The organism is Arthrobacter sp. 05T420 (assembly GCF_056396305.1).
In genome coordinates, this window is sequence record NZ_JBFTLG010000004.1 from 56,959 (window position 1) to 111,372 (window position 54,414).

The window sequence follows — 54,414 nt, forward strand, 5'->3', positions numbered from 1 at the left end:
CACAGCCTGGGAGTCCGCCATGAAGTCAACGCGAGAGCGGGCTGAGTACCTGCCGGCGCCCTCCGCCTCGGTCTTTTGAACGTTGGTGCTGAAGGACACGAGAACGTGAAGGACCCCGCCTTCCCAATGGAACTTCCGGAAGCCGCGCCGCGTCGTTTCGGGCAAAGATTGCAGGGAAACCTGGAAGGCGGCCTGGTCCCGCAGGCCGGTCCGGTCTGCGAGGTCCGGGGCGGCAACTGCCAGCCCTTCGGCGTCGTTCCTGATCTGGCTATGTACGCGGGACTCCGGACTGCGACAGCCGAGGCGTGGTCATTCCCCTGTGGCTGAACGGACGACACACCATTCGTTACCTTCCGGATCCTGGAGCACTTGGAAGGTGCCCAGCGTAGTTGTCTGGATCGTGCCGATCCTGACTGCTCCGAGGACTTCGGCTGCGGCAGCCGCTCCCGGCAGATCGTCCACGTGCACGTCAATATGAAGACGGTTCTTCCCATGTTTGGTCTCGGGGACTCGTTGGAAGGCAAGGCGTGTCCAACCCGGCGGATCGATGAAGGACCAGGCATCGTTTCGATGGACTGGTTCGCCACCGAGGACCGCGGCCCAGAACTCCGCGAGCGCGGCCGGGTTTTGGCAATCCACGACGATCTCATCAACACGTCCGATCATTTCCTGAGCCTACCGCCGGCATGTGGGCTGAGTGCGGCACTAATCTTGGCTAACTCTTGGATTTCTCCCGCACCTATCCTTTCCAACGGATTCCTACCGTTGAACCATGAAAACAAAAGCAGCCCTCGCGCTCTCCCTCACCGGCATCCTCCTCACCGGATCCGCCGCTCTCGCCGCCAACACCCAGACCCTCAGCAGCTCCACTGCGGGTACCAGCGACGACGCCAGGAACGTTCTCGTCACGGACGATTCGGCCACCAGAACCGCCGCCCCTGCACCAGCCAGAGTCGTCCCTAAGGCGGCACCGAAGGCGGCAACCAAGACCAGCGACAATGTGAAGGCCGACGACAAGAAAGCATCAGTAGCCAAGAAGGCCTTCCCGGCCGAACCAGGCGACGATAACGGCGGGGCCCGAACCACGCCCGAACCTGCCGCTGGCCACAGTCGGCTGGTGACGGCTAAAACGTTCGCCGGCAACGGCAACCGCGTCGCAGCAGAACCGGGCGATGACAAAGGCGGGCTGCGGACAACGCCCGAACCAGGTGACGACAACGGCGCCCTCCGTAAGGCACAGGCGCCCCGGGCGGATCAGACAGGCGATGACAAGGGCGGGCTCCGGAAGGCGCCGGAACCGGGCGATGACAAGGGCGGACTCCGGAAGGCGCCGGAACCGGGAGATGACAGCGGTGGCCATGGTGGCCGCGGCAGCGACGACTGAACCCTGACCCGGCTGACCGTCCGGCAATCCTGCAACCCTAAGACGGTCCTCCTGTACCTGACGTACAGAAGGACCGTCTTTTGGTGCCGGCCCGCTGCGCGGACACCAAGAGGCGGGCACCAGTCTTGGACAAACCTTGGATCTCCCGCGCTTCATTCTTTTCCATGGCCGTCCTACAGTTGAGCCATGAAAAGCAGGGCAGCCCTCGCACTTTCAATTACCGGGATCCTCGTCATCGGCTCCGCCGCCCTCGCGGTGAATACCTACACCCTCAACGGCTCACACACCTCAACCCTCGGCAACGCCGGCAATGTCCTGCTGCCGGACCCTTCGGTCTCAACAACCCGCGCCCCAGCCCACGTCCCGACCAACACCGTGGCCAGCCCCAAAGCAGCACCAAAGGCGCCGAGCGAAGCGGGCACCGGCAACAACGGGGTCAACGGGAAAGCTGCGCCTTCCAAGAAGCCTTCCCCCGCTCCGGCGCCGACCAGCATCCAGGCGGCCCCCGTCACGGTCCAGCCGGATCCCGGCAGAGGCGCAACCATCGCCACCCAGCCCGGTGATGACAAGGGAGGTCTCCGCGGGGGAGGCGGCGGTGGCCACGGCAGTGACGACTGAACTAGCAGTGGATCACTGCTTGAGTACGCCGCGACCCAAGATTGTTGTCCCGTTCCCAGGGGCCGGGCCTCGCGGCAGACGCCGTCGACCCCGGAAAACTGCGGATCCGCACCTGGCAAAACGGCGAGATGGTCCAGGACGACACCACCGGGGACCTCCTGTTCCCGTTCGCCCGGCTCGTGGCCGATCTGTTCCAGCTGCTCACCATCCAACGGTGCTTCGCTCCAGCCCAACATTTAGGCTTTTTTGATGGCGGTCGTTTCTTTACTCCCGGGCGGCCGTGTCTTGGCGGTGTGGGAATCAGCGGTGGCGTCCCGGCGGGTGAGCACGATGGCGGCAATCACTGCCAGACCCAGGGCGCCTATGGACCACATGATGGTTCCCCCCGGTCCGGTGGCGGAACCTGCCACCGCGACTGCTGAAGGGCTGGGCGCACTGTTCCACGGTGGCTCGCTGGTGAATCGCTGGACCGATAGCCACCACCCGTTCATCTCATACAGTGCGGCGGCTGCTGCCAAGAGGGCCAGTCGCCCCAGCGGGCGGCTGCCCAGTAGGCCCGGCCCGATCATTGCATGGGTGAAAAGGCAGCCGGCCACCAGGGCAAGCAGGGTCGTGCTGCTGTAGCCGAGCTGGGTGAGGGCGGACCATTCCAAAAGGGGGCTGTAGTAGATGACGAGGACGGCCCCGGCGAGGACGAGAACTGCCAGGTAAGGGTCTCTGCCGAGAGGGGTCAGCAGGTGCCGCCGGGTGCCCGCCACGAACTCCCGGGCCCCGATGCTGCTGTCCGCCCGGGGAAGTATGGCCAGTTCGGCCAGTGTCAGTGGCGCTGCCGGGACGAGCAGCAGGGGGACGACGGCGGTGAGTATCATCTGCGTCAGGACATGGGCTTCGAACAGAAGGCCCTGGTAGAGGTGGAGACCGCCGTTGGTGATGGTGAACAGGACCACGACGCCGGCCAGCCACAGGACCGTTCGGTGTGGGGGCCATAACTGCCCGGCGGCGCGGAGCCTGCGGACTCCGGCGAGGTAGAGGAAGACGGCGAACCCGCAGATCAGGGACCACAGAGGGTCGGGCACCCATTGGGAGATATATGCCCAAACTCCGGGCTCGGGCAGCAGCACGGCATCCGGGGGTGGGGCTCCAGCCGTTGCAGGGGGTGCCGTACGGGCAAGGGCGGCGGCCATCCCGGAGGCAGCGCCCATGACGGCCAGTTCGGCTACTGCCAGCCGAAGGAAGGGCCTTGCGGCCCGGTGAGGGTCCCGGTCGAGGCGTTTCAGAGTCCACCCCCGGTGGAGCGCCCCGAACACGCCTAGGCCAATCAGGGCCACAGCCTTGGCCAGGATGATCACTCCGTAGGGGCTGAGCAGGTCGTCGATCGAGCGGATGCGTGCGACGGCGGCAAGGACCCCGGAAACTGTCAGTGCGATGTAGCAAATCAGGGCCAGAGTGGAGTATCGCTGCACGGTCGGACCCAGGCGGCGGGCCGGCAGCGACGTTCGGAGCATCATCAGCGCCAGCAGGCCGCCGACCCAGACGGCCGCGGTGCCCGTGTGCAGGATGAGTGCAGTGGTGGTGTCCGCGTGGCCGGCTCCGCCGGTCGCGTGGGATCTCAGCACTAGGGGCACCAGACCGGCGAACGCCGGCAATGCCACCATGGCCGCCACGTGCGGACCCTCCAGGCAGAAGCAGGCCAGCGCGACAGTGGCTGCCATCACCGCGGTGAGAGTCCCGGCCCGCCCGGCTTCGACGTCGGTAAGAAACGCCACGAACTCCGGGCCGAAGCCGGCGGAAAGCGGCCTGTTGGCGATTAACAGGAAGCTGGCACCTGTGTATATGGCGGCAGCGGCGGCCCAGACAACGGCGGACCAGCCGGCAATTCGGACCGCTGCCGCCTGCACGGGAGCGTTGCGCGGCAGTGCGAAGACGGCGAGCACCAGTGTCCCGATGGTGCAGGCGCAGGCGAGGTTGAACACCAACTTCCCCAGCGGCAACCCCCACGTGACGGCCGGGCCGGTGCGGTCAAGAAGGCCCGGATCGGCGCTCCCTCCATAGCCGTAGGCCCATGCCAGCGCCAGTACACCGGTTGCCAGGAGCGCCACCGCACCCCCGATCTTCGCCATCATTGACATCGCATACTCGTTCCAGTCCGCACCAGGGCGAACGCTTCGGCAGCGGGCACCGCACCTAATGGCGCGGCGCTGCGTGTACCTCTGAGGGACCCTCCTTGGAGAACCGTGGAGGGCATGGTGCCCGCAGCCGGTGGAATGCCTTGCGCATCCCACCGGTTGGCCTGGCCGCGGTGGGACCAGGGTTGCCCCGGGTCAGTTCTTACGCGGGGTGCGCGTCCGCACCAGGGCCGTGCCCCCGGCCGCCAGGCCGAGTGCTCCAGCGGCGAGTCCGAGGATGCCGACGGTATTGTCGGGCGCGGGCGAGAGCGGCGTGGTAGAGGATGCGGCAGTGGTGTCGCCTACGAGCGCCGCCTTCGCGTTCGCGTCGGCCGCTGCGGTGGTGACGAAGGAAGGAACCGGGTGCTCGGGCTCGGCCTGGCCCTGGGTTGATGCCTCGTTCCAGTTCACGACCGTTCCGTCGGAGTAGGTCTGCGCCGCCGGCAGCGACACGGTCGTGTCCGCGGCCGGGAGCCGGCCGACGGAGATCGAAAAAGTCTGGTACTCGTGCCGGCCGATCTGGTGGGCGGCGTCCGCTGTCCACGTGACCGAGGCCGCTGCCTTGGTGATGGTCGCCCCCTCCACGGTGACCGGGGCGGGGAGTTTGGCTTCGGTTATTTCGGCCGTCCAGCCGTCCATGGGCTTGACCGAGACCGAAGTGAACGGGGTTCCGGTGGGCAGGGTGACGGTCAGCTTGGTGGTTTTGGCCGTTTCGGATTCGTTGGGGACCTTGAAGGTCAGCTGGGAGTAGCCGCCGGCGGTTGTAGAAGCCGGGTCCACGCGGACGTGGGCGGATGCAGCACCGACGCCCAGTGCCATGAAGCCGGCTGCGGTGGCGAATACGGCGACAGTTTTCAGGGCGCGAGGAGTTGAAATGTTCATGACGCAAGCCTTTCTGGGGTGCTGCCGCATTCACACGGCGGACAGCGCGGTGATGGGTGGAACGTAATGTGCGTCCCGAGCACCCAACCGCAGACCGGGCAGGCAGTCAGGGCATGGCGCACGGGGAAGACGCGGCGGGCGGCGCCCGCAGGCTGTCAGCGCGCAGGTTCCGCCGGGGCACGGGAACGGCGACCAGGCCCGTGGCGACGGGCCGTTGGCGGACAGGAATGAATCCTGTGGGCCCGGGCAGCTGCACGAGCGGGCGGAGCCATGCCACGAGTTGCCACAGGGCCACTTCGCCCTTGCGCAGCAGCCACGCCGTGGAGACTAAGGCGAGGACATGGCCGGCCAGCATAACCGGTGAATCGGCACCGCTGGCATGCACGGTCATGGACGGCGGCACGGCAGCGGAGCACTCCGGGCCCATGATCCGGCCGTCGTGATGCGACATCCGGTTAGTCAGTGATGGGAGGCAAAGGGCCCGTGATAACAGGGACGTGAATGCTTCGTGCAGCGTCAACTGGCCGGATCCCAGCATGCCCAACAGGGTCAGGAATGACAACTGCCGGCGCGCCAGCCAGGTGACTGGTGCCAGCATAAGGCCAGCCAGGGCGGCCATGAGGGCCGGTTCGGGAAGCGTGCCGCCTCCGAGCACATGCCCGGCGGCAGCCAAGGACATCGTCGTGCCCGTGATCAGGACCGCCCGGAACAGCGGCAGATTATCGCGAAGATCCAATTGTGCCTCCTCCCGTAGGGCGCAGACCGGTGTAACAACTCCGACGCTAAGCCGGTCAGCGTGGGAAATCCTTGGACCGCAATAGCCATTTGTACGCCCCGATGATTGTTGCGGGAGCCAACATGGCCGGAGACGTTGCCCATGAAGCTCGCCGCCTTTCCTCCCTGGATCGAGGGTTTTCAGTCGGTACCTGGGGACGCCTTGGCTCAGGTACGCTCCTGAGTCTGGTCGGGGGTGGCCACCCAGACGGTCCGGCTGGCGCGGGGTTCAAGCTGAACGTCGTCGGGGAACCGCTCCAGCAGATCTTCGACGGAGTGGCGGTCGTCCGCGGTCAGGGGTGCCAGGTGTGAGAACCGTGCGAACCACTGTTTGGCGTACTCCCGTGCGGCCGGGGTCACGGGTGCAATGGCTGTCACTTCGGACTGGGTGACGCTGAACCCGGCGGCCTCGATGACCGGCGCCCAGTTCGGGTGTTGGTTCCACCCGTCGGCCGCCGCAGCGGCGTGGCAGCGCTGCTCCAAAAGCGCTTCGCGCGGGTGGCTTAGGAAGCGGGGCAGAGCGGCGAGCTCGACGACGACCAGGACCCCACCGGGCGACAGTACCCGGCGGACTCCCGAGAGGAGCTGGGTGGGGTGGGTGACGTGGTGGAGTGAGGACGATGCCCATACGAGGTCGACCAGGACTGCATCCGCCGTCATGGAGGAGCCGGAAGGCGTAGGGAAGCCGTCGTCGAGGTCCGCCTCGATCACGGCGAACCCCTGCTCGCGAAGCAGCTCCAGCATCTGCGGGTCGCTGTCGACGCACGTCACCGTGGCGGCGGGGTACCGCTCGCGCAGCAGCCGGCTACCTGCGCCGGTGCCGGCGCCGAGGTCAACGACGCTGCGCGCAGTTGGCACCCCGGTCAAGCCCAGGACGGCTGCCAGGTGGTCACCGAACACTTCGGCGTCGAGGTCCAGGATGCGGTGCTGATCCTGACTGCCAGGTCGCTGCTGGTGCTGGTGGTCGTGGTGTTGCGTCGGGTGGGGCTGGTGCTCCATGCTCATCATCCTTCTACTGTGGCCGCAGGGCCCGTGTTGGCGGCTTTCTGCCCGACTTCAAGGTCGTGGCGTCGGTGACCGATCACGATCTTAGAGACGGCTGCTTCCGAGGCGGCGGAGAAGGGGCCGAAGTGCCCCTCGACTGCCCATCGTGTTTCCTCTTCGATGAGGTCGGCGTTGATCCTTGCGCCGGACATGACACCCTCGGCCGCCGCGGTGATCATCTGCGCCATTAAGTTGGAGACATTGCCCGCCGCATACACACCGCGGACCGCCGTCGCACCACCCATATCCCCGGCCGGAATGAACCGTCCGGCCCCCGACGGGTGCACCTGGGAAATTAGCCCGAGTGATTCCAGCAGCGCGGATCTGGCCTCCATCCGTGCTCCGACTGCCAGGGCCTGCAGGTCGAACGAACGACCCTCGCGGAGCGTGAGCCCCGTGAGGACGCCGTCGACAGAGTCAACGGACGCCACGGCGCCGTCAACCACCTTTACGGACCGGGCGGCGAGCTTGTCCCACTCCTCGTCAGTGGGTTGCACGGTGTCGTTGAGGAAGAGGGTGATATCCCGGGACCACTGCCTGAACAACAGTGCTTGATGGACGGACAGCGGGCCCGTGCCCAGCACTCCAATCCGTTGCCCGCGGATTTCCCAGCCATGGCAGTAGGGGCAATGCACAACGCCCTTTCCCCATTGCTCCCGCAGCCCGTCGATGGGAGGGAGTTCGTCCGTCAAGCCAGTGGTGACCAGGAGACGCCTGCCGGAGAACCGGCGGGCGTCTCCGAGGATCACCTCGAACCCGTCGGGGGTTCGCCGTGGCGAAACGGCTTCGCCGTCAATGACAGTGCCGCCGTAGGAGAGCACTTCACTGCGCCCGACAGACAGGAGTTCCCCGGGGTTCATACCGTCCCTGGAGAGAAAACCGTGCACACCCGCCGCTGGTGCATTCCGGGGAGTTCCGGAATCGATGACCAGCACCGACCGCAGCGCCCGGCCCAGCGTCGTGGCCGCGCTGAGTCCTGCCGCGCCGCCGCCAACAATCACAACGTCGTACCGTGTGGTGTCCATACTGATTTGCCCTTCGATGCGTACTAAGAGTTCGCCGCCAGCGTCCGCGTGCGGTCACAACAGCTTGTATCGCATCGACGATATTTGACAAAAGATTTTGCCGATATGGCAAAATTGGGGGATGGCAAATGACCTTGACAATGTACTCGGGGCAGTTGGCCCCCGGCTTCGCGCACTTCGTACTGAACGCAACTTCACACTCGGCGAGGTCTCTGCCGCTTCCGGGGTATCCGTAAGCACTCTGTCCCGCCTAGAAGCGGGCCAACGCAGGCCAAACCTCGAAATCCTGCTGCCCCTCGCGAGGTTGTACGGTGTTCTCCTCGATGATCTGGTCGGCGCCCCGCCCACCGGGGATCCGAGAATTCATCTGCGCCCCATCACCCATGGCGGCATGACGGCCGTTCCGCTCACGCGCCGCCCAGGCGGATTGCAGGCCTTCAAGATGGTGCTCGACGGCGAGACCCGCCGGGCCGAGCCCGACCCGCGCGTCCATGAGGGCTACGAATGGCTTTACATCCTCAACGGACGATTGCGACTGGTGCTGGGCGAGAAGGACTTTGAACTCCGTCCTGGCGAAGCCGCGGAATTCGACACCCACACACCGCACTGGTTCGCCAGCGCTGACGGCAGAGACGTTGAGTTCATCAGTCTGTTTGGACAGCAGGGGGAACGGATGCACGTACGCGCACGGCCCAAGCCCGCATAGCCCAAGAGGTCCGATGACGCACCCGCCGGGACTCGGGACTCTTAGCGCCGCTAACGGATCTTCTGTCCGCCGTGGCAGGGAGCGCCTGATGCTGTGGGTGACTCGATGTCCGGCCGGAAGGCTCCTGGCGCAGACTACAGGACAGCCGTACCCGGCTTGGGGAGTGGGGCCGCAATGCCCTGAACTTGCGAATTCCCGGCGGGAATTTTCGGTCCGGGCGGGCGTTAGGTTTGAGTATGAAAGCAATCGTGTACCGTGCCACCGGCGATCCGTCTGTTCTCGAGCTCGTCGACCGTGAGATTCGCGACCCGGGGCCCGGGGAGGTGCGCGTGCGGATCATGGTCTCGGCGGTGAACCCCACGGACTGGAAGTCGCGCCGCGGCGCGAAACCGGGGGAGCCGTTGCCCTTCGCGGAGGTCGTGCCGAACCAGGACGGCGCCGGTGTGGTGGACGCCGTCGGACCAGGCGTCGAGCATCTCCACGTCGGTGACAGGGTATGGCTGGCCTTGGCCGCCTACCAGCGCGCCGACGGCGGGACAGCCCAGGAGTTCACCGTCCTACCGGCCGAGCGAGTCTTTCCGCTGCCGGAGGACGCCGGGTTCGACCTCGGCGCAAGCTTGGGCGTTCCCGCGATCACCGCCCACCGGGCCCTGACCATCGCCGAGGACGGCCCACGCCGGCTGCACCCCGGAGCCTTGGACGGCAAAGTGGTTCTTGTCGCTGGAGGGGCCGGCGCCGTAGGCCATGCGGCGATCCAGCTCGCCAAGTGGGCCGGCGCCGTCGTGATCACCACCGTGAGCGGACCGGCGAAGGCTGCGCTGGTCACTGCCGCCGGCGCCGATCACGTTATCAATTACCGGGAAAGCCACGCGGCCGCGGAGATCCGCCGGATCGCTCCCGACGGCGTCGACCAGGTCGTGGAAGTGGCACCCGCGCAGAACGCGGAACTTGACCTGGCAGTGATCCGCAACCGCGGCTCCGTCGCCGTCTACGCCAACAACGGCGGCGACCAGATGAGCCTGGACGTTCGCAGGCATTTCAGCCTCAACGTCCGCTACCAGTTCGTGCTGCTCTACACCGTTGGCATGGCGGCGGTGCACGCCGCCGCCGAGGACATCAATGCGGCCATCGCCGACGGCGCCCTTCCGGTGGGAGAGGCCGCAGGCCTGCCGCTGCATCGCTTTGACCTGGCTGACACGGCTGCGGCCCACGCGGCGGTGGAAGAGGGCATCGTCGGCAAGGTGCTGATCGATGTGTCGGCGGGCTAGCCGATAAAGCTTCGGAGTGAGCGGGGGTCATCACGCGGCGCAGCCGCCGGACTGAGCGGGCCGGGTAGTCCGGACTGCGGACGCGTCAGATCACAGCGAAAATGATGCAACGAGGCAAGCGAGCGGCGGAGGCGCATGTCCGGCCGGCAACGCGTCGACCAGCAGCGGCGCGTATCGGGCCTTGTTGCCGCTGCGTCCTCCGAAGAACCGGCGCAACTGCGCCGTTATGGGCCGTTCTCGCAGTGAGGGCTGGCGTTGGAGGAGCCGGAATGAGGCCAGCTCGCCTTGATCCGCGATGACGCTGAGCACTGCATCGATCCCAAGGCAGCGGATGAGTTCGTCCTCGAGATCGGCGTGACAGACGTGGAACCCAAGCTCGGCCAGCGAACCGGTCCCGATGCCTGCCCGGCCGAGCGCGCGGGCGATGCCGCGAGATTCCCCCGCATCACACAGGCCGAACAACCGGTGGCCTGCGCCATTTGGGCCGTAGCGGTCGAGGAAGTGCACGATGCTGGTCGCGCCTCCCATTGGCACCACCGACACCCTCAAGGCTCTCAGGTCATGGCCAAGGCGAAGGGCCAGCGTCTCGACCGCCAGCCGGTCACTCTCGCCCTCAACCAACACCGTCGTCGCCTGCATGGAACCAGCATGACGGACGCCCAGCCGTGGCGGCCCTCGACCTGCGCCGTTAGTACGTTTTCGACGTCGTCCGGGGGAGGACAAGCATTGCCGGGCCAGGGGCTCCGATGCAAGAGTGAACCATGGCCACAGAGGAAGATGTCCGGCAGATCTGCCGTGGCCTGCCGGGGGTTAGCGAGCGACCCAGTTGGGGCCAGCCGGCGTGGTTCGGGAAGACCCTGATGGCACGCATCTGGCAAGATGGCGTTCTCACCGTGAAAACCGAGGAACGGGAAGCACTCGCAGGCACCGCCCCTGGCACCTACTTCTGGACCCCCCACCACGAACGGTCCCCGAAACTGGTGCTTGTCACCTTGGACAGGATCGACGTCGAGGAACTGGACGAGCTGCTGCAGGAGTCCTATCGCTTGGCTGGCGGCGGAGCTGGCAGGTAAGCGCCGGGGCGTTGCCCGGGTCCGCCTAACCGATCAGCGAACGTAGCGGAACGCTTTGGGTCTTGCCGTTTCTTGTCAGCGCTCGGATGCCTTCGCGGCTTTGATGGCGGCCTTGGCAGCCTGTTTATTGGCACGCACTTTTTTCAGCGACTCGGGGTCCACGATGTCGGCGACAGAAAGAAATGCGCTCTCCTCGCCATAGGAACCAGCAGCCTCACGCCAGCCGTGTGCCCGGAGACCGCACTGCTTGCCGAGTAGTGCGAGGAAGATCTTTGCCTTTTGCTCTCCGAAGCCGGGCAATTCCTTCAACCTGCGCAGCACTTCCTGGCCGTCAGGGTCGTCCTGGTTCCAGATGGCAGTTGCGTCCCCGTTCCAATCGCGCTGTACAGCCGCGGCGAGGTCTTGGACGCGGCCAGCCATGGAGCTGGGGAAGCGGTGGATGGACGGACGCTCCTTGAAGATCTCAACGAACCCCGCCGGGTCATATTCGGCGATTGCGGCAGGAGCCGTGGATCCGATCCGCGTCCTGATCTTTTCGGGTCCGGCAAACGCAGACTCCATGGTCACTTGCTGGTCAAGCAGCATGCCGACGAGGAGTGCGAACGCGTCGTTGCTGAGCAGTTGGTCGGCGGCGGGGTCGCCAGTGATGTGCAGTTCCATGCGCCCATCCTCCCACCTGCTCCGAGCCGCGTCATTGCCTGCCGACAGCGGGGCCTTGCCGTCCACTCCGGTCAGCCGCTGGCTGCCTGCCGGGTCCTGAACTCTGCGGCGGCATATACACCCAGGATCCGGACCTCGGCGGTGAAGAACTCCAGTTCCTCCAAGGCCAGCTGCAGGTATAGGTCCGCGGGGTGGCCCTCGACATCGGCCATAAACATGGTGGCAGCAAACTCGTTGCCCACCATGTAGCTCTCCAGCCGGGTCATGTTCACGCCGTTGGTGGCAAAACCGCCAAGCGCTTTGTAGAGAGCGGAGGGGACGTTCCGGACGCGGAACACGAAACTGGTCACTGCCGGTCCGGGCAACTCATCCCGGCTCGGCAGTTCCGCTTCCCGCGCCAGGACGACAAAGCGGGTGGTGTTGGACGGATCGTCCTCGACCCGAGAGGCCAGCACTTCCAGGCCGTAGATCTGGGCCGCCAGCGGGGGAGCGAGGGAGAGTTTGGCGGGATCGTTCCACTCCCGCACTTCGCGGGCAGAACCCGCCGTGTCGCCGGCGATGACGGGGCGTAACCTGGCTTCACGGATCAGGCGCCGGCACTGGCCCAGGGCGTGAATGTGGCTGTGGACCTCCGTGGCAGCCTCGATGGTGCTGCCGGGGATGCCAAGCAAGTCGAAGTGGATGGGCAGGAAGAACTCGCCGACGATCTGCAGACGGGACTCGGGGAGCAGGATATGGATATCCGCCACCCGGCCGGCAATCGAGTTCTCGATCGGAATCATGGCCAGATCGGCCCCACCGCTGGACACCAATTCAAAGACGTCCTCGAAGCTGGCGCACGGGACGCTTTCCAGCTCCGGGAACATCTGCTTGCACGCGATATGGGAGTTGGCGCCGGGCTCACCTTGGTACGCAATCTTTTGGGTCACGATCCGTATGGTGTCACGTCCCACCCCCGCCCACCCAAACCGGGTCGCACCGAGGCCCACCGTGACTCTTCCTACTCCAGCCTCAGCCCGTGACGCGGTTGAGGACGCAACCTTACCGACCAAGGCCGCCACCGCCGTCGGCGGCCGCTATTTGTTGCTGGCCTTCGGCGCCCCGATGCCTGGGTCGATTTTGTGGGGGCCGGCAGCTGAGGGACGTACGTCGAAGTCGAAGATGGCCGTCGGGATGTAGACCGTGGAACAGGAATTCGGGATGTCCACGACGCCGGAGAGGCGCCCTTCGATCGGTACGGCACCTAGGAGCAGGTATGCCTGCTCGCTGCTGTAACCGAATTTGGTCAGGTAGTCGATGGCGTGGAGGCAAGCCCGCTGATAGGAAAGGTGCGAGTCGAGGTAGCGTTGCTCGCCGTCCAAAGTCACCGAGGTGCCGGAGAACGCCAGCCATTGACTGAACTGCGGGTCGACGTTGCCGGGCATGAAGATGGCGTTTTCGCTCACCCCGTACGTCTCCATGCCGCCCTTGATGAGCTCCACCCTGAGGTCGATGAAGCCACCCATCTCAATGGCACCACAGAACGTGATCTCACCGTCGCCTTGCGAGAAGTGGAGATCGCCCATCGAGAGGTTGGCTCCGTCCACGAACACGGGGTAGAAAATACGGGTGCCCTTGGACATGTTCTTGATGTCCTGGTTCCCGCCGTTTTCCCGTGGCGGTGCGGTCCTGGCCGCTTCCGCGGCCACCCTGTCGAATTCCGACGGGGCCAGGTGCCCGAGAACAGCGTGCTCGGCCTCGGGCGGCAGCGCCAACGGAGGGACCCTGTTCGGATTCGTGGCGATCAGGTCGCCTTCGCGCTTGTTCCATTTCGCCAGCAGCTGGGCTGAGGGAGCCGTCCCCATCAAGCCGGGGTGGATCAGCCCGGTGAAGGAAACACCGGGCACGTGCCGGGATGTTGCGATTTGTCCTGTGAAGTCCCAGATGGCTTTGTATGCGTCGGGAAACTGCTCGGTGAGGAAGCCGCCGCCGTTGCTGGTGGCGAAGATGCCGGTGTAGCCCCAGCCCTGTCCGGCAAGTGGGCCTGAATCCTCCTGCGGGATGGGACCGACGTCCAGGATGTCGACCACCAGCAGGTCGCCGGGCTTGGCGCCCTCGACGGCGAAGGGACCGCTGAGTTTGTGGACGGTCAGTAGCGGGGCGTTGAGGATGTCGTCGGCGGAGTCGTTGTTGACGATCGCGCCGTCAAACCATTCCCGGCAGTCGACCCGGAAGGAATCCCCCGGCTTGACCGTCGCGACGGGTGGAATGTCGGGGTGCCATCGGTTGTGCCCGATCTTTTCCTGATCCTCGAACTTCTTGCTTGAGTCCAGGGAAAATATCCTTGCTGGCATTTCATCTCCTTTGACTGGTCGCCGCGTGTTGCCGGTTAGGGTCGCGGCAGTGTCCGATGTAACGGGTTGGATGAATACTGCTGTACACGCCTGGGGCTGCCCGGAATCCGAGAGTTCACCACCTCGGGTTCGGCTGCACTGCGTTTGGTGGAGTCAATGAGTCGGAAGGCCTGCGAACCGGACCGGGAAAGGTGCGGTGCGCTGAATACCCGGCGGGACGGTTCACCGCAGGAGGGGCACGGAAGGGTGTCCGGTGCGTCGCCGATCGGGTGGGATGCTTCGAAAAGCGAACCATCGGAGCAACGGTACTCATAAGTGGCCATGGTTTGGTTCCTCTCCGTTCCGATCACCAGGGCGCAGGCGACGAAGATGGAAAACCACCCCAGAGTGTGTTGCCAGATTAGGCTGAGCCCCGGAACGGGGTCAGGGTCTTTGGGCCCTTCCCCAAGCAGCACTGGTGGCACGGTTGGATGCCCCAAACCTCACGTGGGCGGGGGCTTCCCGTCCCGTTCCGCGGCCGCTAGGCTTCTGAGAAACGACGTGGACCCCCGCGGATTTTTGGCTGCCCATGGCCCAATGGCGGGGGCCTCCTTTTGGCGGGTCCCGTCGGCTGCTCAGGAAAGGATCTCTCATGCCGGACTCCAACGTCGAAGGGATCGCACGCTCCTACATCCAGGCCGTTGGCTCCCACGACATGAACGCCCTTGAAAACCTGCTCGGGGAGGATCTCGTGGCCACCTTCGCCGGCACCACACTCGACAAGGCCGGGTGGACCACTGCACTCAAGCGCCTTCTCCCGGCGCTGGTCCGCAACGAGATCCGGGAGGTCTTCATCGCACAGGAACGTGCCTGCGTCGTGTATGACTTCGTCACCGACACGGCTGCTGGTGCCGTCAGGTGCATCGAGCTGCTCACCGTCAGCGCAGACAAAATCCGCGAGATTGAACTTGTCCTGGATCGGGTCGCCTTCGCCCCCGTCAATGAGGCCCTGAAGGCGAGGGTGCCGCCCGTCCAGTAAAGGTCAGCCTCCCCGCTGACTTCATAGAAGCAGTGGGCCGTCTCCCAGTTGGGTGCGTCGGCCGATCAGGACGAAGCGGCTTCGATGATCTTCTCGTCGCCTTCGTTCACGGCCTTGACCACGGCATCGTAGTCACCACTTTCGACGGCCTTGCTGACCTTCTTGGTAGCTTTGTCCACCGCCTTGTCGACCCGGTCGAGGTAGAGGTCGTCGACGACGGCGATGATCGCCGAGGAGCCCGGCGGCAGCCATTCGTCCGCGTTGACGCCGATGGACTTCTCCTCGTGACGCTTCGCGATGGCGCCAACACCAGCGCCGATACCAGCGCCGATCACGCCGGACAGCAGGAGCGGCGGAGCGAACAAACCGACCACGAGCCCGCCGATGGCGCCGGCCGTGGTGCCGCCGGCGACCAGTCCGCCCCCGTGCTCCTTGACCTCGGTCTGGCCCGAGGCGTCACGCGACAGGACGACCGCAGCCACCACGGCGGCGTCGTCCATGCTCTTGATCGCCTTGAAATCGTCTGCCGCCGAGCCCGCGTCGGTGTATGACGACACGAACAAGGTGTAGTTGCGTTCTGACATGGTGTGCCCTCCACTCGGTTCCGGCCGGCGCTGCGGCCACTCCAATTCTTTGGTCGACGCTGTCGGTCCCGACGGTGCTGGAAATGACCGAACTCCCGACGGCGGGCGGCCTGGCCGCCCGCACCGGGGCGGTACGCACACCGGCCGTCGCGTAGGTCCAACTCTTGCCCCGACAGACGGGCCCCGTCAGGGCCTTAAGTCCTCCACTTTCATGCGCCAAGGCCGCGTCGGCCCGTTCATGGATGAGCATCACTACAGCTGAGCCTCTGTCACGGGACCCGGCACCCTACGCGCGAACGTTCTGACGTCAGGGCAGCACGTCGTCGCGTTAGCATTGGTTCCAACACGTCGTACCAGGAGGGTGCATGCCGTACACCGTTGACTTCAAGAACGTTTCTACTGTCGGTTTGGAATCGTCTCCCGTGGCTGAGGCCCTCGCCGGGTTGCGCGCCAACGAGGCTCGCTATTTCCGAAACAAGTACGACCACGTCTTCACAGTGAGCCCTGCGAGCGAGGTTCCGCAGGTGGTTGACCGGGTGAGCAGGATACTCCGGGACGAGCGTGAAATCGTCATCGATTCCCGCCCGCTCGAAGCGACCTCCTTCGAAGTCGACGGTTTGCGGATGGCCTACGTTTTCTTCGAGTCGGGGCTGTCGATCAACGTCATGTACAGCATCGACGCCGGGAAGAGAGCGGTCGGGTTCAAACTCGCCGAAGGAATGGAGATTCCGGAGGAATTGGCGACGCGCTTCAAGTTCGCCCGGCAAAAATCGAAGCTGGCGGGCGTTATTCGCGGCTCGTACTTCGTGATCAAGGGAGAGTACTGACCGCAACAACCGAGCCAGTTGGACACGACTCGCGAGACTGAACAGGATCGTCTGCGCACAGGTCGGTTTCTGGCTGGAAGGGCAATATCTTCTCGTGTCAGGACCCAGGGTGCCCGGGCCACGCTTTGCCCGCCCACGGGTCGTAGTCAGCGATGAGCCCCTCCTGCGGCGGACGCTCATTTTCGGGAACATGCTGCAGGTTCACCCGCACCCGGTACCAGAGCGAACTCGATCCGCGCATTCCGTCGACGAGGATGTCGGCGGGATGCAGGGCCGGGACGAGATCCGCATGCCGGGTCTTCCATTCGTCGAGCGCCGTGAGCGCCTCGGGCTTGGTCTTGGTACGTGCCACCTCGATGAGCGGCATCACCGACTGCCGGCGGCCCATGCCGTCGCCTGCCCGCGGCGGCTTTTCGGCGGGACCGAGCTCGGCAGCCAGGGCGATAAGTTTGTCGAGTGACCCGACTGTGTGGTCGATGCCGGCGTGGGGATCGCCCATTGCAGCGAAGCGCTCAAGCACCGTGGGCACCGTAAACTGTTCCGGCCGGGTGGAGGTGACCTCGTCCCAAGTGAGCGGCGTCGAGACTCGGGCGTCGGGCAGGGGCCGGATCGAGTACGCCGATGCCACGGTGCGGTCCTTGGCGTTCTGATTGAAGTCGACGAACACGCTCTCGCCACGCTCCTCCTTCCACCACCGGGCGGTGGCAAGGCCCGGAGCACGGTTCTCGACCTCGCGGGCGAGGGTCTCGGCGGCGAGCCGCACGTCGCGATACGACCACTGGGGCGCGATGCGCACCAAGATGTGGAGTCCCCGCGAACCGCTCGTCTTCGGCCACCCCACCAGCCCGACGTCGTCGAGCACCTCCCGCGCGACATAGGCGGTGTCAACGATCTGCGACCAGTCGACCCCCGGCATCGGGTCGAGGTCGACACGGAGCTCGTCGGGGTGCTCGAGGTCCTCGGCCCGCACGGGGTGCGGGTTGAGGTCCAGGCATCCAAGATTCACCACCCATGCCAACCCCGCAGCATCCCGGATGACGGCCTCTTCGGCTGATGTCCCCGACGCGTAGTGCAGCGTCGTCGTGTCGACGAAGTCGGGGTGGTTTTCAGGCACGCGCTTCTGAAAGAACGGCTCAGCACCGATCCCCTTCGGGAAGCGCTTGAGCACCATGGGCCGCCCGCCGGCGCCCCGCAGCGCACCATCGGCGACGGTGAGGTAGTAGCGCACCAAGTCGAGCTTCGTCAGCCCGGGCTCCGGGAACACCACCTTGTCCGGACTCGAGATGCGAACCTCGTTACCGTCAATGGTGAGGATCTCACCGGGGGTCTTCGACGAGTTCATTCCGCCACGCTAGCAATAACCGGATGTCCCAGCCAGACCAGCCGTGCGGCACGCGAAATTAATCTGGAACGCGCCCCGGCCCGGCCTTGACCGGCGGCAGGACTTGGAATGGGGAATGTGCGACGGCGGTGCCGGGGCTTCCTGGTGGGGATGGCCGGGTCAGGGGACGGGTGGGGTATCCGGCCGGATCCTGGCTCGCTAGGCTGTGTCCCACGGAAGGGAGCGAGACGTGACCCAACGGACCTACCCGCAGGGCGTCCCGTGTTGGATCGACACCGAGCAGCCAGACATCGGGGCGGCCGTCGAGTTCTACGCCGGAATCTTCGGGTGGACGTTCCATGACGTCATGCCGGCGGGAGCGCCGGGCCGTTACTTGATTGCCAAGCTCGACGGCCAGGACGTCGCCGGGGTGGCCAGCACGCAGAGTGCCGCGGCGTGGAATACTTACATTTCCGTCGAGGACGCGGATGCAACCCTGCAGCGACTGGTCACTGCCGGCGCTGCGGTGCGATCGGCGCCTGCCGATGCGGGAGAGGGCGGACGCAGTGCGGCGCTGACCGATCCGGCGGGCGCCGAGTTCCGCCTCTGGCAGGCTAGACGACGTTTAGGGGCACAGGTGGCCAATCAGCCAGGGTCGTGGAATTTCAGTGATCTCCACACGGCTAATCCCGGCGCGGCCACTAAGTTCTACGAAGAGGCGTTCGGCTGGCAGGTCGACGACCTCGGCTTCGCGATGATGATCCGCAGGCCCGGTTATGGTGATCACCTTGAAGCGACAGTAGATCCTGGCATCAGGGTGAGGCAGTCCGGGCTGGCCGCCCCGCCAGGCTTCGAGGACGCGATCGCCTGGATCGCGACCACCGCCCCTGACGAACCGCCGCACTGGCACGTCTCGTTCACCGTGGCCGACCGGGATCAGACGGTGGTTGATGCGCAGCGACTCGGCGCCCAGGTCCTAAGCCAGGCCGACACCGAGTGGACGCGCACGGCACTGATCCGGGACCCCCAGGGAGCCGAGTTCACGGCCAGCCAGTTCACGCCCCCGTCCGGGTGAGCGATTCAATCGTCGGCGGCCGCTGATGGCAGGTTTCGCCGACTCTGCCTCAATCGGCATCCTGTCGGCGACGCCTCAGGTGCCGTGCGCGGCTACCGCTTGGATCTCGACCTTGGCGCCGAAAGGAAGGGCGCCGGCCTGGAAGGTGAACCGGGCCGGAGCCGTGGACGGGTCCGGGAATTGCCGCCGCCACCACGCATTCAGGCTGCTGTAGTCGGTGATGTCAGCGACGACGCACTGCACGTACACGATCTCCTCGACGCCGTAGCCGGCAGCGTGGGCGATCATCGTGACATTGTGCCAGGCCAGCGCCGTCTCCTCCTCGAAGGTTCCCTCGTGATAATTGCCGTCGGGATCCAGTGCGGGCATCCCGCTGACGAAGCAGACACCCTTTGCTTCGCTTGCCAGGCTAAAGGGGAAGCCTCCGGGTAGTCCCGGCCCGGACGTCGTGCGCTTCATGGTCATGTGTTGTCCTCCTGATGATGCAGAAGGTCTTGTTTACGTGACCGCATGGCCTTCAGGAATTTTCCAAACTCTGCGCTTTGACCCATGTCTTCCATTTTGCCGGGCCGGGTCCTTGCTTTCCAGGGCGAGTCACGGTTCAACGCACAACCGATGACAGGAAGAAGACGATGGATAATTCACTGATGATGGCCTTGCTGGTCATCAATTCAATGAAGCACGAGGGCCGCGGGGCCGCGGGCCTACCAGCCCAAACCAGATACCCACCCACAAGGAAGACTGATGATGTCCCAGACACGTGAAACCAACATCCCCACGGTGACCCTCAACAACGGCGTCCAGATCCCGCAGCTCGGCTTCGGCGTTTTCCAAGTCCCGGCGGAAGACACCCAGCGGATCGTCGAGGATGCCTTGGACGCCGGCTACCGCCACATCGACACCGCCGCCGCATACCGGAACGAGGCCGGCGTCGGAGCCGCCATTGCGGCGTCAGGAATCCCGCGCGAGGAAATCTTCGTCACCACCAAGCTCCGCAACGGCGAACAGGGCACAGCCTTCGAGGCGTTCCAGCACAGCCGCGAGGCGCTCGGCATCGACTACGTGGACCTGTACCTGATCCACTGGCCCGTGCCATCCCAAGGACTCTTCACCCAGGCCTGGAAGGCCATGGAAAAGCTCTATTCCGGCGGCGAGATCCGCGCCATCGGAGTGTCGAATTTCCTCCCTGACCACCTGGACACGCTTCTTGAGAACTCGGACATAGTTCCGGCAGTCAACCAGATCGAAATCCACCCCACCTTCCAGCAGCAGGCCCTGGCAGCCAAGAGCCGGTCCTTGGGCATCGCAGTGGAGGCGTACAGTCCCTTGGGCCAGGGCGCGGATCTTGATGCATCCGCCGTGAAATCGCTGGCGGCCCGGTACGGTGCCACCCCCGCCCAGATCGTGCTCGCCTGGCATCTCGCCCAGGGCACCATCGTCATCCCCAAGTCGGCACATAGCGAGCGCATGCGGGAAAACCTGGGCGCCGCGGCGCTCCGGCTAACCCCGGCTGAAATAGACCAGATATCCGCCTTGGAGTCTGGCGCCCGCGCCGGCTCCGATCCGGCCGTTGCCGCGCACAGCCAGCTCTAGCCCGTGCAGCAGCAAAGCCGGAGAGGGCCCCTCGGCCGGGACCGTCTCCGGCTTTCGGCTTCATCAAGCCGTGGGGCCGAGCGCTTACAGGATGCTCTCGTAGTGCTCCACGACGGGGAAGGGATCGTAGAAGTGGTGCAGTAGTGCGCGCCAATTGCCGTATTGGTCGGATTGTCGGAATCCAACGGTATGGTCCTCGAGCCGATCCCATTCAACGAGCAGCAGATACGTGCTCGGCGACTCGATCGAACGTGACAACGACAATTTCCTGAAGCCAGCCATCGAAGCAATGATGGGCCTCGCCTCGCTAAATGCCAGTTCGAAGTCGTCTTCCTGACCGGGGATGACTGGCAATAGCGCGTGTTCGGTAATCATTGGATCAGTTTCACACAGAGAAATCCCCCGCGTGACTGCCGTTCCCGGCCTGGAGGATGCGCGGTGCGGTGCGGCGGGCCGCCTAGCCCGCGACGCGTCGATATCCGCCGCTGACCCAGTCGGCGACCAGTCGGCCGTACTCCTCCGGTGCTTCCTCCCACGCGAAGTGGCCGGCGTCGAGAGGATGCATCTCGCTGTGGGGGAGGAGCCCGTCCAGGTACTCGCTGTTCGACCACGGCACGAGGTCATCGTGGCGGCCCGCGACGATCTGGGTGGGCGTGGTGATGGACGGCAGCAGGTCGTGCAGCAGCGGGTTCTGCTCGGGGTAGGTCCGCACAAACCGCGCCGACTCTGCGAAGCGCCCGAGGTCGTAGGCGCTGACGTAGTCCTCGTGGACTTCCGGTTCGCTGACGCTCGGGGCGGGCAGTTCCACCGCGTAGCCGATATTAGTTCTGGCGTCGAGAGCGCGCACGTCATCCAGAGTCGGCGCTTCGATGATCTCCTTGAGGGCGCCGCCCGCATCAATCGGAAAGCGGACGGCGCCGCCGCCGATGGTCAGGCTTGTGACCCGTTCTGGAGCATTTGCAGCAAGGAACAGCGCCGCGGCGGTGCCAACGTCCGGGCCGACGACGTGCGGAACTCCCAGACCCCATTCCTCGATGAGGCGGGCCAGGAACGCTCCGGAACCGTCCGGGGCGATCAACTCCGGGCGGCCATCTGAATGGCCGAAACCGGGCATGTCGACGGCGACCACCCGCCCCACCGCTGCAACGCGGTTCCAGATGCGGCGGAAGGCCCAAAGGCTTTCCGGCCACGGCGCCAGCAGCAGCATGGTGATGTCTGAGTCTGCCTTGTTATCCGCGAACCTCACGCGCACTCCGTCACAAACCCGGAAGTACGTGCTGATCGTCGAGACCGTCCAGGAACCCATCTGAGAACTCTCTTCGTTGAACCCGCTATCGGCCGGATCGCCCACCGGATCTGTCCCGACACGCTGCCTGGAGCGATCGCTGTAGCAGTTCTAGACCCGTCTCTCCACGAGTGTCAAGGCTGCGCGCTCACCCACGGGAAGGGTCCGCATGGAATCAGGATTCCCGCTTCCAGTCAGGGCGAGCATACTGGTGGAGTGAGGATCGACGCCGGATCAGGGTCCCAGGGGCGGCGGCGGCCAGGGGCAGGCACGAGCCCGTACCCGCCGATCGCCGACTATGGGTTTTTGTCTGACTGTGAGGCCAACTGCTTGATCGCATCGAGCGGGCAGGTGGAGTGGATGTGCGTGCCACGTCACGACTCGCCGAGTCTGTTCTCCACTATGCTCGACCGCGCCGCGGGTGGCTTCAAGGTGGCGCCGTACGGCGTCCGGGAGCCCACCGCGCGCCGCTATCTCCCCGGCAGCCTGATCCTGGAGACCACCTGGCAGACCAGGACGGGCTGGCTGATCGTGAGGGATGCCCTGGTGATGGGTCCGTGGCACCACACCGACGAGAGGGCCCGCCGATACCGCCGCCCGCCGATGAACTACGAGGCTGAGCACTGCCTGTTGCGCACTGTTAGATGCGTCAACGGTGCAGTTGAGCTGTCCGTGTTGTGCGAGCCGGTCTTCGACTACGGCCGGCGCCGTGCACGGTGGGAGTTTTCCGGTCCCGGGTACGGGGAGGTCGTGACCATCAGGGGCGATGAGGGCAATCCGGTGCTGCGTCTGACCACCGACCGCCGGCTGGGCATCGAGGACTCCATAGCAGTCATCCGCACCCGGATGACCGAGGGGGAGGAGGCTTTTATCGCGCTCTCCTGGGGGTCGCTGCCCCCGCCGCGGACGTGGGAGGAAGCCACTCGCAAGCAGTGGCAGACCACTGAGTTCTGGAGGCAATGGATCACCGCGGGCGAGTTCCCCGACCATCCGTGGAGGGAGCAGCTGCAGCGCAGCGCACTGACGTTGAAGGGTCTCACCTACGCGCCGACCGGAGCTCTGGTCGCGGCCCCCACCACGTCACTTCCCGAGACGCCCGGGGGAGAGCGGAACTGGGACTACCGGTACACCTGGGTGCGCGATTCCACATTCGCGCTCTGGGCCCTCTACACACTCGGCCTGGACCGGGAAGCGGACGACTTCTTCGCCTTCATCCGCGACGTCGCCGCCGAGGACGACCTGCAGATCATGTACGGCATCGACGGCGAAAGGGACCTTCCCGAGGTTACCGTCGAGGAGCTCGGCGGCTATGACGGCGCCCGCCCCGTCCGGATCGGCAACGCTGCCGCCCACCAGCGGCAGCTGGACGTCTGGGGCACGATGCTGGACTCCGTCTACCTCCACGCAAAGTCCCGTGACCAGCTCCCCGAGCCGCTCTGGCCGGTCCTCCTGCGCCAGGTCGAGCAGGCGGCCGCCCATTGGCGGGACGCCGACCACGGCATCTGGGAGGTCCGTGGCGAACCGAAGCACTTCACCTCCTCAAAGCTCATGTGCTGGGTCGCCCTGGACCGTGGTGCCCGGCTGGCGCGCCTGCACGGTCAGGCTGATTACGCCCGGAAGTGGGATTCCATCGCCGATGAGATCCATGAGGACATCTGCCGCAATGGCGTCGACGACCGCGGCGTGTTCGTCCAGTCCTACGGCACGACGAACCTCGATGCCTCGCTTCTCCTGGTCCCGCTCGTCCGGTTCCTGCCCGCCAACGATCCACGCGTGGGCGCCACTGTCTTGGCCATCGCCGATGAACTCACCCGGGACGGGCTCGTCCTGCGCTACCGCCCCGAGCAGACCGACGACGGACTCGCCGGCGACGAGGGGACGTTCACCACCTGCTCGTTCTGGCTCGTCTCAGCCCTCGTCGAGATCGGAGAAGTGGTGCGCGCCAAGGCACTGTGCGAACGTCTGCTGTCACTCGCCAGTCCCTTGGGCCTTTACGCCGAGGAGCTGGATCCGGTGAGCGGCCGCCACCTCGGTAACTTCCCACAAGCATTCACCCACCTGGCCCTCATCAACGCGCTCGTCCACCTCATCCGCGCCGAAGAAACCAATCTTTCGGCGCAGTTCGCCCCGGCGCACCGCACCACATGACAGCAGCGACACAACCTGACCCCAATCAGGGGGCTCGCGGTCCACTTCCAGTCCGCGGCTCACAGTCCGTTCACAGCGGCACGACAGACCGTCGACAGTCCGGGGTTTGAGGATGGGGATACAGCTTCGAAATCCGCGGGGCGGCGACCCGAGCGCGATCAAGAGGCGTGAGGTCGACACCGGCAAAACGACGAGATCAGGATGACCCATGAACGAGCATGAACAGCCCACCCTCGGCGAAAACACCGGAGCCGTTGCAGGCCGGAAAACCCGGAAGCGCGTTGGCGCCGGGCTCTATGTTGCCTGTCTGGTGGCTGCGGGCGGCATAGGCGGGGGCGTGGCGTCAGGGGCGACGGCGATGTGGAACACCGGCGGGCCGGCATCGGGCACTGTGCAAACGACGCAATACACGCCGGTGATCGTCAACAATCCCGACAGTGTCGGCGCGGTGACAGCCGCCGCGCAGAAGGCCTCACCCAGTGTGGTCACCATCAGCGCCAGTTCCGGCACTTCAGGCGGTACCGGGTCGGGCATCATTCTGGATGCCTCCGGCCATATTCTGACCAACACGCATGTGGTCACGCTGGACGGGCAGGCAGCCAACGCGGCCATCGAGGTTCGGACCAGCGACGGCAGCGTCTACCCGGGGACAATCGTAGGAACGGATCCGCTCTCGGACCTGGCCATCGTCCAAATCACTGCCCCGGGGCTGGTCGCCGCGGCCCTGGGCGACTCCGGCAAGGTCAATGTCGGCGACACTGCCATAGCCATCGGAGCGCCCCTGGGATTGAGTGGAACGGTCACTGACGGCATCGTTTCGGCAGCGAACCGCACCATTGAGACAGCGTCCTCGGCCACGTCCGCGCTGCAGAACGGCTCCTCCAGCGCCGCGCAGGACACCATCAGCATTAACGTCATCCAAACGGATGCGGCCATAAATCCGGGAAACTCCGGCGGTCCCCTGGTGAACGCGAACGGTGAGATCATCGGAGTCAACGTGGCCATCGCCGCGGCGGGATCCACGTCTTCTTCCTCGGACCAGGCTGGCAACATCGGGGTCGGCTTCTCCATCCCGATCAACGACGCGAAACGCGTCGCCCAGGAGATCATCGCTACGGGCACGGCCACGCACGGCCAACTCGGCGTCTCGGTCCGGGACAAAGCCTCAGGCGCCTCTTCGGAGTTCGCGGCCGGGGCAGAGGCATCATCCGTGACGCCGGGCTCCGCAGCCGACAAGGCCGGTCTGAAGGCCGGCGATGTGATCACCGGGCTGGGCGGCCGCAGTGTCACCGATGCTTCCGAGCTCACGGCGGCGACGCGGGAGCAGGCTGCCGGGGCCACGGTCAAAGTCACTTTTGTCCGCGACGGCCAGGAGCAAAGCAAGGACGTCACCCTCGGCGCAGCCACTGCTGGCTGACGAGGGGGTCCGTTGCCCCCACTGAATGAATTTCCTGGCCCCTGTCGATTAGCTCTCGCGCTGTTCGACCTGTGGGTGGGAAGGTCGAAGGGCGACCTTCCAAAACCTAGGAGATTGAAATGGCAAAGTACATGTTGATCATGCGCGGAACCGACGAGTCGTACGCCAACCTTCAGAATGCCGACTTCAACGAGGTCCTCGACACCATAGGCAAATTCAACGACGAATTGATCCGCGCTGGTGTCTTGCTGGCAGCCGAAGGTCTGGATGATCCGAAAGAGGGCGTCGTGGTGGACTTTACCGCCGAAACCCCGGTGGTCACTGACGGGCCCTACGGCGAAACCAAGGAACTGTTCGCCGGCTACTACATCCTCGATGTCGCATCGAAGCAGGAAGCGATCGAGTGGGCAAAACGGGCACCCCTCACGGCGGGAACCAAGACCGAGATTCGCAGGGTACCTTCAATCGACGAGTTCCCGCAGGAGAACGAATGGATCCAGAAGGAACGCGCGTGGCGGGAACAGACCGGCCAGCTCTGATACAGCCAGCCCGGAACCGTCGGTGAGCAGCAACCAGGCAAGGGCCGCCGTCGAAGCCGTGTGGCGCATGGAGTCAGCCCGCATCGTCGGTGCCCTGGCCCGCTATACGGGCGATTTCCCGTTGGCCGAAGACCTCGCACAGGAGGCGCTCGCCGAGGCCCTCGTGTCGTGGTCGGTGAACGGGATCCCCGCCGAGCCGGTGGGCTGGCTGCTGACCACCGGCCGGCGCCGGGCGGTGGACTACTTCCGGCGCCGTGCCGCCCGCGACGAAAAGTACGCGCTCCTGGCCCGCGACCTCTCGGAGGAGCTTCCGGGCGCGGATTCCCTGTTCGACCCCAACGCGATCGACGACGACGTGCTGGCCCTGATGTTCATCTCCTGCCATCCGGTGTTGTCCAAGGAATCGCGGATAGCCTTGACGCTGCGCGTGGTGGGCGGAATGGGCACCGACGAGATCGCGAAGGCCTTCCTGGTTCCGGTGCCGACTATCCAGGCACGCATTACACGGGCCAAAAAGACCCTTACCGGCGCCCGTATCCCGTTCGCCGTGCCAGAAACGCGAGAAATGCCGAAACGGCTAGGATCGGTGCTCCACGTCATCTACCTGATCTTCACGGAGGGGTCTTTCGCGTCCGGCGGTGACTCCTGGATGCGCGTGGACCTGGCGGGTGAAGCGCGCCGCCTGGGCCGTGTGCTGACGCGGCTGGCACCGGAACCCGAGGTGTTCGGCCTGCTGGCCCTGATGGAGCTGACGGCCGCCCGCTTCCCTGCGAGGCTCGATACGGCCGGCCGGCCGGTTCTCTTGGAGGACCAGGACCGACGCTTGTGGGACCAGTCGGCGATCCGGCGCGGTCGTGCTGCGCTGGCGAGGGCCGTGGCTGCCGGCCGTGGGCTCGGCGCGTACGGGCTGCAGGCCTCCATCGCCGAATGCCACGCGGTGGCCCTCTCCGTTGCGGAAGCGGACTGGCAGCGGATCGTGATCCTCTACGAGGCCTTGGGGCGGCTTGCGCCCTCTCCGGTGGTCGAACTGAACCGCGCGGTGGCGGTGGCCATGGCATCGGGTCCGGCGGCCGGGCTGGAACTGGTCGACGCGATCACGTCACGTGGTGAGCTCAAGGGCTCGCACCTGCTGCCTGCGGTCAGGGGCGAGATGCTGGCACGGCTGGGCCGCCGCGGAGAAGCGAAGTCCGCCCTGCAGCAGGCGGTCGCGATGTGCTCGAACGCGGCCGAACGCGCAGTGCTGGAACGAAAGATCGAGGAGCTCGCCCGCCCGTAGATCCTGATCTCCGATGCCAGGTGCATGAGCGTCGCCCGTATCCTTGAACTATGAGTGACATCGCGCCTTCAACCGTCACGTTTGATGGCCGCTTCGCCCGCGAGTTCAAGGAGATGGCCATTCCATGGCGCGCGGAGCAGGCTCCCGATCCGCGCCTCTTGGTACTCAACGAACACCTCGCCACCGAGCTAGGTCTCGGGCCGGCCTTTCTCCGGAGCCCTGAGGGTCTTCTTCTACTGACCGGCAACGCCATCCCTGCGGAGGCCAGCCCGGTGGCGCAGGCCTACGCCGGCCACCAGTTTGGCTGGTACGCACCCCGTCTCGGCGACGGGCGCGCACTTCTGCTCGGTGAGATCGAGCAGGCGGACGGGCAGCTCCGTGACGTGCACCTCAAGGGATCAGGACGGACGCCGTTTGCGCGAAACGGCGACGGCCAGGCAGTGGTCGGTCCTATGCTGCGCGAATACATCGTGAGCGAGTCTATGCACGCGCTGAACATCCCCACCACACGATCCCTCGCCGTCGTCGCAACGGGGCGTTCAGTACAGCGCGAGACCCTCCTGCCCGGCGCCGTTCTCACCCGGGTTGCCAGCAGCCACCTGCGCGTCGGCAGCTTCCAGTACGCCCGGTCCACGGGCGACATCGGCCTCCTTCGCCGCCTCGCCGAATATGCAATAACCCGTCACTACCGGGCCGCCGCGGAGGCCGGGAACCGCCATCTCGCACTGCTCCAGGCGGTCATATCAGCCCAGGCTTCACTGGTGGCCCGGTGGATGCTTGTTGGGTTCGTTCACGGCGTCATGAACACTGACAACATGACGATCTCGGGCGAAACCCTCGACTACGGACCGTGTGCCTTCATGGAAGGCTTCGACCCCGCCGCGGTCTACAGCTCGATCGACGAGACCGGACGGTACGCCTACCGCAATCAACCGGTGGTGGCGGAGTGGAACCTCGCCCGGCTCGCGGAATCTCTCCTGCCTCTGCTCCACGATGACCAGGAGCAGGCGGTGGACCTCGCGGTGGAAGCACTCAGCGAGTTCCGCCCTCAGTACAGCGAAGCGTGGTCGGCCGGCATGAAAGCCAAGCTGGGGTTTGGTCAAGGGCTCGACGACGAAGTGACCTCGCCTCTTGTGGACGAACTTGTGGCTTTGATCCAGGAGTCACGGGCGGACTACACATCGTTTTTCCGGAACCTCGGCAAAGTCGCACGTGGCCAAGCCGAAGCTGCGGGGGGCCAGGTCCTGGATCCGGCACGGTTCGATGCCTGGGTAACGCGCTGGCGCGACCTGGCGCCGGATGCTGACGCCATGGACCGGGTCAACCCTGTCTACATTCCGCGGAACCATCTGGTGGAGGAGGCCCTGGCTGCCGCTACCGGCGGGAACACGGGTCCGCTGGAACGGCTGATGGACGCGGTTGCCTCACCCTTCGACGAGCGGCCCGGTCTCGAGCACTACGCCGCTGCCGCCCCGGAAAGTTTCGGCCCTTACCGGACCTTCTGCGGAACCTGAGCATCACGGCCGCGCTGGCGGGGTGCCTTCCCCGCTCCGGTATTGGCGGCGAAGGTGGAATGCAACTGCGAAGATCCAGGCCATGAACGCGAACAGGATGACGCGTTGCACGAGGCCCTTCCACTCGAACAGTCCACTCCCGGGCTGCTGACTGATCTTGAGCAGGACGACTCCGACAGCTAGAACGACACCGGTGGCCAGTGTCCACCCCGCCAGGGGGCGCCAGCCGGCGTCACGGCGGAAACGCCGATAGAAGACGAAACAACTGATCGGCGCGAACGTGAAGACCAGCGCACCGAAGATGCCGTGCACGACACCGTGAATACTGGCTTGCTGGAACATCGCAGACGGGTCGGTAGTGAACGGCCCGGAGGCCATGAGGCTGACTCCGATGCCCTGTATCAGCGCGGGACCGGCGCGGGACGCGGCCCCGACGCTGAAGTGCGCCGCGAGCCCCAGGCCGAACACCAGCATCAAGGCGCCGGTGAGGACAAAGTTGAGGATCTGAACCCAGCCGTGGGGGCCCAGGGACAGCTCGCTGACGAACATTCGCGTCGGGGAGTAGCCGGGGTACAGCCACCCCGACACCGTGAAGACGGACACGAAGAGGACCGCCCCGATCATGCCGGCCATGGCGGCCAGCCCGATGTGCCGACGTCGGGCCTCCGCCTGGCGGGCGATAGAAACTGAAACCACACGGTGAAGTCTACGGTTCGGTGGAGACGCCGGACGACATCTCGCCGCTTTCGACTAAGCGGCCGATGTTCATCACGCAGATGCGGTCTGAGACAAGCGGTGCGCTAGATGTAGGTAGCGTGAGCGGTGCTGTTGCGAACGACGAGGCGCGGGGTCAGCACGTCGGTGCGTGGCTGCAGGGAGTGGTCGGCGATGCGTGCCACGAGAAACTCCGCTGCTCGGATGCCCACGTCCCGGCTGACCGGGTCGACGGTGGTCAGGGACAGGTGCCGGATCCCAGCGAGATAGGTGTTGTCGTATCCGACCAGTGAGAGTTGTGAAGGAACGCTGATGCCGTGGTCGTCGGCAGCCGAGAGCGCACCGACGGCGAGGATGTCGTTGGCAGCGAAGACCGCTGTGGGCGTCCGGCCGCTGTCGATAAGCCGGCTCATTGCCGCAAAGCCGGACTGTTCGCTCATGTCCGTGGGCTCCACCCGGATGTTGTCCTGCAGGCCGTGGCGGGTCATCGTGTCCCGGTAGGAGTTGGCCCGCACGGCAGCGGATCCCGTGGGGGCGGTGAGGAATGCAATGTCTGTGTGGCCGAGGCCAATGAGGTGTTCGACAGCCGCGCGGGCGCCAGCGGCGTCGTCGTTGGTGACAAGGTCCGCTGCCGGGAGGTCGAAGGCTCGGGTGCCGGCGACGACGGCTGGGGTATGCAGTGTGGCACGGGTGAGGTCGTCATCGGCGTCGAGGTCCCCGGCGATGACGAGACCGTCGACGCGCATTTCCATGAACGCGGAAACCGGGCTTTCCCCCGGGCGGGCCAAATATTGGGAGTCGCCGAGGACCATCCTCAGCTTTTGCTCCCGGAAGATGCTCTGCATGCCATCGAGCAGCTCCACGAACCACGGATTGGCAAGGTCATCCAGCAGCACGCCGACCGTTCGCGTACGTCCGCTGGCAAGCGAGCGGGCGGCGTTGCTGGGCCGGTAGTCGAGGGCAGCCATGGCGAGGGCCACGGCGTCTCTTTTTTGTTGACTTACCTTTGGTGAACCCTGCAGCACCAGGGAAACGAGTGCTCGCGATACGCCGGCTTCCCGCGCTACATCCTCAATAGTGGCGCGCCTGGCCGCTCCCTGTTGATTCACTACTTTCCCGGACAAGTGGCCTCCTGCCAGCAAGCGTATCGCGGGAAGGGCGGCGGCTTCCTGCCGCCGCCCTATGGCCCGCGAACTGGCAGCACTGCGGCCGGGCTTACAGGGCTGTCGCCTTCTCGCCAGACCCCGTGGGGGCGATGATCGGTATGCCTCCGGTGCGGAAGTGCACCTCCAGTTCTTCCAGCGATTGCCCCTTGGTCTCCGGAACAAATTTCGCCACGAAGATCAGGGAAACAATGTTTACCAGCACGAATACGGTGAACGTGCCGGTTGAGCCCAGGGCGACCACCAGGATCGGGAACAGGAAGGAGATGGCCGCGTTCACGGTCCAGAGTGCGAACACCGCAATGCCCATCGCGAAGCCGCGGATGGCCAGCGGGAAGATCTCGGAAAGCAGCAGCCACACACACGTTCCGATAAAGCACTGCACGAAGGCCACGAACAGCATCATTGCCGCCAGGATGGTGTAGCTGACGAGGTCCGACTGGGGAAGCGTGAAAACGACGGCGAGGAGTGCCTGCGAAGCCACGACCCCGGAAAAGCCAATGACCAGCATGCGGCGACGCCCGATGAAGCCCAGCAGCCAGATACCCAGGACAGTCATTAGCACCGAGGTCACGCCGACGGCGATGGTCGCCACGAGCGATGCGCTCACGCCGAGACCGCTGCGCTCGAGGATTGTAGGTGCGTAGTAGTTCACGGTATTGATGCCCGTTGCCTGCTGGGCCACGGCGAGCCCGATGCCCACCCAGAGGAGCCGCCGCATCCAGGGATTGTTCTTCAGGTCGCGCCATGCACTGGAGCGCTCATTCCGGTCCAGGTTCGCGGACTCAACGATTTCCTTGTACTCGAAGTCGGCTTCCTCCGGGCTGCGGCTGAGGTTGAGGATGCGCCGGCTGTCGTCGAACCTGTCGCGGATAGCGAACCAGCGCGGCGATTCGGGCAGGGCGAGCATGCCGATCAGGAGTGCGATGGCGGGGATGGAGGCAACGCCGAGCATGATGCGCCAGACCTCGGTGTCGTGGATGACGGCGTCGAGGAGGGCGTTGATGGCAAAAGCGAGCATCTGACCAGTCACGATCATCAGTTCGTTGATCGTGACCATACGTCCACGCAGATGCGCCGGCGCCATTTCTGCAAGGTAGAGAGGGCAGGTCACCGCGGCGGCACCGACGCCCAGGCCCAGGATGACGCGGGCCACGATCATGAATTCAACAGTCGGAGCGATGGCGCAGCCGATCGCTCCGAGGAGGAAGAGCAAAGCACAGACAAGCAGCGTGCCGCGCCGCCCGAGCTTATCGGCAAGCCGGCCGCCGCTCAGCGCACCGACCGCGGCACCGGGAAACAGCAGTGCGCTGACCACCGTGGCCTCTTCGACGGGGCTCATGCTCAGGGAGTCCTGCATGTAGAGCAGCGCACCGGAGATGACACCGGTGTCGTAGCCGAACAGGAGTCCGCCGAGCGTGGAGATGACGGTGAGGCGGGCGAGATAACCGCGATGTTTTGAGCCCGATGCGGGCGAGCTTGCTGTGTGCAACGACATTGTTGACTTCCTTGATTCGGCCGACCTGAAGGGCGGACTTGAATTTGGAGAGCGTTTCCGGGAGTGTGCTGGGTCACGTGACTGACTTCTACGTTAGAGCGCTCTAACAGAACAGTCAAGAGTTTGTCCTGACATACCACCAAAGTTGACCCTAGGTCCCAGAGTGAACGTCCCGACCGTGCAGCCAGAGCTGGGTGGTTCGGCATCGAGTGGGGGACTGGCGCCTGTGGGGCGGGAGGTTTCTGGCGGAATTTGGCCGGCGGAGACTTGTCCGGAGCAAATCAAACTTGTTATTATGTCAGGACAAAGCTTTGCGAAGACGACTGCGTTTCTCGTCAGAATCGATATCGACACTAAGGCGGACTTAACAGGACCGGGAACCGCTCGCTCCCAGCGTCCAGGGTTCCGGATTCCCGCGACGCACCTGCGCTCCGGTGGGGGATCATGGGCCCCGGCTGAATTGCGGAACGCTTCACGGAATCCGTCCAGGCGCACACCTCGCAAGTGATTGCCGCGATCGGATCCCGCTCTCTGGACCGTTCCGAAATGTTTGCCGAACGGCACGGCATTCCTGCGGCCTTTGGCAGCTATGAGGAGCTGGCTGCCGCCGACGTCGACATCATCTACATGGCCATGCCGCACAACTTCCACTACGAAGCCGCCCTCATTGCGCTCGACGCCGGCAAGCACGTCCTGATCGAGAAGCCGATCGGCATCAACCGCGAACAGGCGGCAGGTATCGCCGGCCGGGCAGCCTGAGCCGGCCTGTTCGCCGCCGAAGGGATGTGGACGTTTTTCCTGCCCAAGTTCGACGTCTCAGCATGCCCGGCAACTTCAGCGTCCGTTTCCCGGACGGCACCCGGCTGGCCTATGAGGATCCTGCGGCGGCACACTTTGAGGGCCTGCACTACGAGGCTGCCGCCGTCGCCCCTGCCATCTCGGCGGGCCAGCTGGAAGTCCCGCAGCGGCCGCTGGCCGAATCAATCCGGACCATGGCAGTCGCCGACGCCATCAGGAACCAGCACGGAATCGTGTTCCCCGGCGAACGGCCACCAAATCCCTGAACCCGCGGGCACTTCCACATCGTCCCTCGCTCGCCGACGGCCAAGGTTCGCTGTTCGCTGTTGACTAATGACTAGTGACTACTGACGGGCGGTGATGCCGTCGATGTCGACCAGGAGATGCGAGGGGCCGCGGAGGAACGGGCTCGGCCGGTATGGGGGCGGATCGGAGACCAGCCGCGGGTTCTCCAACCTGGTGGCGAACGCGGTGAGGGCGAGCTGGGCTTCGAGCCGGGCCAGGGGTGCGCCGAAGCAGAGATGGATGCCGCCGCCGAAGCCGAGGTGTTGGTTGTTACGCCGGTCCGGGATGAAGAGGTCGGGGTGGGCGACGTGGGCGGGGTCGCGGTTCCCCGAGGCCAGGACCAACGTGAGGGAGGCACCGGCAGGGATGGTGGTGCCGGCGATATCGATGTCGTCAAGGGCCGTGCGGAAAGGGACGAAATGGACGGGCGGCTCGTAGCGGAGCAATTCCTCGACCATCGGGATAGCGAGGCCGGGATCGTCGCGTAGCCGTTGGAGTTCGGCCGGGTGGCGGAGCAACGTCAGCGCGCCGTTGGAGATGAGGTTCACGGTGGTTTCGTGTCCGGCGATGAGCAGAAGGAGCCCCGTGCTCACCAGCTGTTCCTCCGGCATGCGGCCTTCCGGGCCGTCATCAGTGGCCATCGCCGAGAGCAGGTCCGGTCCCGGTGTCCGCCGGTGGGCTTCGACCAGTTCTTCCATGAACGCGCGCAGTTCTTTTCCGGCCTCGGCCCTCTTTTCTTGCTGTGTTTCGGGATCGAGTCCGGGATCCGTGGATTGCAGGGCCACGTCCACCCAGACCCGGAAGCGCTGTTCGTCGCCCGGGGGCACCCCAAGTAATTCGCAGATCACCGTGACGGGCAGCGGATACGCCAGATCATCGACGACGTCGATCCGGGAGTGGGCCGTCATGTTGTCGACCAAGTCGGTGACAATTTCCGCCATCCTCGGCTCCATCCCGGCGACCCTGCCCGGCGTCGTAGGCGGTCCGAAGTGGCGCATGGTGATCCGTCGAAACTTGTCGTGATCAGGAGGATCCATGCTGAGGAAAGTTGGAGTCATGCCCGGGCCGTCGCCGTCGCTGTCGTCGCCGACGCCGACGCCGGCGGCAGCGGCAGCCGGGTTGCGGGTGATGTCGGAACTGACCCTCGGGTCGTGCAGCAGGGCGGCGATCTCCGCGTAGGTGCTGACGAGGTAGCTTCCGTCCTCTAGCCGTGCCACGGGAGTCCGGCGGAGCTCGTCGTAAAACGGGTAGGGGTTAGCCCGGTTGGAGAAGTCGAGGATCTGCTCCCACGTGCTGGCCTGTGTCATGGCGAAGGCTCCTTCAATCGGGGGGCAGTTTCTGTGGGTCTCCGTGACGGCGTTTCGCCGGCCGCGGTGTTCGTCAGCCTGGCCCGGCGTTCATTGGGATCGTGGCCGGTCACAACGACGGTCGCGTCCTGGGTGGGGCTCACAGCGGGCTTGAACCCGGCCGGCAAGGGCCGGCCCTGGTCTGACTCATCGATGTGGTGGAATGCCGGCGGGAAGGGTGCGGCCTGCTCGATCAGTGGCTCGTAGAAGTCGAGCCACTTGTTCTGGTTGAAGGCGACCGCCGCCACGATGCGGCCCTTGTAGCCATAGACGGCCAGGAACCGCCGCGTGTCCACCGATCCTTGAACGATGGCCACCTCATCGGCGACCGAAGGTACCCCGACGCTCTTTATTTCGGTGCCGAACTGGACGGACCAGAATTTCGGTACTTCCAAGTGAGGCCATCGTTCGGTTTCGCCGCTGACCATGTTGTGTGCCGCGACCTCGGCCTGGGAGATGGCGTTTCCCCAGTGCTCGACGGCGAGGTATTGATAGCCGTACATCGGCTGCGGGGCGCGCGCAATGTCGCCGGCGACAAACACGTCATCGGTGACCAGGCCGTTAGCATCGAACGCGCGGCAGCCGGCGTCGCAGGCGACTCCCCATACACCGCACGCCAGGCCCGAATCTGCGAGCCATTCGACGTTCCGGACGGACCCCAGCGCCGCGACCGCCACATCTACCTCAAGCGTTGTGCCGTCGGACAGAACGGCCTGGCGCAGCTGTCCGGCGGGATCCCCCTCAAGGGACAGGACGCGGACGCCGCATCGCAGGTCCACGCCGTTCTCGATCTGCAGCTCCCCGGCGACTGCGCCGACCACCCCGCCAAGGGCAGCGACGAGCGGAGCCGGTCCAGCTTCTGCCACCGTGACCGTCAGGCCTAGTTCCCGGCACACGGACGCGACCTCGCACCCGATGAACCCGGCGCCGATGACCAGCACCCGGCGCGGACGGCCAGCGAGGTGCTGTCGCAGGGTTGCGGCATCCTCCCGGGTACGCAGTGTCATTACTCCCGCAAGGGCCGCCTCCACAGGGTTAGGCCAGGGGCGGGACCGCAGGCCGGTGGCGATCAACAGTTTGTCGAATCCGATCCGGTTGCCGTCGGCGAGGTGGATTTGCTTCGCAGCTAGATCCAGCCCGGTCGCCGCCATACCCAGACGCCAGGTGGCGCGGATGTCCCGGTGGCGTGGCAGTGAGGTGTCTTCCAAGGGCACCGACCCGGCCAGGACCTGTTTGGACAGCGGAGGCCGGTCGTAGGGGTCGTGCGGCTCCTCGCCAACCAAGGTCAGCGATCCGGTGAACCCTTCCTCGCGCAAGCGTTCCGCCGCGCGCAGCCCCGCCATCGATGCCCCCACGATGACGATCCGTCCAGTCCTCTTGAAAGTGCCTCCGCGGTCTTCGACCGGAGCAGCCGTCGCGGGTGCTGTGGCCGGGTGCAGCCATTCGTCCTGCCCGTCTGGCTGTTCGAGCCGGATGGCCTGGACCGGACACGCAGCGGCGGCCCGCCGAATCCCGGTCAGATGAGCCACGTCAGGGTGCGGGTCGTAAGTCAGTGCCTCGTCTCCCTGGATGGTGAAGACTTCCGGGGCGAGGAAGGCGCACTGGGCGTAGCCCTGGCATTTGGTGAGATCGACGAGGATCCTCATGCCGCTCTTCTCCCTCTAGCGAGCTTGCGCCGGCCGTCCGTCAACCAGCCGGCGCCTCTTCCGATCCGACCGGGCAGCACTCCTGTCGGAACTTCCGCTTCCTCCTAAGTTGGGCAACGGAACGGGGCTGGCCCTCGATTTGATTTCAAGAGTGTAGGCCCCGGGCGCACGCGGTGGAAGAGGCCTGCGGCCGGACAGAACGGGGCAGGGACTGCGACTGAGTCCGGTCGCGACGCTCACGTCAGGGCGCGAACTCCGACTAAACCGGGAAAAGCTGCCCGTCGGAGGAAATCCCGCGCTGTGATTCCGGACTCTGCGGCTGCTTTGAGGGAATAACGGTGGCTGCAGAGGTCTTGACCAGACTGGGGCCGTCGATGACCGACTGCCTCTGTGAAAGGACTTCCTTGCCCACTCCCTTTATTCCGTTCACCATGCGCGCTACCGTCCGCGAAGACCACAAGCGTTCCTTCCGCACGGACATAGAACGTCTTACCGGCGGCCATCGTGGCTGGGCGCCGCTGGACGTCGTCAAGTCCACTAACACTCAGGCGGTGCTGCGCGGAGCGATCGCGCAAAGCATTCACACAGCCACCGACGCGAGCCTTGCCCGCTACCTCCAGGACCGCCTTGTCGCCGATAACGACATCCATCTGGATCTCACTGTCTGCATCGGTCACTAAGAGACGCACTGGCAAGCCCCGGACCATGTTGGTCCGGGGCTTTTCCATGTGATCGAAAGGCCGCCGCCTGTTCAGTTCTCCTTCGTGCCGGTATCGAAGGGCTTGCCTGCGGCCGGCGGCTCACCCGCCGCGAGGCGGTCCGACTCCCGGGCCCCAACAACGGACTGGGCTCCGCCGGAGCCGGCTTCGGCAGGTGAAGGTCCGGGCGGTACGTCGCCGGCTGACTTTGCGGAGCCGGTCACGGTCCGCTGCCCCTCGGTCATGGCGGCGTCGTTGAACACCCGCTCCACGGGCGCCTCGCCCGTCTTGGCCCGTTCCGGATGCGAGTGATCCCCCTGCGCCTCGGTGCCCCGCTCCGCGACGTCGACCGCCTCTCCCACATCTGTGCCGCTGCGGGTGTCATCGGCCTGGGCGTCGGGACCGGACGAGGAGTCCCGGTCCTGCAATGCAGCCTCTTGGCCGACGTGCGGATTCTCGGCCATCGGCTCATCGTTGCGCGTACCTGTGCCAGCCTTGCGCAGGGGATCCACAGTACCGTCCGCACCGTAGTCACCTGCCGTGTACTGACCGATTTCCGAGCCCGCCGTACGTCCCGGAGCCGCACCAGCGTCGCCGTAGTCGGCCGCCACGTAGCGTCCGGATTCTTTGGCCCGGTCGCCCAAGGGTTCGGGAAGTCCGCCCTCGCTGCCGGCCGCACCGTAGTCACCTTGGACGTATTGGCCTTCCTCGTCCTCCGCGCGGCGACCTCTCTGCACGCCGGCCTTGCCATAGGTGCCCTCGACGTACCGGCCCCGGAGCTCCCGTTCTTCTGGTTTCTTTTCCGTGGGCGCCTGGTCCGCGGGCAATTCAGAGTCGCTGCGGTCTGTCATGATCCTGTCCTCCCGAGACGAATTCATGCGTCTAGTCCGGCGCAATTTAAGTCTAGCCAGAGCCTCTGCCCCACGATAGGGCGGTGTCGCGTCGTCGACCGAGCAGGTCCGGGAAATAGTGCTGAGTGCCGGAAAGGCATGTTCGGGGTGCGTCGCTGCAAGCCTCAACGTTGCGGATGCGCCCGCAGGGCTGTTCGGCTTTTGCCTGGCCGCCGCAGTGGAGTGTTCGGTTGGGTGGGTGGGTGGCGGCGTCGAAACCCTGGCCGGGAGGCCCCCACACCAGGGCAGGCGAAGCAACGCCACGGAAACTATCGCGTTCCGGCGTTCAGACGCCGGGGCAAGGGCGACGGGCTCCTAGCCCCGGCATTTGAGGGTTCGGCGGGATTTAGCCGCGGCCCTCTTCGGGTCCGTCGGTGTCGATGTGTTCCTTGCGGACTTCCTCGTTGATGGTGACTTCCTCGGTGACCGTTTCGGTACCGATGTGGACCCGTTCGACCGGGACGGTTTCCTTGGTGACTATGATTCGTTCCTCGTGGAGGATCACGTCGTGCTCGTCGTCTTTGTCCGGACGGTTCGACGCCTCGTCACGGTTTTCCTCCGTGATTGGTTCTCGCTCGATTCGGACTTCTTCGCGCTGTACCGGAACCGTCTTGGTGACCTGTTCCGTAGTGACGTATTTGCGCAGGCGTCCCCGGGCCGTGGCCGCGGCCGCGCCGGTGTCTCCTTGTGCGGTGTCTCGTTGTGCGGTGTCTGCTCGTCCGGTGTCTCCCTGTTCGGTGGAAGCGGTGGTGTCGTATCCGGGGCTGCCGGCAGCCGCAGCGTTGGGTGCTTGGGTGCGGTCCGGTGCGGCACTGGCTTCACGTTCGGTGTCTCGTTGTGCGGTGGTGTCGTATGCGCCGGTGGCAGCGGCGGTGGCGGCGACGGTGGGTGCTTGGGTGCGGTCTGGTGCGGTGGGGTCATTTCCGGGGGTGCCGGTTGCCGCGGTGCGGTCTGGTGCGGTGGTGTCGTCTCCGGCGGCGGCGGGCGCGCCGGTGCGGTCTGATGGGGTCGTCTCGCGTTGTTCGGTGGGTGCGGTGGTGCCGTATCCGGGGGTGCCGGCTGCGGTGGGTGCTGCGCTGCGCTCTGGGGCAGTGTCTCGTTGTTCGGTGGCGGTTGCGGTGTCATATCCGGCAGCGGCGGTGGGTGCTGGGGTGCGGTCTGGTGCGGCGGAATCCCGTTGTGGGGTGGGGGTTGTGGCGTCGTCGGTGGTGTCTCGTTGTGCGGTGGTACCCGTGGCGGCGGGTGCGTCCGTACGCCCGGGCCCGGAATCTGCGGTATCTGTAGCGGCTTCGGTGTAGGTGTGTCCGGTGTCGAGCTGATAGTGCTTGTAGAGCCGGTCTTCCTCGGCAGGCTCCAGGGGCCGATCGGCGTCGATCCTTGGCGCGTCCTTGACATGGTCCTTGCTGTAGGGGACGACGACGTCATTTCCCTCTGTTCGGGCTCCTGCCAGGGGCACGAAGGACTCGGACATTCCGAATAGACCCGCCCTGACGGTTACCCAGCTCGGCTGTCCGTCTTGGTTGTCCACGAAGACCTGGCCGATGGTGCCGATCTTTTCTCCGTCCTCTGAGAGAACATTTGCGCCTTGGTTGAGCAGACGATCAATTTGTTCGGTGGTGAACATCACGTTTCCTTGGATCTCATAGATTGGAATAGTGCGTCTGATCGGGAACTCTCGATGGAGTGCCTGACCGATACTGGGCAGAGTCCTTCGATGCTGACCAGTGCTTTGAAGGCGCCGCGGCGCTGAGTATTGCCTGGAGAGGCCGGCCGGGAGCGCTGGATCGGGCTCTTTGCTGGGTTCTTAAGCAACCCTCCAGCAATTCCCCGAACGCCCCGCGGGCAGCCATTGGCCGGTGGCCCCTATGCCCTGCTTCTGCGGCCGGCAACGGCGCCATAGATCAGGAGCACGATAACGGCCCCGAGAATGGAGAGGAGCCAGGTCCGCAAGTCGAAGAAGTCAGCGAGGCCTCCGCCGAAGATCAACGAACCTATCCAGCCCCCGAGGATGGCGCCCACGACGCCAATAACGAGGGTGATCACCCATCCGCCTCCCTGCCGGCCAGGAAGAATCGCCTTGGCGATAGCTCCTGCGATAAGGCCGAGAATGAGGAATGCAAGAATTCCCATGACTGTCCGTCCTTTCGGTGCCGGTCGTGGAATGCGGCCGTTATCAAGATCTAATCAGCATGCTTAGTAGCGCGCAATACCTCGTGGACTGTGGCCCGTCAGTGCTCAATATCCGCCTCTAGTGGCCTCACAGATCAGGCTGGATCGTTGGGACTCCGCCGGGCCACCCTTCTATGCCAGGCAGCTCGAGCCGACGGCCTGAAGTCGGGGCTGGGGAGACGGTCTGGGCAACTAACCTGAATTCGGGACACTGGCGCTGCTGATGGCCCTGCTCCACGCCGTCGGACGCGGGTGCATTTGCCCTGTTGGAGAATAAATCCAGTGTCTATCCTGTGTGTAATGACCGCTGCGACACGCGGTTTACAGGCCGCCGGCACGTCCCGGGAAGCCCTCCCGCTCCGGCGCCGTCTCGATGAGGAGGCGTCGATGTCCAGTCCTGATGTGCCGACCCGCGGGCCGGCCAGACCCGGTCCATATATCATCACAGGAATCCTGCTGACCATCGCCGTTGTGGTTCCGTTGTATGTGCCCGCCTACTCCATGGATGAGCCGCGCTTGGCCGGTATGCCGTTCTTCTACTGGTATCAGATGATGTGGATCCCGTTCACCTCGGCCCTCGTCGGGGTCTCCTACTGGCTGGTCGGCAAGGAGGACCGCCGCCGCCGCGATTCCGTGCGCGTCGTAACCAACCCCGAGGAGGGGAAATGAGCGGGGCCACCATGCCGCTGGCCGCGCCGGACCGGCCCATTAGCGGCGTGGCACTCGCCATTGTGATCATTCTCTTCGTCCTGGTGGCGGCCTTGGGATTCATTGCTGCGCGGTGGCGCCGGAATGATGGGACGGGGCTGCACAGTCTTGACGAGTGGGGCCTCGGCGGCCGCGGTTTTGGGACCTGGGTAACGTGGTTCCTTCTGGGCGGCGACCTCTACACGGCCTATACTTTCGTGGCCGTTCCGGCTGCGATGTGGGCCACTGGAGCCGTGAGCGGCTTCTTCGCGGTGCCGTACACGATCGTTTTGTACCCCATCGTGTTCCTCCTGATGAGCCGGTTGTGGTCCGTCTCGCATAGGCATGGGTTCGTCACACCGGCTGACTTCATTGGCGGCCGCTATGGCAGCACGGCGCTCACCCTTGCCGTCGCCGTTACCGGCATCGTCGCAACCATGCCCTACATCGCGCTGCAGCTGGTCGGCATCAAGGCCGTGCTCACCGTGCTGGGCTTGGGTAGTTCAGAGAATGTATTGCTGACGGACCTGCCGCTGATCGTCGCGTTCGTGGTCTTGGCCGCTTACACCTATACGTCGGGCCTGCGGGCTCCGGCCCTGATCGCCGTCGTGAAAGACCTGCTGATCTACCTGGCTGTGATCGTTGCGGTCATCTACCTACCGATCAAGTTCGGCGGCTGGGGCCCCATCTTCGACTCCGCGGAGGCGAAAATGGGTGCGCCCAACCCGGCCACCGGCAAACCCAATGGAATATTCATTCCTGGCGCCGCCAGCTACTCCGCCTACTGGACACTGGCTCTGGGCTCGGCCTTGGCGCTGTTTATGTACCCGCACTCGATCACCGGTGTCCTGGCGACCAAGAGCAGGAATACGATCCGCAAGAATGCTGCCGTGCTGCCCTTGTACTCACTGATGCTGGGGTTCCTGGCGCTCCTGGGCTATGTGGCCATCTATGCCGGTACCAATCCCGTGGACTTGAACGGCGCCATCAACCCCCAACTGGTGGTGCCGCAGCTGTTCTTGGATAGCTTCCCCGAATGGTTTGCCGGTATCGCCCTGGCCGCCATTGCCATCGGTGCCCTCGTGCCGGCAGCGATCATGTCAATAGCCGCGGCGAACCTGTTTACCCGCAACATCTACCGCGATCTGATCAGGCCGGACGCCACACCTCGGCAGGAAGCAAAAGTCTCCAAGATCGCCTCGCTCGTCGTGAAATTCGGTGCACTGATATTCGTCATTGCCATGGACCAGTCGGCAGCAATCAACATGCAACTCCTTGGCGGTATCTGGATCCTGCAGACCTTCCCGGCGATCGTGGCCGGGCTCTACACCCGCTGGTTCCACCGGTGGGCGCTCTTCGGCGGCTGGGCAGCCGGAATCATCTACGGCACTATTGCCGCCTACAACGTGGTCAATCCCGTCACGAAAGCCAACTTTGGTGGCTCAATTGCGGCCATCCCCGGTACCGACATACAGGTCTACATCGCCGTCGTTGCGTTTGCGATAAACCTGATCGTTGCCGCCGGACTCACTCTGCTCTTCCACGCTATGAAGCTCCCCGGCGGGAAGGACATCACTCGCAGCTCGGACTACGGCGCAGACGAGAACGATCCGAAGGTCGCCCAGATCGAGCGCGAGCGCCCGCTCGCTGAACCCGGCGCCCCCTCGTTCTAGGTCATGTGGGACGCTTACCGTCAAGGAGCCCGAGGGACGAAAGGTATATGACCATGAACGCCAAACAGCATGGCAAGGACACAACCGGGGAGAGCTCCTTGGCTGCGTACTTGCACAGCCACCTGATAGCCGCGGCGGCGGGGGAGCGTCTCTTCGAACAGGCGGCCAAGACGTGGAAGGACTCGCCACGCGGCAGTACGATCGCGCGGCTCGCGATGGAAGTCAGTGCCGATAAGGCAACCCTTGAGGGCATCACCGAGGGGCTCGGCCTAGGCATCCCGGCCTACAAAAAGCCCTTCGCCTGGACAGGGGCGCACCTCGCGTCCCTTGGCCCGCTCAATCCGCTCCACGCCAGGACCGGCGCGGCCGAACAGTTGGAGCTCGAAGCGCTGATCAGTGCCGTCACGGGTAAGTCGCTGCTCTGGAAGACCATGGGTCTCCTGTCCCGCACGGACCCGCGTATTGGACAGGGGCCGGTGGCGAATCTGCTGGACCGGGCAGCGGCACAGCTCCGCGAGCTCGAGGGTCTCCTCTTGGAGACCGCGGCGGAGCGGTTCACCGACGCCGGTCAGTAAGTCCCGGACGTTCGTCGACGATCCTTCGGCCTGAGGACACAGCGCTGCCAAGTCAGCAACGTGGAGGGGCGCCCCTACCCGGTTCCATCGCACTAAGTCCGTTCGGGTCATCTTTCCGGCATGCGGCTTCGTATCCGAGTCCCGGCGTTGACGGTTCCCGAATTATCAGCATGCTTACAATTAGTCCAGAGTCTCCACTCGAGGGAAGGAACAACGATGAGCACCTATCATCCCGAAAATGACCCGGCCAACCCGGATCCTCCTGGGGAGGCGGGGAACGCGGAGCATCCGGACACACGCGGTGACGGGCCGGCCGATCCCGCCGCCTCGGCCAACCCGGATCCGCTCAGCGGCAAGATCACCGGCCTGGAGCCCGGCGGGGGAGTGCCTCCGGGAGAAACGCCCCCGGCCGAAGACTCGATGAGCGGGGACCAGGGCCACGAGGAATAGAGGATGGCCGTACTTCCCGCGGGCCACGGCACCAGCCCGGCGGTGCTTCTGCGGTCCGGCCTGTCCTAGTCCGCCGCGAGGTCGGGCGGCACTTCGTTCACCATGAAGTTCATGAACGCCGGCACGGCCGCGTGCGACACAGGCTCCAGCCATGCCAGTGACACGGTGACCGGCGGCGCGTCAACGAGTGGCCGATAAATGACCTCAGGGTGCTGGTAGGTTTCCGCAGTTGAGCTGCCGCTGATGCCAATGCCGCGGCCGGAGGCGATCGCGACCAGCCAGTCGTCAGTGTTGTCCGTGGCCACCGTGTGCTTCGGGCGTATCATCACCGGCCACAGGTCCAGCCGTGTGAGCCCGGTGAGCGTATTGACGACTACAACGTCGTGGGACAGGTCCGCCAGACGGACCTCGTCGTGGGCGGCCAGTTCGTGGGCGGCGGGCAGAACAGCGAAGCGGGGCTCCTCGGCCAGTTCGCATTGCCGCATGCCGGCCGGGCCGCCGGCCACAGGTGGATCCCCGCGTATCAGAGCGACGTCGGCACGCCCGGCGGCTAGACCGCCGAAACGGTCGTCCACGCGTCGCAACTCCACCGGCGTCCCCGGGTGCAGTTCGTGCCAGCGGCGTAGCAGGGGTCCCGTTCGGCGGCCGAGTGCGGACCACGGATATCCCAGCAGTAGCGGCCGGACAGGTATCCCAGCGGGGTCCAGTGCCGCGTCGAGGGCGGTTATCGCGGCGGCGGCGCGCGGACGCAGCGCCTCACCGGCAGGAGTGATGGACACGTGTTGGGTCGAACGGTCAAAGAGTTTGGCGCCCAGGTGTGCCTCGAGCTGTCTCAGCGTCCGGGACAGCGCCGGTTGGCTGACCCGCAACACGGCAGCAGCGGAACTGAACCCGCCTTCTTCGGCGATTGCCAGGAATGCCCTCAAATGTCGCGCCTCAACGCTCATGCGTCTAGGTTATAACAGCAACCCAATTGGTATTTCCCGCCGCCTGCTGACTTTCCTAACGTTGGAACCATGCAAATGACCACATCCCAGGCCTTCTCCGGCACGGCCGCCCCCGGTTACGCCCCGGCAACCGTGCTCGTGATGGCCGCTGTGCTGTGCCAGCAGCTCGGAGCAGCAGTAGCCGTGCTCGTCTTTCCCGCAGCCGGGCCATTGGGCATCGTGACGCTGCGCCTGGCGTTCTCCGCCATCATCCTTTTGGCCGTTGCCCGGCCCAGGCTGCACGGTCACAGCCCACGGGCATGGCGGGCAGCCATCGGGCTCGGAGTGACCATGGCAGCGATGAACTCACTTTTCTACGAGGCCATTGCGCGGCTTCCCCTGGGGACGGCGGTCACCATCGAGGTATTGGGCCCGCTGGCCCTATCCGTCGTGGTCAGCCGACGCGCCAAAGCCCTGCTCTGGGCGGCTCTGGCCTTCATCGGGGTAGCCCTGCTGGGACAGGAGGGGCTAGCCGATCTCGACGTCGCCGGTGTCTGCTTCGCTCTCGGTGCGGCGGCGTGCTGGGCCTTGTTTATCCTTTGCAACGCCAGGACCGGAGCAACGTTCCCACGGCTGGGCGGCCTGGCCCTCGGAATGGCCATCGGGGCGGTCGTCTCGCTGCCTGGCTCGATACTGACGGCCGGCACTGCCCTGTTGGAGCCGACGGTCCTTGGCCTTGGCGTCGGCGTCGCACTGCTCTCGACGGCAGTCCCATACTCCTTGGAGCTCATGGCCTTGCGCCGCCTCCCGGCCGCCACGTTCTCGGTGCTGACCTGCATGGCGCCGGCCGTGGCGGCACTGGCCGGCTTTGCGGTTCTCGGGCAGCGGTTCGGATACATGGACGCGCTGGCGGTTGCCCTCGTAGTGGCTGCCAGCATAGGCGCCATCCGAACAGCATCGCCTGCCAACGCCCCCAGGCGCCACATCACATCCGAGCGACGCGAGATTGGACCCGCAGGGAAAGTTCGCTAGACGGCGTCGGGCCGCTGATCTCCCTTGTGGCTCCGCAGATTCTCCTGCACCTTGCCGAACAGATCCTTGATGGTCGATTCCGTATTGGTGAGCATGTCCGGCTGGACGTAGACCTGTTGGGCGGGAGGCAGGCTGAAGTGGGAAGGGAGCCCACCTGTGCCGTCCACCCCCGCAAGGGCGATGGTCACCCCGCCCTCCTTGCGCGCAATGGCGCCGATCCGGCCGAAGACCACGGTGAATTCGTCCGGCTGGAAGCTCACGGTCAGTCCGACATGTGTCCGGTTAAGGTCGCTTGCTGCGACGGCCTTCTCGTTTCCGGTGCCTGCATAGCTCATGTCAATCTCCCCGACAGTTGGTGGCGTTGTACGCGAGCAGTCTACGTCTGTGTCCGGAGGCCCGGAAAGGGACCCGCCGGCTGCCCGATTCCGGGCGGGGACCGCTCCTGGTGGAGAATGCGTTCATGACCAATGACGATCTTCGGCCTGTCTACTTCCTTTCGGACAGCACCGGCATCACCGCGGAAACGCTCGGCAACACCTTGTTGACGCAGTTCCCCGCCAATAACTTTGACCGCATCACGGTCCCCTTCATCACCACAGTCGAACAGGCCAAGACCGTGGTCCAAACCATCGACAAACTAGCCGCCACCGGCCTGCCGCCGATCGTCTTTTCCACAGCCGTCAGCAGTGACATCCGTCAGGTCCTGGCGACATGCCGGGGGATCATTGTGGATCTCATCGGAACTCATCTGGGACAGCTGGAGCAGGCCCTGGGCTCACCGGCCAGCGGCGAGCCCGGCCGGGCCCACGGCCTGGGAAATGCGGAGCGCTATCAGTCCCGGATGGCAGCCGTCGAGTACGCCATGGAACACGACGACGGCCAGAGCCTGCGCGCGCTGGAAAAGGCCCAGGTCATCCTGGTGGCACCGTCCCGCTGCGGTAAAACACCCACCACCATGTATTTGGCGCTGCAGCACGGAATCTTCGCCGCGAACTTCCCCCTGGTGGACGAGGACTTCCAGCGGGAGGGGCTCCCCAAGCCGCTGAGGCCGTTCGTTGAGAAATGTTTCGGCCTCTCCTCCAACCCCCTGCGCCTCAGCCAAATCCGCACCGAACGGCGCCGCGGCTCACCGTACGCATCTTTGCGGCAGTGCGGCTTTGAGCTGCGCAGCGCCGAGCAGTTGTACATCTCCCACCGGATTCCGTACCTGAATTCAGCCACCGTGTCCGTCGAGGAAATGGCGGCGACCATCTTGCAGCGCATGAACCTCAAGCATTAGGGAAAAGTTTCACAAACCCGGTGTGGCGCACATCATGTGGAAAGAGCGCTCAAGACCTGTCACTGTGGACAGGATTCGCGCCCGCCAACGGCTATCGTCGCAAGCGGGCGGCACATCTGCATGCCATCATCTGCAAAGGAGCAGTAACCATGACAACAGACATCCTGTGGTTCTCAGAACTCGGACTCAAGGACCTGGACCGGGTGGGCGGAAAGAACGCCTCCCTCGGTGAAATGGTGCAGAATCTGACTTCTGCCGGCGTCCGCGTCCCGGACGGCTTCGCCACCACCGCGGATGCCTACCGCACCTTCTTGGCAGATTCCGGCCTGGACCAGAAGATCGCCGACCGGCTGGCCGGCCTGGACACCGATGATGTGACGGCCCTTGCCTCGGCCGGGCAGGAGATCCGGTCCCTGATGCGCGGGACGCCATTCCTGCCGGACTTTGAGGCGCAGATCCGGGACTCCTACCGGAAGCTGGTGGACGAGCACGGCGGCTCCGAGGACCTCTCCTGGGCCGTCCGGTCCAGCGCCACCGCGGAAGACCTTCCCGACGCCTCCTTTGCCGGGCAACAGGAAACCTTCCTGAACGTCCGCGGCATCGAGAACATCCTGCTCGCCATCAAGGACGTGTTCGCGTCCCTCTACAACGACCGGGCCATCGCCTACCGCGTGCACCACAAATTCGAACACGCCGAGGTGGCGCTCTCGGCCGGCATCCAGCGGATGGTGCGCTCCGACGTCGGGGCCTCCGGCGTCATGTTCACCATGGACACGGAGTCCGGGTTCCAGGACGCCGTGTTCGTCACGTCCTCCTATGGCCTCGGCGAGGCCGTCGTCCAGGGCGCCGTCAACCCGGACGAGTTCTACGTCTACAAGCCTGCGCTGCAGGCCGGCAGGCCCGCCATCCTCAAGCGCGGACTGGGCGAGAAGGCCCTCCAGATGACCTACACGAGCAGCCGCGAGATCGGCCGCACCATCGACTTCGTACCCGTGGAGGCGTCGTTGCGGAACCGCTTCAGCCTCACGGACGACGACGTCGAGCAGCTCGCCCGGCACGCCGTCGCCATCGAGAACCACTACGGCCGCCCGATGGACATCGAGTGGGGCAAGGACGGGATCGACGGCGGCCTGTACATCCTGCAGGCACGCCCGGAGACCGTGCAGTCCCGCCGGGCCTCCGGCAGCCTGAGCCGCTTCCGCCTCAACGGAACCGGCCGGGTGCTGGTCGAGGGCCGCGCCATCGGCCAGCGCATCGGCGCCGGCAAAGTCCGCATCCTCTCGTCGATTGACCAGATGGCCGCATTCAAGACCGGCGATGTCCTCGTCGCGGACATGACCGACCCGGACTGGGAACCGATCATGAAGCGCGCCTCCGCCATCGTGACCAACCGCGGCGGACGCACCTGCCACGCGGCCATCATCGCCCGGGAACTGGGGATTCCCGCCGTCGTCGGCACCGGCGCGGCCACCGACGTGCTCTCCGACGGACTCGAGGTGACCGTCTCCTGCGCCGACGGCGAGACCGGCACTATCTACGAAGGGCTCCTGGACTTCAGCGTCGAGGAAACCGAGATCACCCAGCTGCCCGAGGCCCCGGTCAAGGTCATGATGAACGTCGGCACCCCGGAGCAGGCCTTCACGTTCGCGCAGCTGCCCAACCACGGCGTGGGCCTGGCCCGGCTGGAATTCATCATCAACCGCCAGATCGGCATTCACCCCAAGGCACTGCTGAACCTGGACGAGCAGCCGGCCGACGTCATCGCGGAAATCCAGGAGCGGATCGCCGCGTACGGCAGCCCGCGCGACTACTACATCAAGCGTCTGGCCGAAGGCGTGTCCACCATCGCGGCGGCCTTCGCACCGGAACCGGTGATTGTGCGGATGTCGGACTTCAAGTCCAACGAGTACGCCAACCTGATCGGCGGAGCCGCCTACGAGCCGCACGAGGAAAACCCGATGATCGGCTTCCGCGGCGCCTCACGGTACCTGGAGCCCTCCTTCCGGGACTGCTTCGACCTTGAGTGCGAGGCTCTGTCCTTTGTCCGCAACGAGATGGGGCTGACCAACGTCAAGCTCATGATCCCGTTCGTGCGGACCCTGGACGAGGCCCGGGGCGTCATTGAACTGTTGGCGGAGAACGGCCTCACGCGCGGCGAGAACGGCCTCGAAGTGATCATGATGTGTGAGATTCCGTCCAACGCCCTGCTCGCCGACGAGTTCCTGGACTACTTCGACGGTTTCTCCATCGGCTCCAATGACATGACCCAGCTGGCTCTGGGCCTGGACCGGGATTCCGCGATTGTCTCCGGCGGCTTCGATGAACGCGACCCCGCCGTCAAGAAGCTCCTGAGCATGGCCATCAAGGCCTGCAAGGTGCGGGGCAAATATGTCGGCATCTGCGGCCAGGGTCCCAGTGACCACACGGACTTCGCCGAGTGGCTGGTCGAGGAAGGCATCGATTCCGTCTCATTGAACCCCGACACCGTGGTGGACACCTGGCTCCGGCTCGCCGGCGGGACAGTCGAGGCGGGGGTCGGCGCCGAGGCGAACTGACAGCCCGGTGAACTGACAGCACCGTGAACTGACAGCACGGTGAACTGACAGCCCGGTGAACTGACAGCGCCGCGCCCAGGGAAGGACAGACAGGACACCCCGCAGCAGCACGGACTACGAATTCCAGTCCGTGCTGCGGTGGGGTGGGATTACTGCCGGCGCAGCTTGGTGGCTGATGAGGCTTTGCGTTGATCCGCGACGACGCTCGGGAGGTCCTGTGGCCCTACTCCAAGGTGGTGCCAATACCTATCATTGCGCCATGGAACAGCTGCAGGAAACGGGCGCGGGAGAACCGGAGTTGTCGGCCACCACGGTTTTCGCCAGTCTCGCGGAATTGAGGGATGCCCCTGGCTATAGCCCAACGGCAATAGCCGAACGGCTGGTAAATTCGCTGGGCATGGATGCTGCGGCACCCCTGCTGGGCGTCAATGTGGATCTTCTGGGCCGCTGGACATCGGGCCAGGATGCGCCGAACGCGGCTGGCCGGCTCCAGCTTGCGGATCTGGACGCCCTTGTCGGGCACCTTCACTGTGCTTTCACGCCGGCCCAGGCCATGCTCTGGATGTGCAGTCCCAACGTGCGGCTGGGCTCGAGGCCAATCGATGTTTACCGCACTCAGGGATCGGCGCCGGTGATCGGCGCCATCCGGGCCCATGTGCAGGAGGAGGCCTTCGGCTGATTGGACTCTCCGGGCGGAGCTCGACTAGAGCCCAGCGCCCCCAGGTCCAGCGTCTTCGCCGCTCAACTGTCCGGCGCTCAGCTTGCCGATGGCGCTGCTCTCAAGGTTTTCCAAGAGGTGCCGCGGATTGTCGTACACCTCCGCGGCACCGGCCTCCCGCAGTTCGGCTTCGCTGATTCCGCCGCAGGTCAGGGCAATAGCGGGAACTCCGATTGCGGAGGCGGCCAACACGTCCCAGACGGCGTCGCCAACATAGACGACATCCGCCGGGCTGAGCTCAAGCTTCTCCAAACACGCCAGGAGAATGTCGGGGGCTGGCTTGCTCTCCTCGGCGTCGTTGGAGCTGGTCCACGCGTCGATGGCCGTGTCGGCGTCCAGAACCCGCCGGGTGACGTTCAGGTCGCGCTGCTGCGCTGATGATGCCAAGCCCACGGCCAGCCCGGCGTCGGCGCACGCGGCCAGGAGGTCTCGGGCAGAGTCGAAGGGCCGCAGGGAAGGCCAGAACGTGGAGAACACGGCGCCGTGCGCGGATTTGAGGGCTTCCTGCGTGGCCTGGGCGCAGTCGGGCACTAAGTGTTCAATGAGCTTGTCGCCTCCCATGCCGACGCAGCGGTGGATGGCGGAAATCTGGATGTCCAGCCCCTCCCGCCGGAACGCCTGCCACCACGCAATGGCGTGGAAATAGCTGGAGTCGATCAAGGTTCCATCGACATCAAAAAGGACACCGCGCTTCTTTCCGGATCTTGAGTCTGACGCCACCATTACTCCTTAAGTTGGGGCCAGCCGCAACCGCCGTACCCGGCGAAGGCTCGACCCATGAACGTGCATAGTAAGACTACTTAATATGGAGGTCCGGTGCCGGAGTAGCCCCCCGCGTCGCCGTCAGTTGGAGGATCGACGCGCTGGCCCGCCCGCAGGTGCCGCTTTGGGATTCTATTGACACCCCGATGTGATGACTGCGATATTTCAAGTACGCGCTATGTGCATCGCGTTGTGTAATACGCAATTCAAAGACCAGGTCCGGGACGTACCGTCACCCTCAAAGCCTATGAGTTTCGAGTGTTGGCAGACGATTTCGAACCGCAACGAGTCGGCCCAGATTGGCAACGCGAGTCGTCGCTAAAGAGTCCCCGGGACTCAGGAAAGGAACACAGGAATCATGGTTCACAAAGTAAGAGCGGTCATTGCCAAGGAAAAGAATGCCCCTGTTTCGGTCGAGAACATTCTTGTGCCGGATCCCGGCCCCGGTGAGGCGCTCGTGGACATTCTGACCTGCGGCGTCTGCCACACCGACCTCCACTACAAGCAGGGCGGAATCACCGACGATTTCCCCATCCTGTTGGGCCATGAGGCCACCGGCGTGGTAAGCGCCGTCGGCCCGGACGTCACCGAAGTGGCTCCCGGGGACCGCGTGATCCTGAACTGGCGCGCCGTGTGCGGCCAGTGCCGCGCCTGCGCCAAGGGACAGCCGCAGTACTGCTTCAACACCCACAATGCGACGCAGAAGATGACGCTGGAGGATGGCACGGAGCTCTCGCCCGCGCTGGGCATCGGCGCCTTCGCCGAGAAGACGCTCGTCGCCGCCGGGCAGTGCACCAAAGTTGACGACGACGCCGATCCCGCCGCCGTCGGGCTGCTCGGCTGCGGTGTGATGGCAGGCATCGGCGCCGCCATCAACACCGGTGAGGTCAAGCGGGGCGAATCCGTCGCCGTCATCGGCTGCGGCGGCGTAGGAATTGCCGCGATCGCCGGCGCGAAGCTGGCCGGCGCCACCACCATCATCGCGGTGGACATCGACGCCAACAAGGTGGAAATGGCAAAGTCGCTCGGCGCCACCCACGGTGTGGACTCCAGCAAGGAAGACCCGATCGAGGCCATCCGGGCGCTGACCGGCGGCAACGGCGCCGACGTCGTGATTGAAGCGGTGGGGCGCCCCGAAACGTACAAGCAGGCGTTCTACGCCAGGGACCTCGCCGGCCGCGTGGTGCTGGTGGGCGTGCCGACGCCGGGCATGTTGCTTGAGCTGCCGTTGCTGGATGTCTTTGGCCGCGGCGGGTCGCTGAAGTCCTCCTGGTACGGCGACTGCCTGCCTTCCCGCGACTTCCCGATGCTGGTGGCGCACTACAAACTGGGCAACCTGGACCTGGACGCCTTCGTCACCGAGCGCATCACCATCGACCAGGTGGAGGAGGCCTTTGGCAAGATGCACGAGGGCAAGGTCCTGCGTTCCGTGGTGGAAATCCGCCCGGCCGCTGCCGGCGCGCCCGTGGGGGAGTCCGCATGAGCGTCACCATCGAGAATCTGGTCACCTCGGGGACGTTTTCGCTCGACGGCGGCACCTGGGACGTGGACAACAACGTCTGGATCGTGGGAAACGACGACGAATGCGTGATCATCGACTCCCCTCATGATGCGGAAGCGATCATCGGCCAGGTCCGCGGCCGGAAGGTCGTGGCCATCCTGCTCACACACGCTCACAATGACCACATTGGCGCGGCGCGTGCCGTGGCGGAGGCCGTGAAGGCGCCGATCTATCTGCACCCCGAGGACCTGATGCTCTGGGAACAGGTCTATCCCGGCGTCAACCCGGACCGCTACCTCGCCGACGGTGACGTGTTCCAGGTGGGCGGGGCGACCCTGCGCGCCATCCACACCCCGGGCCACTCGCCGGGATCCACGTGCTTTCACCTCGAGGACGAAGGGACGGTGTTCACCGGCGACACGCTGTTCAACGGCGGCCCGGGCGCCACCGGCAGGTCCTACAGCGACTACCCCACCATCCTGGCCTCCATCCGCGAACGCCTCCTCACCCTCCCCACGGAAACAGCGGTGCGCACCGGCCACGGGAACAGCACCACCATCGGGGAGGAGCGGGAGACGCTGGCCAGGGTCAGCCAGTGAAGGGCGTCCCCAAGCTCGGCCGCCAGCCGGCTCCGGTCGCGGACATCAACGAGGATGAGCTGGAAGTCCACGCACCCAAGACCAAAGCGGCCGGCGTCAAGGCAGTGATGGTGGCGCTGGAGCTTGCCGTGGCGCAGGCCGGGTTGTCCCGGACGACACAGTCGCTGCTGCGGCAGCAGTGATGGTGGCGCTGGAGCTTGCCGTGGCGCAGGCCGGGTTGTCCCGGACGACACAGTCGCTGCTGCGGCTGAATTAGCGCGGCGGGTTCGACTGTCCGGTTCGCGGGCACTCCAACGTCCAGGGCGACCGGACCATGGGCATCTGGGAAAAGCCCAAGGAATGGCTGCTCGAAGCCCTGGTCAAGGAATTCGGGATCAGTTCGCCGCGCGGCGACGAGGCGCAGAAACGGCCCCGCCCCTTCGGGAGCGGGGCCGTTTCTGCGTGGGCTCTCCCGGGCGGGTCGGACTGATCACTCAGCGCTCCAGTGCGCGACAAAACCTTGAGCCAAAAAGTCACCCACCCACGGATCTCCCTGGGTGGGTGACTTTTCCTGACCTGTCCGGCCGCGTCTAGTGGAGCCAGGAATCTACAACCTGCGGATTCGCGTCCACCCACTTCTTGGCCGCGGCCTCGGGCGTCATGCCGCCCTGGATGTCAGTGGCAACGGCATTCTGGTCCTCGTTGGTCCATTTGAAGGCCCTGGCCAGTTTGGCTGCAGGAGAGCCGCTGTCGTCGAACTTCTTGGAAATGATCTTGTTCAGCGTGTACGTCGGGTAGTCGCAGGCCACTTTTTCCGCGTTCGCGTCGCAGCCCTTGGTCCACTCCGGAAGCTTGACTTTCTTGAGCGGGACTTGGGAGAGGAACCACTGCGGCTCGTAGAAGTAGCCCAGCAGCGGCGTCTTGTTTTGCTCCGCTGTCCGGAACGACTGGATCAGGGCGGCCTCTGAACCGGAGAACACCACCTTGTAGTCCAGGTTGAGATTCTTCACCAAGGCCTCATCGTTGGTGACGAAGGCGGGATCGCCGTCGAGTACCTGGCCTTTGCCTCCGGATTCGGAGGTGGCGAGCATCGAGGCGTACTTGTTCAGATTCTTCCCGTCCGTGATGTCGGGGTATTTTTCCGCCATCCAAGGCGCCACGTACCAGCCGATGTGGCCTACGTTTCCGGTGGGGCCGGCGTCGACCGCCACTTTCTGATCGGTGATGTACTGCTTGGCCAGATCATCGTGGCCCCAGTTTTCGATGACGACGTCCACCTCACCGGAGGCAAAGCCCTGCCAGGAGATCTGCTCGTTCAGGTCCTTCTGCACCACGGTGCAGCCCAACTTGTTCTTCGCCACGTAGCTGTACACGGCGGCATCGGCCGTATACCCCACCCAGGCGTTCATCGCGACGTTGACACTTCCGCACGGCGCCTCGGCGGTACCGGAGGCCGCAGCCACCTGGTTCACGGAGGCGCCGCCGCAGCCTGCGAGCAGCAGGGCGGCGGCAGCAGCTCCAGCAACTGCCGGGACAGTTCGTTTCAACAGCAGTCCAGCTTTTTTCATGGTTAGGTCTCCTTGTTGGGGGAAATGCGGGGTCCTCCGTGCCGGGCGCAGGGCGGTTATGCGGTTAGGTTGTCGAGGTTTTGGGCGAGGGGATTTTCCGCGCCGGGGTGGCCGCGGCAGCCTGGGTCATCCGGTCCAGCAGGATGCCGAGGAAGACGATGGCAACGCCTGCGGCGAGGCCCTTGCCGAACAACGCGCTTTGGACAAAGCCAGCGACGACGTCGTACCCGAGGCCGCCTGCGCCCACGAGCGCACCGACCACCACCATGGCCAGGACATAGATCAGGCCCTGGTTGGCAGCGAGGGCCAGGGTCTGCCTGGCCATCGGAAGCTGGACCTTGGTGATGACCTGCCAGGGAGTGGAGCCGCTGGCA

Annotated in this window: 57 protein-coding genes and 2 pseudogenes (1 of these 59 only partly in view); 30 read left to right on the top strand and 29 right to left on the bottom strand. The window is 65.1% G+C overall.

Annotated features, from left to right (window positions below; genetic code table 11):
- Nucleotides 1–309: 309 nt before the first annotated feature.
- Nucleotides 310–666, bottom strand: coding sequence for a VOC family protein (locus tag AC1DEM_RS05400; RefSeq protein WP_476883485.1), 357 nt, complete (start codon nt 664–666; stop codon nt 310–312).
- Nucleotides 667–772: 106 nt separating this feature from the next.
- Here AC1DEM_RS05400 and AC1DEM_RS05405 point away from each other — a divergent pair, with 106 nt between their 5' ends.
- From AC1DEM_RS05405 to AC1DEM_RS05415, 3 genes and pseudogenes are all read left to right on the top strand, one after another.
- Nucleotides 773–1,384 carry a hypothetical protein gene (locus tag AC1DEM_RS05405; protein WP_476883486.1) on the top strand — a complete coding sequence of 204 codons (612 nt, stop codon included), beginning with the start codon at nt 773–775 and terminating at the stop codon, nt 1,382–1,384.
- 186 nt (nt 1,385–1,570) lie between these two features.
- Complete coding sequence (locus AC1DEM_RS05410) at nt 1,571–2,002, top strand: hypothetical protein (protein ID WP_476883487.1); 432 nt, start codon at nt 1,571–1,573, stop codon at nt 2,000–2,002.
- Between the two features lie 59 nt (nt 2,003–2,061).
- Nucleotides 2,062–2,214 (top strand): annotated as a pseudogene (locus AC1DEM_RS05415) (fumarylacetoacetate hydrolase family protein); the annotation flags it as partial.
- 24 nt (nt 2,215–2,238) lie between these two features.
- On the opposite strand, the gene AC1DEM_RS05420 reads toward AC1DEM_RS05415, so the two are convergent.
- From AC1DEM_RS05420 to AC1DEM_RS05440, 5 genes are all read right to left on the bottom strand, one after another.
- Nucleotides 2,239–4,125 carry a bifunctional copper resistance protein CopD/cytochrome c oxidase assembly protein gene (locus AC1DEM_RS05420; RefSeq protein WP_476883488.1) on the bottom strand — a complete coding sequence of 629 codons (1,887 nt, stop codon included), beginning with the start codon at nt 4,123–4,125 and terminating at the stop codon, nt 2,239–2,241.
- A 198-nt stretch (nt 4,126–4,323) separates the two neighbouring features.
- Nucleotides 4,324–5,049 (bottom strand): YcnI family copper-binding membrane protein, encoded by a 726-nt coding sequence (locus AC1DEM_RS05425; protein ID WP_476883489.1) that lies wholly within the window; start codon nt 5,047–5,049, stop codon nt 4,324–4,326.
- Between the two features lie 106 nt (nt 5,050–5,155).
- A complete protein-coding gene (locus AC1DEM_RS05430; RefSeq protein ID WP_476883490.1) occupies nt 5,156–5,785 on the bottom strand; it encodes a hypothetical protein in 630 nt (209 codons plus the stop codon).
- 206 nt (nt 5,786–5,991) lie between these two features.
- Nucleotides 5,992–6,822 carry a class I SAM-dependent methyltransferase gene (locus tag AC1DEM_RS05435; RefSeq protein WP_476883491.1) on the bottom strand — a complete coding sequence of 277 codons (831 nt, stop codon included), beginning with the start codon at nt 6,820–6,822 and terminating at the stop codon, nt 5,992–5,994.
- Nucleotides 6,823–6,827: 5 nt separating this feature from the next.
- The gene (locus tag AC1DEM_RS05440; RefSeq protein WP_476883492.1) at nt 6,828–7,892 is read right to left on the bottom strand and encodes an NAD(P)/FAD-dependent oxidoreductase; all 1,065 of its coding nucleotides are present in this window, start codon (nt 7,890–7,892) and stop codon (nt 6,828–6,830) included.
- 121 nt (nt 7,893–8,013) lie between these two features.
- Here AC1DEM_RS05440 and AC1DEM_RS05445 point away from each other — a divergent pair, with 121 nt between their 5' ends.
- Complete coding sequence (locus AC1DEM_RS05445) at nt 8,014–8,598, top strand: helix-turn-helix domain-containing protein (protein WP_476883493.1); 585 nt, start codon at nt 8,014–8,016, stop codon at nt 8,596–8,598.
- 236 nt (nt 8,599–8,834) lie between these two features.
- A complete protein-coding gene (locus AC1DEM_RS05450) occupies nt 8,835–9,866 on the top strand; it encodes an NADPH:quinone reductase (protein WP_476883494.1) in 1,032 nt (343 codons plus the stop codon).
- Between the two features lie 90 nt (nt 9,867–9,956).
- On the opposite strand, the gene AC1DEM_RS05455 is transcribed toward AC1DEM_RS05450, so the two are convergent.
- Entirely contained in the window at nt 9,957–10,505 is a 549-nt protein-coding gene (locus AC1DEM_RS05455) for a TOPRIM nucleotidyl transferase/hydrolase domain-containing protein (protein ID WP_476883495.1), read from the bottom strand.
- Nucleotides 10,506–10,627: 122 nt separating this feature from the next.
- On the opposite strand from AC1DEM_RS05455, the gene AC1DEM_RS05460 reads away from it, so the two are divergent.
- Nucleotides 10,628–10,939 carry an MmcQ/YjbR family DNA-binding protein gene (locus AC1DEM_RS05460; protein ID WP_476883496.1) on the top strand — a complete coding sequence of 104 codons (312 nt, stop codon included), beginning with the start codon at nt 10,628–10,630 and terminating at the stop codon, nt 10,937–10,939.
- A gap of 75 nt (nt 10,940–11,014) precedes the next feature.
- Here AC1DEM_RS05460 and AC1DEM_RS05465 read toward each other — a convergent pair whose 3' ends face one another.
- The 4 genes from AC1DEM_RS05465 to AC1DEM_RS05480 all read right to left on the bottom strand — a co-directional run bounded on the left by AC1DEM_RS05465 (nt 11,015) and on the right by AC1DEM_RS05480 (nt 14,255).
- On the bottom strand, nt 11,015–11,599 hold the full coding sequence (locus AC1DEM_RS05465; RefSeq protein WP_476883497.1) for an HhH-GPD-type base excision DNA repair protein: 585 nt from the start codon (nt 11,597–11,599) through the stop codon (nt 11,015–11,017).
- A gap of 71 nt (nt 11,600–11,670) precedes the next feature.
- A complete protein-coding gene (locus tag AC1DEM_RS05470) occupies nt 11,671–12,528 on the bottom strand; it encodes a prephenate dehydratase (protein ID WP_476883498.1) in 858 nt (285 codons plus the stop codon).
- Between the two features lie 147 nt (nt 12,529–12,675).
- Nucleotides 12,676–13,932 (bottom strand): formamidase, encoded by a 1,257-nt coding sequence (gene fmdA / locus AC1DEM_RS05475; protein ID WP_476883499.1) that lies wholly within the window; start codon nt 13,930–13,932, stop codon nt 12,676–12,678.
- A gap of 35 nt (nt 13,933–13,967) precedes the next feature.
- On the bottom strand, nt 13,968–14,255 hold the full coding sequence (locus AC1DEM_RS05480; RefSeq protein ID WP_476883500.1) for an FmdB family zinc ribbon protein: 288 nt from the start codon (nt 14,253–14,255) through the stop codon (nt 13,968–13,970).
- Between the two features lie 308 nt (nt 14,256–14,563).
- Here AC1DEM_RS05480 and AC1DEM_RS05485 point away from each other — a divergent pair, with 308 nt between their 5' ends.
- Nucleotides 14,564–14,950: a nuclear transport factor 2 family protein gene (locus AC1DEM_RS05485; protein ID WP_476883501.1), complete on the top strand. Its 387-nt coding sequence runs from the start codon at nt 14,564–14,566 to the stop codon at nt 14,948–14,950.
- Nucleotides 14,951–15,015: 65 nt separating this feature from the next.
- Here the strand turns inward: AC1DEM_RS05485 and AC1DEM_RS05490 are convergent, their stop codons facing one another.
- Nucleotides 15,016–15,534 carry a DUF1269 domain-containing protein gene (locus tag AC1DEM_RS05490; protein WP_476883502.1) on the bottom strand — a complete coding sequence of 173 codons (519 nt, stop codon included), beginning with the start codon at nt 15,532–15,534 and terminating at the stop codon, nt 15,016–15,018.
- A 365-nt stretch (nt 15,535–15,899) separates the two neighbouring features.
- Here AC1DEM_RS05490 and AC1DEM_RS05495 point away from each other — a divergent pair, with 365 nt between their 5' ends.
- Nucleotides 15,900–16,361 (top strand): phage tail protein, encoded by a 462-nt coding sequence (locus AC1DEM_RS05495; RefSeq protein ID WP_476883503.1) that lies wholly within the window; start codon nt 15,900–15,902, stop codon nt 16,359–16,361.
- Between the two features lie 97 nt (nt 16,362–16,458).
- On the opposite strand, the gene ligD is transcribed toward AC1DEM_RS05495, so the two are convergent.
- Nucleotides 16,459–17,703, bottom strand: coding sequence for a non-homologous end-joining DNA ligase (ligD, locus tag AC1DEM_RS05500; protein WP_476883504.1), 1,245 nt, complete (start codon nt 17,701–17,703; stop codon nt 16,459–16,461).
- A gap of 229 nt (nt 17,704–17,932) precedes the next feature.
- Between ligD and AC1DEM_RS05505 the strand changes: the two genes are divergently transcribed.
- Nucleotides 17,933–18,757, top strand: a complete 825-nt coding sequence (locus tag AC1DEM_RS05505) for a VOC family protein (protein ID WP_476883505.1) — start codon at nt 17,933–17,935, stop codon at nt 18,755–18,757.
- A gap of 75 nt (nt 18,758–18,832) precedes the next feature.
- Here the strand turns inward: AC1DEM_RS05505 and AC1DEM_RS05510 are convergent, their stop codons facing one another.
- Nucleotides 18,833–19,222: a RidA family protein gene (locus AC1DEM_RS05510; protein ID WP_476883506.1), complete on the bottom strand. Its 390-nt coding sequence runs from the start codon at nt 19,220–19,222 to the stop codon at nt 18,833–18,835.
- A 282-nt stretch (nt 19,223–19,504) separates the two neighbouring features.
- Between AC1DEM_RS05510 and AC1DEM_RS05515 the strand changes: the two genes are divergently transcribed.
- The gene (locus AC1DEM_RS05515) at nt 19,505–20,350 is read left to right on the top strand and encodes an aldo/keto reductase (RefSeq protein ID WP_476883656.1); all 846 of its coding nucleotides are present in this window, start codon (nt 19,505–19,507) and stop codon (nt 20,348–20,350) included.
- Nucleotides 20,351–20,434: 84 nt separating this feature from the next.
- On the opposite strand, the gene AC1DEM_RS05520 is transcribed toward AC1DEM_RS05515, so the two are convergent.
- Nucleotides 20,435–20,725: an antibiotic biosynthesis monooxygenase family protein gene (locus tag AC1DEM_RS05520; RefSeq protein WP_476883507.1), complete on the bottom strand. Its 291-nt coding sequence runs from the start codon at nt 20,723–20,725 to the stop codon at nt 20,435–20,437.
- 82 nt (nt 20,726–20,807) lie between these two features.
- Nucleotides 20,808–21,656 carry an alpha/beta fold hydrolase gene (locus AC1DEM_RS05525; protein WP_476883508.1) on the bottom strand — a complete coding sequence of 283 codons (849 nt, stop codon included), beginning with the start codon at nt 21,654–21,656 and terminating at the stop codon, nt 20,808–20,810.
- 195 nt (nt 21,657–21,851) lie between these two features.
- Between AC1DEM_RS05525 and AC1DEM_RS05530 the strand changes: the two genes are divergently transcribed.
- The 5 genes from AC1DEM_RS05530 to AC1DEM_RS05550 all read left to right on the top strand — a co-directional run bounded on the left by AC1DEM_RS05530 (nt 21,852) and on the right by AC1DEM_RS05550 (nt 28,529).
- Nucleotides 21,852–23,783, top strand: coding sequence for a glycoside hydrolase family 15 protein (locus tag AC1DEM_RS05530; RefSeq protein ID WP_476883509.1), 1,932 nt, complete (start codon nt 21,852–21,854; stop codon nt 23,781–23,783).
- A 208-nt stretch (nt 23,784–23,991) separates the two neighbouring features.
- The gene (locus AC1DEM_RS05535; RefSeq protein ID WP_476883510.1) at nt 23,992–25,200 is read left to right on the top strand and encodes a S1C family serine protease; all 1,209 of its coding nucleotides are present in this window, start codon (nt 23,992–23,994) and stop codon (nt 25,198–25,200) included.
- 119 nt (nt 25,201–25,319) lie between these two features.
- Entirely contained in the window at nt 25,320–25,739 is a 420-nt protein-coding gene (locus tag AC1DEM_RS05540) for a YciI family protein (protein WP_476883511.1), read from the top strand.
- A 22-nt stretch (nt 25,740–25,761) separates the two neighbouring features.
- Nucleotides 25,762–27,015 carry an RNA polymerase sigma factor gene (locus tag AC1DEM_RS05545; protein ID WP_476883512.1) on the top strand — a complete coding sequence of 418 codons (1,254 nt, stop codon included), beginning with the start codon at nt 25,762–25,764 and terminating at the stop codon, nt 27,013–27,015.
- Nucleotides 27,016–27,065: 50 nt separating this feature from the next.
- Nucleotides 27,066–28,529 carry a protein adenylyltransferase SelO gene (locus AC1DEM_RS05550; protein WP_476883513.1) on the top strand — a complete coding sequence of 488 codons (1,464 nt, stop codon included), beginning with the start codon at nt 27,066–27,068 and terminating at the stop codon, nt 28,527–28,529.
- A gap of 3 nt (nt 28,530–28,532) precedes the next feature.
- Here AC1DEM_RS05550 and AC1DEM_RS05555 read toward each other — a convergent pair whose 3' ends face one another.
- The 3 genes and pseudogenes from AC1DEM_RS05555 to AC1DEM_RS05565 all read right to left on the bottom strand — a co-directional run.
- Nucleotides 28,533–29,225 carry a DUF998 domain-containing protein gene (locus tag AC1DEM_RS05555; RefSeq protein ID WP_476883514.1) on the bottom strand — a complete coding sequence of 231 codons (693 nt, stop codon included), beginning with the start codon at nt 29,223–29,225 and terminating at the stop codon, nt 28,533–28,535.
- A 104-nt stretch (nt 29,226–29,329) separates the two neighbouring features.
- Nucleotides 29,330–30,352, bottom strand: a complete 1,023-nt coding sequence (locus AC1DEM_RS05560; RefSeq protein ID WP_476883657.1) for a LacI family DNA-binding transcriptional regulator — start codon at nt 30,350–30,352, stop codon at nt 29,330–29,332.
- A gap of 106 nt (nt 30,353–30,458) precedes the next feature.
- Nucleotides 30,459–31,940 (bottom strand): annotated as a pseudogene (locus AC1DEM_RS05565) (sugar porter family MFS transporter); the annotation flags it as partial.
- 468 nt (nt 31,941–32,408) lie between these two features.
- On the opposite strand from AC1DEM_RS05565, the gene AC1DEM_RS05570 reads away from it, so the two are divergent.
- Together AC1DEM_RS05570 and AC1DEM_RS05575 are read left to right on the top strand one after the other, a co-directional pair.
- Nucleotides 32,409–32,663, top strand: coding sequence for a Gfo/Idh/MocA family protein (locus tag AC1DEM_RS05570; protein WP_476883515.1), 255 nt, complete (start codon nt 32,409–32,411; stop codon nt 32,661–32,663).
- A gap of 62 nt (nt 32,664–32,725) precedes the next feature.
- On the top strand, nt 32,726–32,968 hold the full coding sequence (locus AC1DEM_RS05575; protein ID WP_476883516.1) for a hypothetical protein: 243 nt from the start codon (nt 32,726–32,728) through the stop codon (nt 32,966–32,968).
- A 78-nt stretch (nt 32,969–33,046) separates the two neighbouring features.
- Here AC1DEM_RS05575 and AC1DEM_RS05580 read toward each other — a convergent pair whose 3' ends face one another.
- Nucleotides 33,047–34,294: a cytochrome P450 gene (locus AC1DEM_RS05580; protein WP_476883517.1), complete on the bottom strand. Its 1,248-nt coding sequence runs from the start codon at nt 34,292–34,294 to the stop codon at nt 33,047–33,049.
- Nucleotides 34,291–35,979, bottom strand: coding sequence for an FAD-dependent oxidoreductase (locus tag AC1DEM_RS05585; protein WP_476883518.1), 1,689 nt, complete (start codon nt 35,977–35,979; stop codon nt 34,291–34,293). Before AC1DEM_RS05585 ends, AC1DEM_RS05580 begins: the two co-directional genes overlap by 4 nt.
- A gap of 404 nt (nt 35,980–36,383) precedes the next feature.
- Between AC1DEM_RS05585 and AC1DEM_RS05590 the strand changes: the two genes are divergently transcribed.
- On the top strand, nt 36,384–36,659 hold the full coding sequence (locus tag AC1DEM_RS05590; protein ID WP_476883519.1) for a hypothetical protein: 276 nt from the start codon (nt 36,384–36,386) through the stop codon (nt 36,657–36,659).
- A gap of 71 nt (nt 36,660–36,730) precedes the next feature.
- On the opposite strand, the gene AC1DEM_RS05595 is transcribed toward AC1DEM_RS05590, so the two are convergent.
- The 3 genes from AC1DEM_RS05595 to AC1DEM_RS05605 form a co-directional block, all read right to left on the bottom strand.
- On the bottom strand, nt 36,731–37,528 hold the full coding sequence (locus AC1DEM_RS05595; RefSeq protein ID WP_476883520.1) for a hypothetical protein: 798 nt from the start codon (nt 37,526–37,528) through the stop codon (nt 36,731–36,733).
- Between the two features lie 385 nt (nt 37,529–37,913).
- Entirely contained in the window at nt 37,914–39,191 is a 1,278-nt protein-coding gene (locus tag AC1DEM_RS05600) for a PRC and DUF2382 domain-containing protein (RefSeq protein WP_476883521.1), read from the bottom strand.
- Between the two features lie 239 nt (nt 39,192–39,430).
- Nucleotides 39,431–39,697 carry a GlsB/YeaQ/YmgE family stress response membrane protein gene (locus AC1DEM_RS05605; protein ID WP_377986476.1) on the bottom strand — a complete coding sequence of 89 codons (267 nt, stop codon included), beginning with the start codon at nt 39,695–39,697 and terminating at the stop codon, nt 39,431–39,433.
- A 339-nt stretch (nt 39,698–40,036) separates the two neighbouring features.
- On the opposite strand from AC1DEM_RS05605, the gene AC1DEM_RS05610 reads away from it, so the two are divergent.
- From AC1DEM_RS05610 to AC1DEM_RS05625, 4 genes are all read left to right on the top strand, one after another.
- Nucleotides 40,037–40,405, top strand: coding sequence for a DUF3311 domain-containing protein (locus AC1DEM_RS05610; RefSeq protein WP_476883522.1), 369 nt, complete (start codon nt 40,037–40,039; stop codon nt 40,403–40,405).
- Nucleotides 40,402–42,096, top strand: a complete 1,695-nt coding sequence (gene mctP / locus AC1DEM_RS05615) for a monocarboxylate uptake permease MctP (RefSeq protein WP_476883523.1) — start codon at nt 40,402–40,404, stop codon at nt 42,094–42,096. The genes AC1DEM_RS05610 and mctP overlap by 4 nt, the downstream gene beginning before the upstream one ends.
- 53 nt (nt 42,097–42,149) lie before the next feature.
- The gene (locus tag AC1DEM_RS05620; RefSeq protein WP_476883524.1) at nt 42,150–42,671 is read left to right on the top strand and encodes a hypothetical protein; all 522 of its coding nucleotides are present in this window, start codon (nt 42,150–42,152) and stop codon (nt 42,669–42,671) included.
- Between the two features lie 216 nt (nt 42,672–42,887).
- Nucleotides 42,888–43,121 carry a DUF6480 family protein gene (locus tag AC1DEM_RS05625; RefSeq protein ID WP_476883525.1) on the top strand — a complete coding sequence of 78 codons (234 nt, stop codon included), beginning with the start codon at nt 42,888–42,890 and terminating at the stop codon, nt 43,119–43,121.
- A 65-nt stretch (nt 43,122–43,186) separates the two neighbouring features.
- Here the strand turns inward: AC1DEM_RS05625 and AC1DEM_RS05630 are convergent, their stop codons facing one another.
- On the bottom strand, nt 43,187–44,068 hold the full coding sequence (locus AC1DEM_RS05630; RefSeq protein ID WP_476883526.1) for a LysR family transcriptional regulator: 882 nt from the start codon (nt 44,066–44,068) through the stop codon (nt 43,187–43,189).
- A 69-nt stretch (nt 44,069–44,137) separates the two neighbouring features.
- Here AC1DEM_RS05630 and AC1DEM_RS05635 point away from each other — a divergent pair, with 69 nt between their 5' ends.
- On the top strand, nt 44,138–45,079 hold the full coding sequence (locus tag AC1DEM_RS05635; RefSeq protein ID WP_476883527.1) for an EamA family transporter: 942 nt from the start codon (nt 44,138–44,140) through the stop codon (nt 45,077–45,079).
- Here AC1DEM_RS05635 and AC1DEM_RS05640 read toward each other — a convergent pair.
- Nucleotides 45,076–45,414, bottom strand: coding sequence for a hypothetical protein (locus AC1DEM_RS05640; protein ID WP_476883528.1), 339 nt, complete (start codon nt 45,412–45,414; stop codon nt 45,076–45,078). The genes AC1DEM_RS05635 and AC1DEM_RS05640 overlap by 4 nt on opposite strands.
- 125 nt (nt 45,415–45,539) lie before the next feature.
- Between AC1DEM_RS05640 and AC1DEM_RS05645 the strand changes: the two genes are divergently transcribed.
- From AC1DEM_RS05645 to AC1DEM_RS05655, 3 genes are all read left to right on the top strand, one after another.
- A complete protein-coding gene (locus AC1DEM_RS05645; protein ID WP_476883529.1) occupies nt 45,540–46,358 on the top strand; it encodes a pyruvate, water dikinase regulatory protein in 819 nt (272 codons plus the stop codon).
- A 149-nt stretch (nt 46,359–46,507) separates the two neighbouring features.
- Nucleotides 46,508–48,913: a phosphoenolpyruvate synthase gene (ppsA, locus tag AC1DEM_RS05650; protein WP_476883530.1), complete on the top strand. Its 2,406-nt coding sequence runs from the start codon at nt 46,508–46,510 to the stop codon at nt 48,911–48,913.
- A 259-nt stretch (nt 48,914–49,172) separates the two neighbouring features.
- Nucleotides 49,173–49,592: a hypothetical protein gene (locus AC1DEM_RS05655; protein ID WP_476883531.1), complete on the top strand. Its 420-nt coding sequence runs from the start codon at nt 49,173–49,175 to the stop codon at nt 49,590–49,592.
- A 24-nt stretch (nt 49,593–49,616) separates the two neighbouring features.
- On the opposite strand, the gene AC1DEM_RS05660 is transcribed toward AC1DEM_RS05655, so the two are convergent.
- Nucleotides 49,617–50,354: an HAD family hydrolase gene (locus AC1DEM_RS05660; protein WP_476883532.1), complete on the bottom strand. Its 738-nt coding sequence runs from the start codon at nt 50,352–50,354 to the stop codon at nt 49,617–49,619.
- Nucleotides 50,355–50,751: 397 nt separating this feature from the next.
- Here AC1DEM_RS05660 and AC1DEM_RS05665 point away from each other — a divergent pair, with 397 nt between their 5' ends.
- The 4 genes from AC1DEM_RS05665 (at nt 50,752) to AC1DEM_RS05680 (ending at nt 52,962) form a co-directional block, all read left to right on the top strand.
- Nucleotides 50,752–51,876 carry an S-(hydroxymethyl)mycothiol dehydrogenase gene (locus AC1DEM_RS05665; protein ID WP_476883533.1) on the top strand — a complete coding sequence of 375 codons (1,125 nt, stop codon included), beginning with the start codon at nt 50,752–50,754 and terminating at the stop codon, nt 51,874–51,876.
- Nucleotides 51,873–52,493, top strand: coding sequence for an MBL fold metallo-hydrolase (locus AC1DEM_RS05670; protein ID WP_476883534.1), 621 nt, complete (start codon nt 51,873–51,875; stop codon nt 52,491–52,493). The genes AC1DEM_RS05665 and AC1DEM_RS05670 overlap by 4 nt, the downstream gene beginning before the upstream one ends.
- A complete protein-coding gene (locus AC1DEM_RS05675; protein ID WP_476883663.1) occupies nt 52,490–52,675 on the top strand; it encodes a hypothetical protein in 186 nt (61 codons plus the stop codon). The genes AC1DEM_RS05670 and AC1DEM_RS05675 overlap by 4 nt, the downstream gene beginning before the upstream one ends.
- Before the next feature lie 131 nt (nt 52,676–52,806).
- Nucleotides 52,807–52,962, top strand: coding sequence for a hypothetical protein (locus AC1DEM_RS05680; protein WP_476883535.1), 156 nt, complete (start codon nt 52,807–52,809; stop codon nt 52,960–52,962).
- A gap of 100 nt (nt 52,963–53,062) precedes the next feature.
- On the opposite strand, the gene AC1DEM_RS05685 is transcribed toward AC1DEM_RS05680, so the two are convergent.
- Nucleotides 53,063–54,040 carry an ABC transporter substrate-binding protein gene (locus AC1DEM_RS05685; RefSeq protein WP_476883536.1) on the bottom strand — a complete coding sequence of 326 codons (978 nt, stop codon included), beginning with the start codon at nt 54,038–54,040 and terminating at the stop codon, nt 53,063–53,065.
- A 64-nt stretch (nt 54,041–54,104) separates the two neighbouring features.
- Nucleotides 54,105–54,414, bottom strand: the final stretch of a protein-coding gene (locus AC1DEM_RS05690; protein ID WP_476883537.1) for an ABC transporter permease. Its footprint extends 1,724 nt past the window's final position; only the last 310 of its 2,034 coding nucleotides appear in the window; its start codon lies beyond the right edge, outside the window; its stop codon occupies nt 54,105–54,107.

Excerpts from the sequence above, each read along its gene's own strand:
- AC1DEM_RS05400 (WP_476883485.1), bottom strand. The coding sequence starts at position 666 with ATGATCGGACGTGTTGATGAGATCGTCGTGGATTGCCAAAACCCGGCC.
- AC1DEM_RS05405 (WP_476883486.1), top strand. The coding sequence starts at position 773 with ATGAAAACAAAAGCAGCCCTCGCGCTCTCCCTCACCGGCATCCTCCTC.
- AC1DEM_RS05410 (WP_476883487.1), top strand. The coding sequence starts at position 1,571 with ATGAAAAGCAGGGCAGCCCTCGCACTTTCAATTACCGGGATCCTCGTC.
- AC1DEM_RS05420 (WP_476883488.1), bottom strand. The coding sequence starts at position 4,125 with ATGATGGCGAAGATCGGGGGTGCGGTGGCGCTCCTGGCAACCGGTGTA.
- AC1DEM_RS05425 (WP_476883489.1), bottom strand. The coding sequence starts at position 5,049 with ATGAACATTTCAACTCCTCGCGCCCTGAAAACTGTCGCCGTATTCGCC.
- AC1DEM_RS05435 (WP_476883491.1), bottom strand. The coding sequence starts at position 6,822 with ATGGAGCACCAGCCCCACCCGACGCAACACCACGACCACCAGCACCAG.
- AC1DEM_RS05440 (WP_476883492.1), bottom strand. The coding sequence starts at position 7,892 with ATGGACACCACACGGTACGACGTTGTGATTGTTGGCGGCGGCGCGGCA.
- AC1DEM_RS05445 (WP_476883493.1), top strand. The coding sequence starts at position 8,014 with ATGGCAAATGACCTTGACAATGTACTCGGGGCAGTTGGCCCCCGGCTT.
- AC1DEM_RS05450 (WP_476883494.1), top strand. The coding sequence starts at position 8,835 with ATGAAAGCAATCGTGTACCGTGCCACCGGCGATCCGTCTGTTCTCGAG.
- AC1DEM_RS05455 (WP_476883495.1), bottom strand. The coding sequence starts at position 10,505 with ATGCAGGCGACGACGGTGTTGGTTGAGGGCGAGAGTGACCGGCTGGCG.
- AC1DEM_RS05460 (WP_476883496.1), top strand. The coding sequence starts at position 10,628 with ATGGCCACAGAGGAAGATGTCCGGCAGATCTGCCGTGGCCTGCCGGGG.
- AC1DEM_RS05465 (WP_476883497.1), bottom strand. The coding sequence starts at position 11,599 with ATGGAACTGCACATCACTGGCGACCCCGCCGCCGACCAACTGCTCAGC.
- fmdA (WP_476883499.1), bottom strand. The coding sequence starts at position 13,932 with ATGCCAGCAAGGATATTTTCCCTGGACTCAAGCAAGAAGTTCGAGGAT.
- AC1DEM_RS05480 (WP_476883500.1), bottom strand. The coding sequence starts at position 14,255 with ATGGCCACTTATGAGTACCGTTGCTCCGATGGTTCGCTTTTCGAAGCA.
- AC1DEM_RS05485 (WP_476883501.1), top strand. The coding sequence starts at position 14,564 with ATGCCGGACTCCAACGTCGAAGGGATCGCACGCTCCTACATCCAGGCC.
- AC1DEM_RS05490 (WP_476883502.1), bottom strand. The coding sequence starts at position 15,534 with ATGTCAGAACGCAACTACACCTTGTTCGTGTCGTCATACACCGACGCG.
- AC1DEM_RS05495 (WP_476883503.1), top strand. The coding sequence starts at position 15,900 with ATGCCGTACACCGTTGACTTCAAGAACGTTTCTACTGTCGGTTTGGAA.
- ligD (WP_476883504.1), bottom strand. The coding sequence starts at position 17,703 with ATGAACTCGTCGAAGACCCCCGGTGAGATCCTCACCATTGACGGTAAC.
- AC1DEM_RS05510 (WP_476883506.1), bottom strand. The coding sequence starts at position 19,222 with ATGACCATGAAGCGCACGACGTCCGGGCCGGGACTACCCGGAGGCTTC.
- AC1DEM_RS05515 (WP_476883656.1), top strand. The coding sequence starts at position 19,505 with ATGTCCCAGACACGTGAAACCAACATCCCCACGGTGACCCTCAACAAC.
- AC1DEM_RS05520 (WP_476883507.1), bottom strand. The coding sequence starts at position 20,725 with ATGATTACCGAACACGCGCTATTGCCAGTCATCCCCGGTCAGGAAGAC.
- AC1DEM_RS05525 (WP_476883508.1), bottom strand. The coding sequence starts at position 21,656 with ATGGGTTCCTGGACGGTCTCGACGATCAGCACGTACTTCCGGGTTTGT.
- AC1DEM_RS05535 (WP_476883510.1), top strand. The coding sequence starts at position 23,992 with ATGAACGAGCATGAACAGCCCACCCTCGGCGAAAACACCGGAGCCGTT.
- AC1DEM_RS05540 (WP_476883511.1), top strand. The coding sequence starts at position 25,320 with ATGGCAAAGTACATGTTGATCATGCGCGGAACCGACGAGTCGTACGCC.
- AC1DEM_RS05550 (WP_476883513.1), top strand. The coding sequence starts at position 27,066 with ATGAGTGACATCGCGCCTTCAACCGTCACGTTTGATGGCCGCTTCGCC.
- AC1DEM_RS05575 (WP_476883516.1), top strand. The coding sequence starts at position 32,726 with ATGCCCGGCAACTTCAGCGTCCGTTTCCCGGACGGCACCCGGCTGGCC.
- AC1DEM_RS05580 (WP_476883517.1), bottom strand. The coding sequence starts at position 34,294 with ATGACACAGGCCAGCACGTGGGAGCAGATCCTCGACTTCTCCAACCGG.
- AC1DEM_RS05585 (WP_476883518.1), bottom strand. The coding sequence starts at position 35,979 with ATGAGGATCCTCGTCGATCTCACCAAATGCCAGGGCTACGCCCAGTGC.
- AC1DEM_RS05595 (WP_476883520.1), bottom strand. The coding sequence starts at position 37,528 with ATGACAGACCGCAGCGACTCTGAATTGCCCGCGGACCAGGCGCCCACG.
- AC1DEM_RS05600 (WP_476883521.1), bottom strand. The coding sequence starts at position 39,191 with ATGTTCACCACCGAACAAATTGATCGTCTGCTCAACCAAGGCGCAAAT.
- AC1DEM_RS05605 (WP_377986476.1), bottom strand. The coding sequence starts at position 39,697 with ATGGGAATTCTTGCATTCCTCATTCTCGGCCTTATCGCAGGAGCTATC.
- AC1DEM_RS05610 (WP_476883522.1), top strand. The coding sequence starts at position 40,037 with ATGACCGCTGCGACACGCGGTTTACAGGCCGCCGGCACGTCCCGGGAA.
- mctP (WP_476883523.1), top strand. The coding sequence starts at position 40,402 with ATGAGCGGGGCCACCATGCCGCTGGCCGCGCCGGACCGGCCCATTAGC.
- AC1DEM_RS05620 (WP_476883524.1), top strand. The coding sequence starts at position 42,150 with ATGAACGCCAAACAGCATGGCAAGGACACAACCGGGGAGAGCTCCTTG.
- AC1DEM_RS05625 (WP_476883525.1), top strand. The coding sequence starts at position 42,888 with ATGAGCACCTATCATCCCGAAAATGACCCGGCCAACCCGGATCCTCCT.
- AC1DEM_RS05630 (WP_476883526.1), bottom strand. The coding sequence starts at position 44,068 with ATGAGCGTTGAGGCGCGACATTTGAGGGCATTCCTGGCAATCGCCGAA.
- AC1DEM_RS05635 (WP_476883527.1), top strand. The coding sequence starts at position 44,138 with ATGCAAATGACCACATCCCAGGCCTTCTCCGGCACGGCCGCCCCCGGT.
- AC1DEM_RS05640 (WP_476883528.1), bottom strand. The coding sequence starts at position 45,414 with ATGAGCTATGCAGGCACCGGAAACGAGAAGGCCGTCGCAGCAAGCGAC.
- AC1DEM_RS05645 (WP_476883529.1), top strand. The coding sequence starts at position 45,540 with ATGACCAATGACGATCTTCGGCCTGTCTACTTCCTTTCGGACAGCACC.
- ppsA (WP_476883530.1), top strand. The coding sequence starts at position 46,508 with ATGACAACAGACATCCTGTGGTTCTCAGAACTCGGACTCAAGGACCTG.
- AC1DEM_RS05655 (WP_476883531.1), top strand. The coding sequence starts at position 49,173 with ATGGAACAGCTGCAGGAAACGGGCGCGGGAGAACCGGAGTTGTCGGCC.
- AC1DEM_RS05660 (WP_476883532.1), bottom strand. The coding sequence starts at position 50,354 with ATGGTGGCGTCAGACTCAAGATCCGGAAAGAAGCGCGGTGTCCTTTTT.
- AC1DEM_RS05665 (WP_476883533.1), top strand. The coding sequence starts at position 50,752 with ATGGTTCACAAAGTAAGAGCGGTCATTGCCAAGGAAAAGAATGCCCCT.
- AC1DEM_RS05670 (WP_476883534.1), top strand. The coding sequence starts at position 51,873 with ATGAGCGTCACCATCGAGAATCTGGTCACCTCGGGGACGTTTTCGCTC.
- AC1DEM_RS05680 (WP_476883535.1), top strand. The coding sequence starts at position 52,807 with ATGGGCATCTGGGAAAAGCCCAAGGAATGGCTGCTCGAAGCCCTGGTC.
- AC1DEM_RS05685 (WP_476883536.1), bottom strand. The coding sequence starts at position 54,040 with ATGAAAAAAGCTGGACTGCTGTTGAAACGAACTGTCCCGGCAGTTGCT.